This is a genomic window from Bacillus cereus, assembly GCF_002577405.1.
Taxonomy (GTDB): domain Bacteria; phylum Bacillota; class Bacilli; order Bacillales; family Bacillaceae_G; genus Bacillus_A; species Bacillus_A cereus_AU.
The window spans coordinates 114,974-172,644 of record NZ_NULR01000003.1; the positions used below are offsets into that span (position 1 = coordinate 114,974).

Sequence of the window (57,671 nt, forward strand, 5' to 3'; positions counted from 1 at the left end):
AGTTGAAACATTAAATAATCAAGAATCATTAGGGAATTTCATTAAAGATGAAGAAAATAGGATGAACGAAGAAAAAAGAATTGCAAATGAAGAAGCGAATAAGCAATTAAAGGAATTATATGAAAGCAAAAAGAATAAAATGGAAGGTTCTGGAGACTCTGTCACAAATAAAATACAACTAAATTCAGGCTTAGCATTCTTTGATTTTAATAATACGGGTTCCAGAAACTTTATTGTATATCTAAAAGATAGTAGTGGTAATACGATAGAATTGTTAGTAAACACTATCGGAAATTATTCAGGAAAAGTATCTACTACTATTCCAGTAAGTGGAGAATATTATTTAGAAGTAAAATCAAGTAGCAACTGGAATGCTACTGTAACACAAGAAACACCACTTGTATCTGAAAAGGTTCCAGGTACGATTAATGGTCATGGTGATGACGTAGTTTTCATCGATGTTCCTAGTGGAAACCATATTGTTAAATTAAAACATACAGGTTCAAGGAATTTTATTGTTAAAGTGAACGATCAGAATTTGTTAGTAAATAAAATTGGTGCATACGAAGGATCATCTTCTCAAGTTTTCGAGAATTCAGGGATGTATAGCTTTGCGATAAAAGCAGATGGTGATTGGAGTATTACAATAGAGTAGTATAATGTATTTATAACTCTTTTAATAAAATGAAAAGTTAATAAAAAAAGAAACCCTTTTGATTAATTTTTTCAAAAGGGTTTCTTTTTTGTTTATGAACTTGAAAGTGTATTGGCAAAATAAATTATTCACCCGTAACTTTCCACAATAAAAAATCGTTAAACAAATGAATAGATTTTTTATCACGAATGGGGGAGAACCATGAAAATTCTAATACTAGGTGGTACACGTTTTTTAGGAAGAGCTTTTGTAGAAGAGGCTTTGAACAGAGGTCATGAAGTTACATTATTTAACCGCGGAACAAACAAAGAAGTTTTTCCTGAAGTGGAGCAGCTTATCGGTGACAGAAATGGTGATGTATCAAGTTTAGAAAATCGAAAATGGGACGCGGTAGTCGACACGTGCGGATTTTCTCCGCATCATATTAGGAATGTTGGAGAAGTATTAAAAGATAATGTAAACCATTATATATTCATCTCAAGTCTTTCCGTATATAAAGATTGGATTCCGCATCGCATAAAAGAAGACTATATATTACAACCTGAACCAACGGGTGAGCAAATAAAGGCTGTAGAGAATGGTGAAATATCTCCTTATGAGCATTACGGTGCGCTTAAAGTATTATGTGAAAAAGAAGTAGAGAAGTATTGGCCGGGGCGTGTTTTACATGTAAGGGCAGGGCTTCTTTCAGGAATGTTTGATTATACAGATCGGCTTCCATACTGGATTGGGCGTGTAGCAAAGGGCGGAAAAGTGTTAGTTCCAGGAAGAAAAGATCGTCCAGTGCAATTAGTCGATATAAAAGATGTCGCGAGCTTTGGACTCAACATGGCAGAAAATAATAAAGCAGGTACATTCAATATAACAGGTCCGAATGATGAATTGACGATGGAAGAGCTATTAAATACGTGTAAAAAGTTTACGAATAGCGATGCTGAATTTGTTTGGGTCGATGAATCGTTTATGAATGAACATAAAGTGCAGCCTTGGACAGAGATGCCTTTATGGCTTCCCGAAACTTTCCCATTAGAAGGTGAAACGAAGCCGTGGAAAGGTGGATTTTCTATTAGTGTCGAGAGTGCCGTTAAAGAAGGGCTTACTTTTAGAAGTTTAGAAGATACAGTTACAGACGTGTATGGGTGGATGAAGGAAATAGAAAATAGGGAATTAAAAGCAGGTATTTCAAAGGAAAGAGAAAAGGTGCTGTTAGAAAAGTGGCATGAAATAAAGAGAGTTTAAATAAGAGCCCAATGAAAAAGGACTCTGTCTATTTGCTAAACAGAGTCCTAATATTCATCTACCATTCAATCGGTTCTTCCCCGTACATTTCCCACAGCTTAGGAAACATTTTTTTCAATCCTTCTTCGTCATCTTCATCCCAATCGAATTCAATGTCGTCATTATAAGTTCTTTCATTAGTTAGTACGTGATAAAGTGTAAAGTAAGTATCATCTTCATCCCCGGTTTTTTCTGCATATACAGTGTAACCGAAGTATAAAGAAAGTTCTTCAATATTTGGTACATCATACTCACTTAAATTTTCTAATACAGGAATTACCCGTTCAGGATCTTCAATACACGCTTCGTAAGTTTCTTTTCCTTGATATAATAACCATCCACGGAAGTAATCAAAACAATCATCCGAACAACCGCCTAAAATAATATAGGCTGCTGCCCATAAACGAGAAGTATAGGAAGCTTTTAATATGCGATGCATATGCGTATCAAAAGCTACAATTTCATGTACTGTACGTTTAGCGAGGTGAGAAGTAAGCCATTCTATTTGTTCTTCTTGATCTTCGCCTTTCGTTTTTGCACGAACGAGTAGTTCCCAAAATTCTTCTTCTGTTATCGTTTTTTCTTTTATGTAATCTTCCCCTAAAATTGGGTCTATATATCCCTTTTTACGTTTGGAAGCAACTAGTTTGTTAGCTTCTTTCATACATTCTTCTTCTGTTTCAAACTCTTTCGCTTTCACGCTGCCAGCTGTGCCAATTTTCCCATAAAACACAACGTAGTCTTTTTCTTTCACAACGATTTTCCAAAACTTATTGGATTTCTCAGTTTGCTGGATTAATAACGTTTCCATTCGTACCCCCATACTGTTTTTCTAGTGTGCAATGTGATTGTAACATATGTATATACACTTGTAATGATGAAAAATAAGAGTTCGGAAAATTCGAAAATGATTGAATGAAGTGGGCGAATTTAGTAATCTTATTTGTACATACATAATCGTTTTTTTATAATTCGATATTTAATATATAAGGGGGCATTACAGATGGATCTTACGTTTAAAGTAGAGGAAACATGTTTTAATTACCGTGTCGGAGCAATTTGTAAATACGATAATAAAATACTCATTCAGCAAGGTGAAGGTGAAGATTTTTGGTACGTACCAGGCGGAAGGGTGAAAATGCTAGAAAATAGTGAAGGTGCATTAAAACGAGAGCTTGCAGAAGAACTAAATGTTCCTATTGAAGTGAAGAGATTAATATGGTCAGTAGAAAATTTCTTCACACTTTCTGAGCGAAAGTTTCATGAGATTAGTTTTTATTACGAAGTAGAGCTACATGAGTTACCTGCAAATGGAGAAGATCAATATATTTTGGAAGAAGAGGGAAGGAAGTATTTATTTAAGTGGGTGCCGGTAGAAGAGTTAGATGCATATAATTTACAGCCCGCGTTTATAAAAGAGAAAGTAAAGGATATAGCAGTTCATACAGAACATATCGTCTTACAAGATTAAATGTATTCGGAGGGGAGAACGGTGAAGGGGACTAAAAAAGAGATACATATAAATGACAAAGCAATTCATTATACACATATAGAAAAAGGTTCTAGTACGGTTTGCTTTATGTTCTCAGGTTCAGGATACAATTACGATAAGCCGTTATTTTATTATGCGACGATGTTAATGCTTGAACATAAAATTGATGTTGTACATATTCATTATTCTTATGATGGACAATTAATGAATAAACTAATGGAAGAAGTAACGAAAGTAATGATGGATGATATTCATCCTATAATGAATGAAGTATTAAAAGATGAGCAATACAGTCATACAATGTTTTTAGGGAAATCACTTGGAACGATTCCAATTGCGAATGGTGTAATGAAGAGAGAAGAGTTTTTGCAGTCAAAAATGATATTACTTACACCTTTACTGACGTTTGATACGATTTTTGAATCTATCTTACATAGTGATCATGAAGGGCTTTTAGTAATTGGAGACAAAGATCACCAATACAATGCAGATCAAATTAATCAGTTACAAAATACAAATTTAAAAATTGATGTTATCAAAAACGCAAATCATTCTGTAAATGTTGGAGAATATGAAACAGAAAATTCAATTGAAGCAATAGCGAAAATAATAGAAAAGCTTAAAGAAATTGTTAGGGAAAACTAACTTATCAATACATGCAAAAAGAGGTGCGAATTGCACCTCTTTTACTTTAATAAGCCTTCAGCACATGAAGCAAATAATCCTTCCGATTCAGCGGATTATAATCAACACGTTTTCGAGTAGGGAAGGGAGGCTTCAGCTTTGTGAAACCAGCTGGATTTGTTGTAAAGATACCTTCTCCTTCAGTAAATGAATGAAGCATTCGTTTAAAATGCTCTGTTTTCGCAACAGGTAATGATCCTGTTAATTGGTAAGAATCATTATATAATATAGGCTCTGCAAAAGTTGCTGGAATGGCAGCGAGCTTATACATTGCGGTACTAATTGCACGTTCCGGTACGGTTAATTCAAACTCGTTTATTGGTTCATATACATATGTTTCGGCTTTCTTTAAAGCATCTATTAAAACGAGCGGTGTTAAGTTTCTAAAGTCACTCGCTGTTGTAACAGGACTTGCATAGCCGGTATGTGTTAACGTGACGATAATATCCGTAACTCCCCATCCGTATAAACCTTGTTTTAACGTTTGGAATACTGCATCTTCAATCGCTTTATGAAATGCTAAAGGCAATGAACCAAGCTCAACACCTAATTTATACGTTATGCCAGAGTTAAGTTCACCACGTTCAATTTTAAAACCAATTGTTGCGTAAAATGGATTCGCTTTTTCACCCATTACTTCCACGCTATTACCTACGCCAATTGGTTTCTCAATGCATACAATTCGCGTATTTGAAAAAGTAACCTGCAAATTATATTTCTCATACAGTGTTGTTTCAATGACTTCTTTTTGCACCTCACCGAAAAGGCGAATGTATAGTTCATTATGAATATCGTCTTTCCACACTTTAATGAGTGGATCTTCTTCACATAGTTCCATAAGAGCAGCGTATAAATCATGAATTCGTTCCTTAGGTACCGCATCAATGGCTGCTTCCATTTGTGGTTCGGCAAAGTGAATATCCTTTATATAATCCGTTCTTTCACCAATAATATCACCAATTTTTATATCACTCAGTCCCCACACTTTGCAAAACTCTCCACTAGGAACAGTAGAAGTTTGAACGGCATCTCCATTATGAAATATGCACATTTTTTTAATCTTTTCCTTATGTGGTAGAGATTCATTGCGCTGTATATCCACATATTTTCTAACGTGTAAGCTACCTGAAAAAACTCTTACATAAGCAATCTTTTCTCCGGAAGATTCACGTTCAATTTTAAAAACAACACCGGATAATTCTTCATCTTGAGACGAATTATTAGCTGGAAGTATGGCTGAAATATTTACAAGTAGTTCAGGTACGCCCATGCCTGTCATGGCTGATCCGAAAAAGATTGGATATACATTTGCTTGCTGTATTTGTTGTTCTAGCTCTTTTCTTAATAATGCGTCCGGTATTATTTCGTTATTTACATATGATGCAAGCAATGATTCGTTATATGGCGCTAATCGCTCTATACAATCGTCATATGATTTATATTCAATAATACGAGCTGTCTTTGTTCCTTCGTTATGGACAGAGTAGAAGGGGAATGCTTCATTTGAAAGAATTTCTTTTATTTGTTTCATAACTTTTTCAGTATTTGCACCACTACGATCAATTTTATTAACAAATAAAATAGTCGGTATGTTTAGTTTCTGTAATGTTCGCATTAAAATTTTTGTTTGTGCTTGCACACCTTCAACGGCAGAAATAACTAAAATCGCACCGTCTAAAACGCGGAATGATCGCTCCACTTCAGCGATAAAATCAGCGTGTCCAGGTGTATCAATGACATTTACTTTTATATCATCAATAAAAAAAGAAACGACAGATGCTTTAATCGTAATTCCGCGCTGCCTTTCTAATTCCATTGAGTCAGTTTGCGTACTTCCGCTATCAACTCGGCCAACTTCTTTAATCACATTTGTTTCATAAAGAATACGCTCAGTCAAACTCGTCTTGCCAGCGTCTACGTGCGCGACAATCCCTATATTTATTGTTGTCATATATAAATATCCTCATTTCATTTTCCATTTTCATTTCCTCATTTCTATTTGTGTATTGCCGCATTACAATCACTCTCCAGTCATTTAAATTATTACTATTATAATGAAATTTACATTTTTTGTAACGCTACAAAGCGCCTTAATTTGGAAAAATAAAAATGAAAACAAAATGCTTGCATTCTAAATCGATATAGATTATATTAATTGATATATCAACTATTGATACATCAAACATTTTTTTGATTGTGAAGGAGGGTTAATTTGACAAGTTCATGCTCAAAAGAAGCGATTATTTTATATAAATTACACTTTCTAAATAAAGAAGTAAGTTCGAAGTTTGAAGGGTGTACGGGTATGAGTCAGTCTCGATTAGAGCTTATACTTCAGTTATATGAAGTAGGTGAAATTAGTCAAAAAGCACTTCAGCAAGAAGTGAATATTGATAATGCGGCGATTACGAGACATTTAAAGCAGCTTGAGGCAAATGAAATGATTGTAAGACGTAAAAATCCAGATGATAACAGAATTACGTTAGTTTCTCTTACTGAAGAGGGACGAAATAAAATTCAAGCGTTTCAAGAGGAAAAAGAACGTTTTGCAGCATCTGCATTTAAAGGATTAAGTGAGGAAGAACGCGACAATCTTTTAAATATGCTAAATCACATTCAAGAAAATATAAAAGAATTATAAAAAAGGGAGAATACAACTATGACTAACTCAGTAAAAACAAATGATTTTAACGAAATTTTAACAGGACGCCGTTCAATTCGTAAATACGATTCTTCAGTAAAAATTAGCAAAGAAGAAATGACAGAAATTCTTACAGAAGCAACACTTGCACCATCTTCAGTAAACATGCAACCATGGAGATTTTTAGTAATTGAAAGTGACGAAGCGAAAGCAACACTTGCGCCACTTGCGAAATTCAATCAATCTCAAGTAGAAACATCTTCAGCGATGATCGCTTTATTTGGTGATTTAAACAACTTTGATAACGCAGAAGAAATTTACGGTACAGCAGTAGAGCGTGGTTTAATGCCAGCTGAAGTAAAAGAAGATCAAATGAAAAAACTTTCAGCTTACTTCTCAATGGTTACACCAGAAGTAATGAAAGATACTGTTTTAATTGACGGTGGTCTTGTAGCGATGCAATTTATGCTAGCAGCTCGTGCTCACGGCTATGACACTTGCCCAATTGGTGGATTTGAAAAAGACCAAATCGCAGAAGCATTCGGATTAGATAAAGAACGTTACGTACCAGTTATGTTAATTTCAATCGGAAAAGCAGCTGACAGTGGTTATCAATCAGTACGTCTTCCAGTTGAAAAAGTTGCCGAGTGGAAGTAATTTTAAAAGAAATAAGTGGAATATGAGAGGAGAAACACCATGATTATTATTCACGCAATATTTCAAGTAGATTCAGCAAAACAACAATCATTTTTAGAAGAAATTCAGCCACTTCTTCATGGTTCAAGAGAAGAAAGTGGAAATGTATCTTATGATTTATATAAAGATACAGAAAAAGAAAGTGTTTATACGATGGTAGAAGTATGGAAAGATGAAGCCGCAGTTGCGGCTCATAATACGAGTGAACACTTCACATCTTTCGTTAGTAAGGCATCACAGTTTTTAACTGCGCCGCTTAATATAAAGGTTTATAATGGAGAGTTAGTAAAATAATTAGGTAGAAAAAGATGACTTTAGCGTATGGCTGAGGTCATCTTTTTTATTTTGATAGGAATATATTTACTTCTAACGTAATGTGTTATAATTTGGAAAATAAATATTCTTAATTTTAAAAATATTTAAAGGTGGTAGTGAAATATATGAACATATTAAAGAAAATCACTAACAATATTTCAAAGGTCATTATAAGGAAAGATGAATCGATTGAACTTGCAGCAATAGCTCTCATAGCAAGAGGGCATATTTTATTAGAAGATGTCCCTGGGACCGGAAAAACAACATTAGCAAAAAGTATAGCAAAAAGCGTGGATGCTAAATTCCAAAGAATTCAATTCACAGCGGATACTTTACCTGGAGATGTTATTGGTCTTGAATATTTTGATGTGAAGGAATCGGATTTTAAAACGAGGTTAGGTCCTATTTTTGCAAATATCGTATTAGTGGATGAAATTAATCGAGCTGTACCGAGAACACAATCTTCGTTACTTGAGGTTATGGAAGAGCGTACCGTTACAATTGCGAAACAGACACATTCATTACCAGAACCTTTTTTAGTTATAGCAACGCAAAATCCTCTTGAATCGGCTGGCACATTTCCACTACCAGATGCTCAGTTAGACAGGTTTTTACTCACTATCCGTCAAGGTTATCCTACGAGAGAAGCAGAAAAGGAAATGATGAAACGTTTTCAAACGAATGATCCGTTAGAAACGTTACATTCTATTATTCCAAGTGAAGAAATTATTACGGTGCAAAAACGTGCAAGAGAAGTATTAGTAGGAAACGATGTACAAGATTATCTTCTTGAAATGATTGAAGCAACCCGTAAGCATGAGTTAATTGAAATCGGTGTAAGCCCGCGGGGGACGTTGGCATTTATGAGGGCGATTCAAGCACGGGCGATATTAAATGAAAGAGATTATTGTACGCCAGATGATATAAAGACACTTGCCGCATCCGTTTGTGCACATCGTTTAACGTTAACGATTGAAGGGGAGATGAAAACGACAAAAGAACAAATTATAAAAGAAATTCTTCATACGATTCATGTGCCAGTGGAGAATGTATGATGAAGCGACAGCCTGTGTATACCCCCTTAGCGGATCCTTTCGTAATAGTCGTTATATCAATTGTAGCCGTTATTTTATGTATATTTTCAAGTAATCTACTCATTTTATCTCTCGTATTTTTATATTTAATGTTAATAGGAGCCACGCATGGATACATACGTAGAGTGTCTCGTGTTGAATGGGAATACAATCAAGGGAATTCGAATGTATTTATAGGTGAAACAAATATGTGCAAAATAAAAATTTCAAACAACTCGATATTTCCTATTTTCAATATCGTATTTCGATTTAAATGTGAAAATAAGTTAACTTGGAATCATGATGAACTAAACAAAAATCATAGTACAGGTTCAAATTATTATTTGAATTTCAATATAAAAGGAGGAGAGACGGTTTCATTTGATTTACAAGCTGTAGCGTTAAAAAGAGGCATTGCGAAATGGGAAGAGGTTGAAATTGTTATTACGGATCCTTTTGGATTTATAACGAACCTTATAACATATAGTCACGTTGATACGCCGTCCTATTTAGTTTTACCAGCTATATCGAAAATACAAGTACCTGAATTACAAGAATGGTCCCGTGGATTTCGAAAAGCAATGTCGTCTCCGCTGTATGATGAAACGAAAGTAATGGGAGTGAAATCTTATGAAAATGAAGATTTTCGTTCCATCCATTGGAGTGCAACAGCAAAAACAGGGACGATAACGGCGAAAAAATATGAACGAACACAGTCAGATAAATACGCGGTTTATCTCAACTTACAACATAAAAGTGGCGTTTCTTTACGAAATGATATTGAAGAACTAATTGAATTAACAGCAGGCATATGCAAACAACTGCTTATGCAAGATTGTTCATTTGAATTATGGATTAACAGCGTGAAAGAAAACGGCTTGTTGCATGTAAAGAATGGTGATAATCGGAAGCATTTGCAAAATGTATTAAAAGTACTTGCCTCAATATCAGATCAAGATACTCCTGTTTCTTCTTCTTATTTTTACACTGCTGGTTTTCGCCTTAAGGAATTGGATGCGGTTCCTTTAATTCTTGGTACTTCACCAAGGAAATACAGTAGAACGAATAAGTGGATTGTAATTAAAGAATAAGAAAGGGCTTATGTCATGTTGAATAAAAAGCGGCATATGAAAGTGAAGTTTTGGAGTGTAAGAGCTTTAATCATACTGTTCTTCACGGTTAGTGCGATAACTTTATCGCAGGGTGTTGTGTATGTACAGGACATTGTAAAAGAGCGTTTTTTTAGTGAGACTGAGACTAAATCGGAAAAAAATTATAACGATACTAGTAAAGACGAACAGTTTGATGATTCTGCAAGATTTATCGATGAAGAAATAGGAGATACAGGTATAAGAACGACAACGGATAGAAAATTTCCAGTTTTCAATGGGGGGACGTATTTTCTGTACTCTCAAACTCATGGATTAGTATAGCTTTTTATGTGATTATCGCAATGTCAATTATATATTCCATCTACAAGTATATTAGGAAAAGGTTGACGAAAACAGAAATAGAGCAGGAGAAACAATCGGTAACAAAAGAGAATGCGGTAAGAACTGTAAAAAATGAAAAAGTCATTCATCAGTCAGAGCATCCACTACCTACAGATACGATAAGGAAAACGTTAGTTGAATGGGAAAGAACTTTACCATTTCATGAACAGAGAAGATCCTATGAAACGATGCAACAATGGTTAAAGAGAATATGTAGAACGAGAGACATTATTCCGATATATGAGTCTGTTCGATATGGTAAAAAGACTTATACGGAATTAGATGTGGAAAAAACAATGAAGTGGATAGAAGGGGATGGGAAATTGGATTAAGTTAAAAAAATTGAAAGAAAGAGATTTAGGAATTACAAGGTGTAATGTTTCATGTATTATCCAATGTAGGTTACAAAGGATGGTACGATTTTTTAATCGATTTCGTATGAAACTATATATGCTTGATAGCGAATGAAAGTAAAATGGAAATATCCTTTTTGTTGGAATTCATTTAAAAATAATTTGAAGAAAGCATTTTTTATTAAGTTTCAGGTTAACAAAAGAGGATTTGCTACGAATAGCAGGTCCTCTTTTTAAATGACAAAAGGTAACTGTGAATTCTTGTGAGAAAGGGAGAAGGAGAGATGAAATTTTGGACGGGCTTCAAAATCTTAATTTGGTGGGAATGGGGTACCGCCTTATAGCCATTAAGCTAACCAAGTAAATTACTAGATATGAAACGATCCTTGTCTACAATAATCAAATTTTATTTTAAATACAATAAAACACCTTTATTGACCAAACGGTACAAAAAGTGTATTCTACTAATGTTATCTTTAAAATGAGAGGAGAATAAGATTGACTAATCGCGGCAGACCCAGAGAGTTTGATTATTCCTCAATTGTAGATGTTGCAATGAAAACATTTTGGATAAGAGGATATGAGGGGTGTTCTACACAAGATTTATGCAGTGATACAGGACTTGGAAAAGGAAGTTTATACAATACTTTTGGTAGTAAACATGAACTGTATAAACAAGTATTAGAACGCTACCATGAAATTGGGATTAGGGAACAAAAGAAATTGTTAGATACTCCAATTCCAGTTAAAGAACGATTAAGTAAATTTTTTGAGTGGGCATTGAAGGAAGACTTTGAGAATTTTGATCAAAAAGGATGTTTATTGATTAATGCCAGTGTAGAACGTGCTAAAAACGATTTAATGGTTCAAGAAATTTTCTCAAGGCATGTTGAGCTTCTTAAACAAGCTATTGAAACAGTGATGGAGGAAGGATTGCAAACAGGTGAAATTTCAAAGAAGCAATCAGCTGAGGAATTAGCTAGTCTGCTTTTAAGCAGTTATTACGGATTCCGTGTTCTTAATGTATCGATGCAAAATCGGATGTTAGCTGAACAAGTTATCAAAGGAACAATGGAGTCTATTTTTGGCGCTTAGTGCGCTCTTTTTTTGCAATATTTTTGTACCAATCATTACAAAAATGAATAAGGAGTGTTTTTATGCCATCGATTATTTATTTATTAGCTTTAGCAATCTTTTGTATGACTACATCAGAATTTATGGTTGCAGGTATGATGAATGAACTTGCTCTTGCATTCCAGGTTTCTGTATCATCTATTGGGTATTTAATTACAGCTTATGCAGGAGCAATGGTGGTAGGAGGCCCCATTTTAACTGCAATCCTCTTACGAATGCGCAGCAAACAAGCATTATTGTTTTTAATGTTTGTATTTTTAATTGGTCAATCGCTCGGAGCTATTGCTTGGAACTATAATATTATGATGATTTCACGTATTATAACTGGTATTGCTTCAGCTTCAGCTTTTGGAGTTGCGATTTCCTTTTCTGCAACATTGGTTCACTCTGATTCAAGGGGAAAAGCTGCATCAATTGTACTTGCAGGTTTAATGCTCGCAACTGTATTAGGTTTACCTATAACAACCGTTATTTCGCAATATTTTGGCTGGCGTATTAGTTTTGGAGCTGTTTCTGTTCTTGTGCTAGTATCAGGGATTATGATTCAATGGTTGTTACCATCATCTTCAAATAAAGAGCAATTAAACTGGAAAGACGAAATTCTACGATTTAAGAATATTCATCTTTGGGCAGCGTACGTAACAAGTATGTTTATTATTGGTGGTACGTTTGCAGCATTTAGTTATTTTACGCCCATTTTTACAAATGTTACAGGCTTTTCAAGCACAAGTATTCCATATTTACTTGCTCTCTATGGTAGCGCGACGGTAATTGGCAATATAATAATTGGAAAGTTTGCTGATAAATATACAATGAAAATATTGATGTGCGGATTGATTATATTGATAGTAGCATTGTCTTTATTTGCTTTAGGAGCAGAAAATAAATATATTGCCGTTATTTCTACTGTTTTTATTGGTTTAACTGGTGTAGCAATGAATCCAGCTATGGTTGCGAGAGTCATGAAAACAGCTAGTAATGGAACGATGATAAATACCGTTCATAGTTCTTTTATTACGCTAGGTATTGTTATTGGTTCGTCACTAGGTGGTCTTGGGATCAGTAAAGGATATGGTTTTGTATCTCCGCTATGGATTGGAGCTTGTTTAGCTATCCTTGGGGTAATTTCATTATTCCCATATTTACATAAAGGAAAGGTAGATTAAGATGTTTAAAATTTCTTTATATGGGGCAGTACCCCATAAAGAAAAGACACTCATATATGAGTGTCTTTTCCGATAGTTTTTTTAGCAGAAGCAAGAAGCTCCAACTATGATTAATAGAATAAATAATACAACTAATAAAGCAAAGCCACCGCCACAACTACTACAACTACCACCAAAGCCCATTTTAATCTCTCCTTTGAGTAGGAGGGGAAAATTAAGGTCACTCATGTAATTTAATGGATTCAATTTACTTTATGTTTTTACGCATTAATTGAGCAGGTCCTCTTGAAATAAAGAAAAGACACCCTAAGGTGCCTTTTCTTTATTTTTATAGCAATAGAGGATTTTTTTAGTAGGGGTCCCGCAAACTAATTGACATAAAACCCTCTTATCAGTAGTTAGTCTGCCTAAGTTCAAATGAGAATAAGCTCTTTTATTTTCTTTAAGCATAACATGTAAAAGAATATGAAATATTTATAAAAAGTAGGTGCAAACATGACATTAGATTCTCACCGTATTATAGGTTTCCCAGGAATGGGTATGGGCGGTTTCCCTAGAATAGATATACCAGTTATCCATAACCTTAATTTCTAATAATTTATATTCGAATATAGATGATAATAGATAAGATTAACCCTTGAATTACCTGTTAAAGTCATCTTATCTATTGCCATCTATTAACTTGTACCAACTTTCTTATATAACATCATTTATTTATAAAAACTTATTAAATTCTCTACAGCAATTTAATTAATTTATACAAACTATATTTTTACGTTTTTTAATGATTAAAGAGCCGCGTTACTCTTAATAGGGTAACGCGGCTCTTTTCTTATCCAAATTTACTTAGCGTGGTTTTTTTCCGAAATGCTGGCGGGACCCCAATAGGAAAAGGGAAAAGAATTAAGTTTACTCGTTCTTAAGAGTTTTCCCTTTGAAATCTACTTTTTGTTCGTTGTTCTATATACGTCTGAAATTGGTAAGTCCACGCCATGTAAATCTTGAGTAATGCCTTTCTTTTTAACATTGGTGTTGTCTGGATTATGTGCCTCTTGAGATGTTTCTTCCATCTGTTCTTGAGCTTTACTAGGAGTATTTAGAGCATCTGATGATACGTGGTCAAGTTGTTGACTTAATAGATTTTTTTCATCCATGTTATGTAGCTCCTTTGTGAATTTAGATATAAAAACAATGTAATTATAAATAGTTACTTAGATATTTTGTATCTTTGAATGGAATCATATACAGAAATTATATTGAGAAATTAACTAATTATAAAAATTATTAGTTCTTAATAAAATCGTAATCTTGTGAGAAAGGGAGATGAAATTTTGAACGGACTTCAAAATCTTAATTTGGTGGGCATGGGGTACTATTTTTCAAAAAATATATGGCGCAATGACTGGAATCATTACGGGAGTGCTCGTTGTATTGTATGCTACGATTTTCAATATAAAAATCGCAACCTTTTTTCCAACAGTCCCACACGCTATTAACGACATTAGTACAGGAGCAATAGCATTATTTATTAATATCGTAATAACTTTTATTGTAAGCTTAGCTTCAAAAAACATATCGATTCAAAAGGGGTCTACCACATCAACATCAAGCTAAAATAATCTTATATCTATTAGCTTAGTAAAATATAAACAGGATGTCTGTTGCATGACATCCTGTTTATTTTGGAGCAAAGAGGTACACTTTAAATTCCGAAAATTGTTATTTTTACAACTATTACATATAATAAAGGTTATAGGGTTTTATACAGGGGAGTTATGAATAGGGAATACTTTAGTTGATTAACTATTTCTCGTTTCAACGAATATAACAGTTAATAGATTTGGAGTTGAGTACATTGGGACAAAATCATTTTAAATGGAGTAATAAACAATTACGAGAGCATGTTGAAGTATTAGATGGTAAGAGGAGTCCGCACATTTTATTAAAGAATGCAACGTATTTAAATTCTTACTTACGTAATTGGACAGTAGCAAATATTTGGATTTATGATGACAGGATTGTATACGTAGGAGAGAAGTTACCGGAGCAATTAACAGATTGTGAAGTGATTGATTGCGAAGGAAAGTGTGTCGTACCCGGTTACATAGAACCTCATGCACACCCATATCAATTATATAACCCAGAGACGTTAGCAAATCATGCGATGCAGTTTGGGACAACAACTTTTATTAATGATAATTTAACTTTATTTTTCACATTAAAGCGTGAAGAAGCATTTCGTTTATTAGATGAATTTAAAAAGATTCCAGCAAGTATGTATTGGTGGTGTCGTTTTGATGGACAGACTGAATTGCAAAACGGAGAATCGTTGTTTAATAGTGAAGAAATAATGGAGTGGCTACAGCATGAAGCAGTTCTTCAAGGCGGAGAGTTAACAGCATGGCCAAAACTATTACATGGCGATGATGAAATGTTAAATTGGGTTCAGGAAACGAAGCGATTACAGAAAAAAGTAGAAGGACATTTCCCAGGTGCATCTGAAACAACGTTAGCAAAGTTAAAGTTGTTAGGTACAGATTGCGATCATGAAGCGATGACAGGGCAGGAAGCGTTAACTCGCCTAATGCAAGGTTACACTGTATCTCTTAGAAATTCTTCGATTAGACCGGATTTGGAGGTTTTATTAAAAGAATTGCTGGAATTAGGTGTAAAACAGTTTGATAAATTCTTTTTTACAACAGACGGTTCGCATCCATCATTTTATGAAAACGGAATGACGAATCGGTTGATAGCAATAGCGATAGAACAAGGGGTACCAGTAATAGATGCGTATCAAATGGCAAGTTATAATATTGCTCGTTATTATAATATGGAACATCTACATGGTTCGATTGCCACAGGGAGAATTGCTAATATTAATATTTTGGAAAGTAAAGAAAATCCGATTCCAATAAGCGTCATTGCAAAGGGGAAATGGATGAAGCGTGATGGAGTAAATAAAAATGAATCCTTACTTATAGAGTGGAGTAACTTCAAAGTAACTCCATTATCATTAGACTGGACCATAGAAAAAGAGGATATAATTTTTTCTAATAAAACAGGTATACATTTACTGAATAATGTTATAACAAAACCATATGTAAGTGAAATTGATTTAAACCATGATGAACTTTCTATTGATCATGATGAATGTTTCTTAATGATGATTGCTCGTGATGGTACTTGGCGAGTAAATACAGTTGTAAAAGGTTTTGCAAAAGAATTAGGTGGTCTTGCTAGCTCTTATTCTGGTACAGGTGATATGATTCTGATTGGAAAAAGTAAAGAGGATATGCTTACAGCTTTTCATAGAGTAAAAGAGCTCGGCGGGGGAATGGTAATAGCTGAAAAGAATGAAGTGTTACATGAAATTGCATTACCGCTACTTGGGATTATGTCGGATGTAAATATGAGTGATTTAATGCAGGAAGAGAAAAAGATGGTGAACTTACTGCAAGAAAGAGGATATGCTTATAACGATCCAGCATTTACAATTTTATTCTTTTCTGCGACGCACTTGCCATTTATACGAGTAACGCCTATAGGGTTATATGATGTGAAAAGTAGTAAGGTAGTTGCCGAGCCGGTGAATTTGATAAAGCAATATTAAAAGAAAAGGTCCTATAAAAAGTCTATTTTATAGGACCTTTCACATTCCTAGCATAAGAAAATCTTAAGCCTCAAATAATATAGTATCTAAATCATTTGAGGTGATATGTAAATATGAAAAAAATATTGTACATTTTAAGCATATTTGTTTTGTGTGTATCTATACAACACGTTGTACATTCCCAATCAAATGCACCAAGGTTATCTTCGGATTGTCTGGAAGAAAGTAAAATGCGTGATGAAAAGTATGTGAAGAATATAATACAGGACATTAAATCAACATTTAATTTAAATATTGATGAACATAGTTTTTGGGAAGTAAGTAAAAGAGATCTGGAGGCTGCCCATTTGATGTATGGTGGAAAGGAAAATGATTCTTATTATAATTCGCTAACTAAAATTTATGATAGTGGTGGATTTAGCGAGCAGCCTAGCTTATTTGTGAGTGCACAAGAAGCATTTTTACTTTATAAAGAAAAAGATAATATCAATGTAATGAAACACCTAAACCTAGACGTCGAAAAAGGGGAATGGATCGTTATAAAAACGAAAAAGAAGAAAGGGAAAAAAGTGAAATTCAAGCCGTTACAATGTGAAAAAGAGAAATGAACATAATATGAACTAATGTAACAAAATGCTAATTAAGGTTGTTTTTATCAACCGATAGCTTGTTATCTATATAAAATAGGAAAAGGTAAGTAAACATATTATCCTTTTGTAATATGTTTACTTACCTTTTTGAATGGGTTTAAAATTCGGAATGGTGTTAGTTGAAAATTATTTGTTGGCTAATGCAAAAATAATTTTCAACTAGTCCTTTCGTCATAAAAAGAGGAATTTGTGTCGAAATATTTATACATTGCGGAGCCAACTATGTATATTTTATTCTACAGTATTAATGAAAGAATGCTAGCTATGCATAAGAAATATAATTGGCACAGTTTTTGCTTGTATTAAATTTAAGGAAGGGGATTGTATGTAAGGAATCTGTATTCGTAATAGTATAAAACGAGCTACTATTGCATTAGTGATTTTACATGTATTTATAGCGGAACTGTAAATACATACAAATAAGTATGTTCCGATATTAAAATTCAGAATTTTCTTTAAATAATTAAGGGGGCAATGGTATGGTTAAATATTCAAAAATTTCTAAGTTGATTCTTGGTGTTGGACTAGTGACAATATCATGTAATGGTTTGCAAATTCAAGCAGAGACAAAAGAGAAAAATGTGAAGAACGTATTACAAATGGAGCCGGTAGGAATACAGAAATCCGTTGATGAGTTGGCGCACTCTTCAACAGTACAAGAAAATGCATCTTTTACAAAACGGTTAAAGTTAGCGGATTTATCGCAGCGTCCACTAGCACCAACCGATAATATTAAACCGTTAGCTGAAGAAAAAAAGTATTCGATGGCCGAACTAAATCAATTAAGCAACAAACAATTAACTGATCTTCTTGTGACGATTAAATGGTATCAAATCCCGGATTTATTTCAGTTTAATAGTGATAGTCTCAAGTTCTATCAAGATGATAGTCGAATGCAAGCAATCATTGATAAACTAGCAGAACAAGGTCAAACTTATACGAAAGATGATTCAAAAGGGATTGAAACATTAGTAGAAGCTCTACGTGCAGCATTTTATTTAGGTTTTTACCATGATGAATTAAGCAAACTAAATGAGCGTAGCTACCATGATAAATGTTTACCGGCTTTAAAAACAATTGCAAAAAATCCAAATTTCAAACTAGGTACATCAGAACAAAATAAAGTTATTTCATCATATGGAAAATTAATTGGAAATGCATCAGCAGATGTTGAAACGGTTTTATATGCAGGTGAAATTTTCAAACAATATAACGATAATCTTGCAACTTTCATTGAAGACCGAACAAAAGGAGACGCTATATATGAGTTGATGAAGGGGATTGACTTTGATATTCAGACGGATATGTACACGACTGGAAAAGAGCCGAAAGATACGATATGGTATCGAAATATCGATAACTTTATTAATGAAGTAAGTCGTTTCGCACTAATTGGTACTGTATCAGATAAAAATGGATGGTTAATAAATAACGGAATTTACTATGCCGGCCGATTGGGCAAGCTTCATAGCACGCCGACAAAAGGACAACAAGTTGTTACAGATGCAATGCGAATTTATCCATATTTAGGGGAGCAATACTTTGTTGCGGCAGAACAAATTACTACAAATTATGGAGGAATAGATGCGAACGGAAAAACTGTAAATTTAGATCAAATTCGAGAAGAGGGTAAAAAGAAATATTTACCGAAAACGTATACGTTTGATGATGGAGCTATTGTCTTTAAAGCAGGAGATAAAGTTAGTGAAGAGAAAATTAAGCGACTATACTGGGCAGCGAAAGAAGTACGCTCTCAATTTTATCGTACAGTTGGTAGCGATAAACCACTTGAAAGTGGACATGCTGATGATGTGTTAACGATGGTTATTTATAATAGTCCAGATGAGTATCAATTTAATCGCCAACTGTACGGATATGAAACGAATAATGGTGGAATTTATATTGAAGGGACAGGAACGTTCTTTACATATGAACGTACACCAGAGCAAAGTATTTATAGTTTGGAAGAATTGTTCCGCCATGAATTTACACACTATTTACAGGGAAGATACGAGGTTCAGGGATTATGGGGCCAAGGGGAAATGTATCAAGATGAACGTTTAACATGGTTTGAAGAAGGAAATGCAGAGTTCTTTGCAGGTGCAACGCGATTAGATAGTGTAGTACCGCGAAAAAGTATAATTGGTGGGTTATCTAATGATCCTGCAAAACGTTATACAGCATCACAAACATTAAATGCGAAATATGGAACGTGGGATTTTTATAATTATTCGTTTGCATTGCAATCATATATGTATAATAACCGTCCTGAAATGTTCGATAAAGTGCATGATTTAATTCGTGCAAATGATGTTTCAAGTTACGATGCATACCGTTCTACATTAAGCAAAGATAATAAATTAAATGAAGAATATCAATCTTATATGCAAATGCTTATTGATAATCGTGATAAGTATACAATTCCACAAGTATCAGATGATTACTTAGCGCAGCATGATCCAAAATCGCTTGCGGATGTTACGTCAGAGATCACAAATGAAGCAAAGTTAAAAGATGCGAAGGTAACAAAAAATAAATCACAATTCTTTAATACATTTACACTACAGGGGACATATACAGGAAGTGCGGCAAAAGGAGAAATTGAGGACTGGAAAGTGATGAATCAAGCAACGAATGATATGTTGAAACGTCTTTCAGGAAAAGAGTGGACTGGATATAAAACATTGACTGCTTATTTTGTAAATTACCGTGTAAATAATGCTGGACAATTTGAATATGATGTTGTATTTAGCGGCCTGAATACGGAAGAAGGTACGGTTGTAGAAAAAGAACCGAATAATTCATTTGATACAGCGAATCCACTATCTTTAAATACGTTACTAAGAGGAAACTTAAGCGATCAAGATCAGGTTGACCGATTTGTTATTGATGTAAAGGACCCAAAAGATTTACAAATTACTATTACGAATGAACAAAACATTGGATTGAACTGGGTACTATATTCTGAATCAGATCTAAATAATTATGTAACTTATGCAACAAAACGTGATGGAAACAAATTGCTTGGCAATTATAATGCGAAGCCAGGGAAATATTACTTAAGTGTATATAAATATGGTGGTGGAACAGGGAATTATACAGTGCAAGTAAAATAATTTACTATAGTTTGTTTTGAAAGGCTACTTATTGCATTTTTTAGCTAAGTAAAGTATTTAATGTTAAACATTGAACTACTTCAATATATCCCTGTTCTAATTATAGAACAGGGATATATTGGCTTTGTATTTTTAAATTAAATAACCTCATTGGATTTTGACAAGAAAATAATTAATATAGATTTGAATTCTCATTCGTAAAGCATGTTTTAATCTTCTTAATGCTCTTTCATTTTTGTCTCAATGCTTGTTTTCAAAGCAGTTGACACTTGATCGAAATACCCCAAAACTATCTTCCTAATATCATCGGATATAACTTTCAAATCACTGGCTAAGTTTTCAGCAAGATGTTCTTTTTCTATCGGTTTTAACTTCGCATAAAATTCACCAGCCTGCTGAAAGTCATCCTGTTTCGTTATAGGAGTTCTTTCAATTTTACCTTCAACATATCTTCCGTCACCGCTTGTTATTTGATTAGCAGGTGTCCAATTTTGCTGTTGGTTAATCGCTAATTTACGAAATTCAGGACCAATTCTTCGTCTTTGAGAATCGCTATAAATATTAGCGCGGCCCTGTAGCATTTTATCGTCAGACAATTCTGCTCCATCCAGTAAATTAGAAGGAGAGAAGGACACTTTTTCTACTTGCTCCATATAATTTTCAGGATTTTTATTTAATATCATTTTACCGACTGGAATTAGAGGATAAGCCTTTTCATCCCATACTTTTGTATCATCTAAAGGATCATAAGAAAGATGTGCTTCATCTTTTGGATCCATGAGTTGGACATATAATCCATATTCCACTGGTTTACCATTTTCAATTGCATCATATAAATCTTTCCCGCTATAATCAGGATTTTCGGCAGCTAGCTTGTTTGCTTCCACACTATTAATGTATTGTACACCTTCAAATGGATACCAATGATACTTTACATACTTTCGATTACCTTCAGCATTTCTCCAAACGTACGTATTTACACTATGCCCTGGGATGTGGCGAAAGCTTTTTACCGTACCAGCATCAGAGTATAAATGGATAACAAAATGAATGGATTCGGGTGCTCTAGCGACAAAACTCCAAAATCTATCAGGGACTATTAAGTTATTTTTAGGTGAAGGTAAGAGTGCTTTAATAGTTTCAAGGAAACGCATCGGATCACGAACAGAAAAGACAGGAATGTGATTACATAAAAGATCAAAAACACCATCATTTGTATAAAATTTTGTAGCAAAACCGCGTACATTTCTAGAAGTATCAGGAGTTCCTTTCGTACTAACTGCGAATGAAAACCGTACCATAACAGGAACTTTCTCATTAGAATTTTGTAAAAAACTTAGTTTAGTATGTTCAGACATCGAATATATCGTTTGAAAATAACCGAACGCACCAAATCCTTTTACATGAACAGGTCTTTCTAAAATTTTTTCATGAATAAATTCTTGTAACGCCTCGTGCAGTACACTATCTTGCTTTAGAACAGGTCCACGTGAACCAACTGTTTGAGAGTGAAGTTTAGCTGGCTCATTAAGTGCTCGATTTTGATTAAAGTCTTCTTCTAATAAAGATTGCCTCTGTTTATCATATTTTTCATTCATTAATATAGCCTCCAAATTTTTTCGTCGATTGTTACTAAATATGATTTTTTAGCCATGATTATGTATTACATACAAAGTTCAAATTAGAAACATACCGCTAGATGAAAAAAACACACATGTAGTGGACCTGTTGAAATAGAAAAAATTATGAAAAAATGAATATTGGGAAGAGAAATGACACGTTTTATTAATGAGGGGGAAAAAAGTACTATTAAACTTTCAATCTTAAAAATTAATTTGTAAATGATTATATAGATAATGAACATTAGAAAAGGGAGAAAAACTAGGAGGAATTTATCATGTCGGATTGGTTTCAATTAGATAAAGAATATATGATGCATACGTATTGTCGTACGAAGGTTGCGATAGAAAGAGGAGAAGGTTGTAAACTGTATGATGTAGATGGAAAAGAGTATGTAGATTTGTTTTCTGGTGTAGGAGTAAATGTATTAGGGTACAATCACCCGAAAATTGTGCAAACGACAATGGAGCAAGTTACGAAATCGTTGCATCTACCGTTTCATTTTTTAAACACAGTTGCGATTGAGTATGCAAAGAAATTAGTTGATAATTCTTTAGGAAATGGTAAGGTCTTCTATACAAATTCAGGTACGGAAGCGACAGAAACGACTTTGAAATTAATTGACAAATATAGAGCTATTACGAATGAAGAGCGTAACGGAGTTGTTGTGTTGAAAAATAGTTTTCACGGGCGTACGTTAGGAGCACTTCATTTTACAAGACAAGAAAATGTATATCAAAATTTCCCTAAAACATCTATTCCTGTATATGAAGTAGAGCGAGAAAATATAGAGCAATTAGAAGAAACAATCATAAATGAAAAGCCTATTGCAATTATGTTAGAGCCTGTATTAGGCAGCGGCGGAATCTATCCTTTATCAAGTGAATATTTGCATAGTGTTCAACATCTTTGTGATACATATAATGTGATTTTTATCGTTGATGAGGTACAAAGTGGTATGGGTAGAACCGGAAAACTATTTGCTTATCAAAATTTCAATATTACACCGGATATTATTCAAATTGGTAAAGGAGCAGGAGGCGGGATACCGCTTGGAGGAATCATTGTGGGTGAAAAGTTATGTGATGTATTTTCACCAGGAGATCATGGCACAACGTTTGCTCATTCATCAATGGGAACTGCTTTAGGTTTAACGGTATTAAATACATTACTCGATGATGGATTAATGCAAGAAGCTTATGAAACGTCACTATATTTAAATGACAAACTACAAGAAATTCAGAAAGAAAACTCTTATTATATTAAGGAAGTGCGTCATGCGGGGATGATGTTTGGGATAAGTGTGAACGATACGAATGAACATGTGAAGAAATTACAGCTCGAATTAATGGAGAAAGGGATGTTAGTCGATGTTACACAAGGGAATATCATCCGTTTACTTCCTCCGTATATAATTACAAAAGAGGAAATTGATGCATTTATTAATGAATTTATATTCGCTATTCATAGTGTGGCAGTGATAGCAAATGCTTAAAAATCTTTATGAAACTACAAATATAAAAAGTACCTTATTTTTAATTCGTGCAGGAAGAAAATAGGGGTGAAAAAATAAATTTACGTATTAAAATAAAAAGCTGACAAAGGCACTCATACAGCGCCTTTGTCAGCTTTTTAAAATACTTAATTACTTAACAAAGGGAGCATCTCATTGGACAAATAATTAATTATGTGAAACAATAATAACAGATAAGGAGACGTTGCTTTTCCTTAAGTGCTTCGTATTGAATTTATTCTAGTAAGAGAAGGTGTGCTTAAAGAAGTTAAATTAAATAAGGAGCTGTTTTTATTATATGCAACAAAATAATGATTTAAATTTTGAACCTCAAGACGTTAATATTGTCAATCCTAAACAAGCTAGGAAAGCAGTAGTTGCTACCGGCATTGGGAATGCAATGGAGTGGTTTGACTTTGGATTATACGCGTATTTAGCGGTTATTTTAAGTCAAATATTCTTCTCAGGTGTGGATAATAGTGGTTTGCAACTTGTACTAACATTTGGTACATTTGCGGCGGCCTTTCTCGTTCGACCAATCGGAGGTATTTTCTTTGGTAGAATAGGAGATAAGTATGGCCGAAAAATTGTTTTAAGTACAACTATTATTTTAATGGCACTTTCTACATTATTCATCGCATTACTACCAACCTATGAACAAATTGGTGTATGGGCACCAATACTACTTTTAGTTGCTCGAATGATTCAAGGCTTCTCTACAGGCGGCGAATATTCAGGAGCAATGGTTTATATCGCAGAATCTTCTCCAGATAAAAAGCGTGGTATACTCGGTAGTGGTCTTGAAATTGGAACACTCTCAGGTTACATTGCTGCTTCGGTAATTGTTACCATTTTGACGTTATTATTAACAGATGAGCAAATGCTCAGCTGGGGATGGCGTATTCCTTTCTTAATAGCTGCACCAATTGGTTTGGTCGGTTTATATTTACGACGTCATTTAGATGAATCTCCCATCTTTGAAGAGATGGAAAAAGCACAAGAGGAATCTGAAGACAACGAACAATTTTCATTTATAGATATATTAAAATATCACAAAAAAGACTTCTTATTAAGCACAGTAATTGTTGCCTTCTTTAACATTACAAACTATATGATCCTTTCGTATATTCCTTCTTATCTAACACAAGTATTAAAAGTCAAAGAAACAACTGGCTTATTAATCATTTCAATTACGATGGCACTTATGATTCCACTGGCACTTTATTTCGGTAAATTAAGTGATAAAATTGGTAATAAACGCGTAGTGCAAATTGGTTTATTAGGTTTAACAGTATGTTCCATTCCAGCGTTTTTACTAATAGGTAACGGACATATTGCCGCTATATTTGCAGGTATTTTCGTATTAGGTTTCTTCCTAAGTGTGTATGAAGGAACATTACCTTCGTTATTACCATCGCTCTTTTTCACCGATGTGCGTTATCGAGCACTTTCGATCTCCTTTAATATTTCTGTATCGATATTCGGTGGAACAACGCCGCTCGTATGTTCATACTTAGTTCATGCGACTGGTAATCCGCTCGCACCGGCATTTTATTTAACAGGTGTAAGTATTATAGGATTAGTTGCATTTAGTGTACTATTCGTTACAACATCAGGACGTGCGCTAAAAGGTTCATATCCTACAGTAGAAACAAAAAAAGAAGCACACCTAATCGCTAAAGAAGACCCAGAAGAAACACTTTGGTGGCATGAAGAATCTTTAGAAATTGAAGCAGGGAAAAATGCTTAAATTTCTAAAGTAACTTAGAAGTAAACAAAAAGACTGCTATATTTAATAGGAGTCTTTTTGTTTCGTTATTTCTTCCGTTTCTTTAAACTCTTCTGATACGTATAAAGTTTATGAATCTCTTCCTTAAATTCATTTAGAAGTACAGTGTTTTCCTCGTTTGAATAACGTACTGTATTATACGCATCTATAATAATATTCCTCTCTATATTTACACTTTCATCATCATTAATTCTCTCTAGCCAAGCTTCAACTGTTTCTCCTCGTTCACGGTTTAAAGGAGGCGATAGCTTACTCTCCAGTTTGAAAATTTCTTTTCGAATCTCGTTATGTGGTGCTTTATTTCGCTTCATTCGTTTTTGGCTCATACCTTCTTTATCAGTAATGATTGTAGATTCGAAGACTGGCGTATTTGGTAAACTTAAATGTTTTCGTTTTTTTACTATTTTCCAAACGACATAAAAAGCAATCGTTGTACAGACTATTATTGTAATGCTATTTATGAGAGTTGGGTCGAAAGAAGGCTGCCCGATTTCCTCTTCAATTCGAGTTTGGTTTAAATTCCCTTTATTTGACCAAAAGTCGTCTGTATCTTTTAAAGTAGCTGCCGAGAACAATGGGTTGATAGCATATCCGAATCCTAAAGCAACTACTTGAACGATATAAGAAAAAATAAGCCGAATATAAGGAAATACCGGAATAAGTAAAGCACTAATTATTCCAATAGCGATAATAGAAGTGAAACGTAATAGCTGCTGATTACGATTTGAACCTGTTAGCCAAAATGTAATCATAATGTGTAAAACTAGTAATAACAATTTCCATAACGGTGGAAAGGGTGCATAAAATATTGCTGAAATGACAAACCAAACAATACCACCTAGAGATTTTTGAACGGGATGTCCAGGTCCGACCGCGTGTACGATAAAGAAAAATAGTGGTAATATGATTGTGCCAAAAAGAGAAAAAGGTAGAAATAAAGAAAAACCGACTATTTGAAGAACTAATAGTATGACAAAGCCTGTCGTTTTTTTCTTCATTAATTTATGAATAAGAAATACTCCTACATAGCCTGTTGTTAAAAATATAGCAATACCAATTAGTTCATTTCTTTCTGTTAATAATGAAAGCAGGAGGAGCAGAATGAAATCATGAATGTGATATAGCCAAGTTTTCAACTGGTTCCACCATCCCTTCATCATGAATGACAAATGTCGGTTGTGTTAAAAGAGGGAGTTCCTTTTTTGGCAAACCGAGAAAGATCATAGTCGATGATCGCTCTCTTTTTTTCGTTACATAATGGAGGAATCCCTGTTTCGGAAGTAACGTACTATCATCTGAAATACGCGCTAATTCTTCTAAAGCTTTTGCATATTGCGTTTGTCCTTCATTTAACGGTATATGTAATGCACCACCTTCTGCTAATACACTAATAAATAATTCAAACGGTATTTGATGCTTCGTTGCGTATTGGCAAATGTATGTTGCATATGAAATAAGTTCTTCTACATTATCTCTCCAACCAAAACCGCGATCGGCAGCTAAAGAAAGACAAATCGTCCAACTATAATTTTTTACAGGCTCATATTGCTTCGCTTGTAATGCTTGCATTTTAGCGGATGCTTTCCAATGAATAGAACGGAAAGACTCACGCTCGTAGCGCTTTACACCGATAATAGATGTTTCATCATTGTAAAAAGAAAAATTCGTTCGATAAGAACCATGTAATAGTTGCTGAAGTTCTTGCAAACCTGCTACTTCTTTAGGAGAAGGATACACAATAATTTCAGTCCTTAATTTATCAAAAATAGGTAAATGTACAGTTAATAGATGAAATGGATCTTTTAAGACACATTCGAACTGTTCAATTTGAAACACACCACGTTTCGTTGCGGTTAATGTTAAATCCCATTTTTGCGCCGAATGTGCAGGTTGTGAAAATGGGAAAGAGAATAACGTTTTTGATATTTGTTCAATCCCTTGATCTTTGTGCGGCATAAGGGACGGATTTAAATGAAAATAACAAACACCATTAACGAGTGGTATATTTGCCCCATTTTTTAAATGAATAAAAAACTGTCCAGATTCATAAGGAAATAGCCGAGTTGTTTGTTTCTCATTTATTACTTGAAACCTTTTCTCTATGTAAGCGACATATTTATAAATGAAAATCGCGAATAAATAATAGAAGAAAAAGAGAAACATAATCATTCGTTGCGGCAGAAAAAACGTAAATAGTATAGCGCCGGGCACAGTTAATTGAATAATATGAAGTTGAAAAAATAAAGGTACAGTTACAACGCGCTGTCCATTCATACTTGCTCAATCTCCACTGGTACATCCACTTCTTTTAAAATCCTTTGCATAATTTCATTTTTTGTTGTGCGTAGGGCACCTTCCATTGATAAGACGATACGGTGATCCCAAACAGAAGGAACTAAAAATTGTATATCTTCAGGCGTACAATATTCTCTGCCGCGTAAAAAGGCTAGTGCTTGGACTGCGCGTACTAAAGCTAATGTGGCACGCGGGCTTACACCATTAGCGATGTAATCATGATTTCTTGTAGCTTGCGCAAGTTTAATAATGTAGTGTTCTAGCGTTTCGGATACGAACACTTCTTTTACACTTTGCTGTGCTTCTAAAATGTCTTCTAAAGAAATGACAGAAGTAACGCTTTCTAACGGTGTATTGTTACGAAAACGGCGCATCATTTTTAATTCATCTTCCGGAGCCGGATACCCAATTGAAATTGTCATTAAAAATCGATCAAGCTGTGCATCTGGAAGAGGGAAAGTTCCTTGTGATTCAATTGGATTTTGCGTCGCAATAACAAAGAACGGTTTCGGAAGAGGAGTAGATTGTTTTTCAAGCGTTACTTGTCGTTCTTCCATTGCTTCTAATAAACTAGACTGTGTTCTAGGCATCGCGCGGTTAATTTCATCTGCAAGTAATATGTTTGTCACGACTGGTCCAAGTCTTAACTCGAATTCGCTCGTTTTCGGATTGAAATATTCAATACCTGTTACATCACTCGGAAGTACATCAGGTGTAAATTGAACGCGAGAAAAATTACCACCAATACTTTTGGAAATTGTTTTTGCTAGTAATGTTTTCCCGGTGCCAGGCACGTCTTCAAGAAGTACATGTCCGTCAGCAAGTAATGAAACGAGTAGTAGATCAATAACATTCTCCTTACCAACAAACACAGAACCTATATTTTCTTTTAATTTATTAATCATATGTAACATTCCTTTCATAATAAAAGAGCTAATATTTCTATATTTTAACAAATTATTCAGAAAATTGGTATGATTTTTCAATTCAAAGAAATGGATATTTAATTTTAATATTACACTTGTATATTTTGGGATATGATTATACAATATCGATATACGATGTATCGTAAGTCGATATATCATGAAGCGATGTATCGGAGGTAGTTATAATGAATGTGAAAGCGCAAAAATATATTCCATTAACTGAGGCGACATATTACATATTGTTGTCACTAGTGAAGCCAATGCATGGTTATGGAATTATGCAAATGGTAGAAGAGATGACAAATGGAGAAGTAAAGCTCGGTCCCGGTACTTTATACGGGAATACGACGAAGTTACTAAAAGAGAAGTTAATTGTTGAGGTTGCCTCTACAGATAGGAAGAAGTGCTATGAGTTAACACCGTTTGGGAGAGAAGTATTGGAATTGGAGTATGAAAGGTTACAACGATCTGTCAAGAATGGAAACAGTATTTTAGGGGAGTGAATGGGAGATGGAGACAAAGAGGGTATTGAAGTTTTTCGCGGCATGGAGTTTAGAAAAAGAAGAAGCTTTTTTACGGAAAATGCATCAACAAGGCTGGTCATTACAAAAATATAACGTCATGTATACGTTTAAGAAAACTGAACCGAAAGATGTAATATATAAAGCAGATTTTAGATTAGATTATAAAGACTCAAAGGAAAAACAAAAAGAATATCTTGATATATATGAAATGTGTGGGTGGAAACATGTAACGAGTTTTACAAAATGGAATTATTTTTGTAAAGAGGTAGAAGAGAAAAATGAGTTACCGGATATATATTCAGAGAAGGAGACGAGGGTACAGAAGCTTACGGATTTGTTACAATTTTTTATTCTTATGTTTGCAGCAGTTATGCCAGCGCTATATTTATGTTTTATTGGAACATCAGAATCTAGCGTTCCTATCATTCCTATAATTTTTAAAGGAATGACAGGAGTTATTGGTTGTATGTATTTATATATTTTTATTAATTTATCATGGAAGATTAAAAAGTTAAAAAATGAAATCTTATAACAGAGGGTGAATGTTAAAAGAAGATGATTTCGTAAATATAAATTACGGGAATCATCTTCTTAAATTTATATATTTGTACATTTTGTCCGCTCTTTTTTACATAATAAAAACTTATATACTTAAGGCATAGAACTAACAGTTACAAAGACAACCCAGTAACAATACCTAAAAAATCATAAATGATGAAGAAATGATTAATAATATTGAACTACCGATTAATACTATTTTGTTAGAGTTTTGATGTTTAATGTGGAAATAAAGCAAAAAACCACAAATGATAGAAACAATCCATATTGCTAGACCATGAGGAGTCGTGATCTTCTTCCAATCGCAGATTCAAAAGTAAAAGATGATTATGTGACAAGTGGATAGTAGCGGTGTAGAGGGAATCATTAATCTTCTATTTACCACGTTTACGTAAAGGTTACCGAATAAATAAAGAGCTTATAATAAGGAAGAAATACGTTTTATATTACTGTATTAAAAGGAAAAATCCCTTATAGAAAAATCTATTTCAATAAGGGATAGTAACGATTTTATGAGAAAGACTGATTTTGCGCAGGTTTAATAAATTGTTCTGGGTTTTCAACAAGCCCGCATACAGCGCATTGGACGCGGTAAGTAGGTCCTTGATAAGCCATATGAAAAGCGTTCATCGTTTCATTCGTGTATTCTTCTTCTACTTGACCAGTTTGTGGATTTAATTTTACTGGTTTCACTTGTTGCTCAAGAATATTAAAGCGAGTTCGGTTCGTTTTACAGCTTGGACATAGCATTGGTTCCATATGTATACACCTCCATTTGTAGCATTTCTTAAGCGCTTTGATTTTATACAAGTAAAAAAACTTTCTCAATATAAATAGGTGTTTAATGTATTTAAAATTCAGAAAAAATAAAATATAATAAATGTAAGAACTGGTTATGTCCAAACCAAATCTCCTGTTTTATGCCAATAAGCTGGGGGCCGAGAAATCGGCCTCATTTTTTTGTCCTTATGAAACAAGGTTATTTGAAACATTTGTCGAATTTTTAGGGGGATAGATAAAGGGGGATTTAAAATGGATTTGAAAATGAAATACATCATTTTATATGTAGAAAAGTTTGAGGAATGTTTAAAGTTCTATAAAGAGATTTTACAGTTACCAATAAAAGCAGAGCACGGTACATATATTGAGTTTGAGACTGGATCTACAATTTTAGCGATGAATACAAGAGATGATGTAAAGGAGTTAACGGGATTACCACTTACAGAAGGTGAATTACAGTCTTCTCATTTCGAATTAGGATTTGTTGTTGATAATGTACAAGAAATGATTGAGCAATTCAGAGAACAAGGTATTAAAATTTTAGTTGAACCAATTGTAAAGCCATGGGGACAAACAATTTCATACATTGCTGATCCAGATGGAAATTATATTGAAATTTGCAGTTCAGTAGAATAGAAGGAGAAAAAGAGATGGGGTTTCCGAAACTAGAAACAGAACGTTTACTATTAAGAGAACTTACACTATTAGATGCAGAAACGATGTTCCACTATTTCTTAAAAGAACCCGTTATTCGTTATTTCGGAATGGATTCTTTCGAAAATATTGAGCAAGCGAAAACAACGATTCAAACGTTCAAAAATCGTTATGAAGAGGGAAGTGTGTTTCGCTGGGGAATTGAGAAAAAGGGGACCGGCCAATTAATCGGAACGTGTGGGTTTCATTTAATTAACAATCACCATAAAAGAGCCGAAATTGGTTATGAATTAGATGATACATATTGGAGAAAGGGATATGCATCTGAAGCACTTCAGGCCATTTTGACTTATGGGTTTGAATCGTTACAGCTCATAAGAATCGCTGCTGTCGTATATATAGAAAATAAAGCTTCTCAAAAATTGTTATTAAAAGCAGGGTTTCAAGAAGAAGGGTTACTTCGAAAACATATGATTCAAAATGGTGTTGCCCATGATACAATTTTATACTCATTATTAAAAGAAGAATGGCAGAAGTAATGAGTACAAGTGAACTTATAAATGTTATGAAGAAACATAAAGAAAACAGATTTATTTTAGGTATAGATGGTTTAAGTCGATCGGGAAAAACAACATTTGTAACAAATTTAAAGGAAAATATGAAACAAGAAGGTATTCCGTTTCATATTTTCCATATTGATGATCATATAGTGGAGCGAAATAAACGCTATCATACAGGATTTGAAGAATGGTATGAGTATTACCATTTACAATGGGATATTAAATGGCTGCGGCAGAAATTCTTTCGAAAATTACAAAGTGAAACAAATTTGAAGTTGCCTTTCTACCGCGATGATACCGATACTTGTGAAATGAAAAAAGTACAGATCCCTATAGTAGGTGTAATTGTAATTGAAGGAGTCTTTTTGCAGCGAAAAGAATGGAGAGATTTCTTTCACTATATGGTGTATTTGGATTGCCCAAGAGAGACAAGGTTTCTTCGCGAGAGTGAGGAAACGCAGAAGAAGCTTTCAAAGTTTCAAAATAGGTATTGGAAAGCAGAGGATTATTATTTGGAAATGGAATTGCCGAAGAATAGGGCGGATTTAGTCATATGTAACGATATTAAATAGAGGGTGCCAAAAATAAGTTTTTCAAGTAGTTATTCGTAAAGAGCTATCAATTTTATTAAAGACTGTATCTTTCAATTTAAAGGTACAGTTTTTATTTTTTTGAGCTATTCCATACTTGATAGCTATTTCTATTATCGATATTGTTAAAAATGGAATGGTTAGAAAATTCTTCTTTAGACATAAGTAAAGTATTAGAAGTGAAATGTTTTACTACTGTTCCATGTTTGGTAGGGAAAAAGAATAAATCATATTCAGGTAGAAATTGTTAAATCTATGTATTTAGTATATTCGTTTCTATATGTATACTATTCATTAAAAATCACCTCTAGTTTGTATTCTATAATAGTAGTTTAAATGCCTTTTTAATATGCAGAAAAAACAATAATAGCTGTTATTACGTTTGAAAATATAGGGAATATTATTCAGTATTTGTAAGTAATCGTGTTATTCTAAAGATAGATTTCTATAAAGCGAGTGATCATATGAGTATTTTCATTTTAGAAGATGATGTCATACAAGCGCAGCAAATGAAGCGGCTAGTTGAGGAGATTTGTGAAAAGTATATGTTGCCTTACGATTTTATTGAGGTAACTAGTAAAAGTGAAAACATTATTCATAACATTTCAAGGACGAAGTATGTCCCAATCTATTTTTTAGATATAGAGATAAAAAGAGAAGAACGGAAGGGTTTGCAAGTAGCACAAGAAATACGAAAGTATGATACGCAAGGGATTATTGTGTTTGTAACGACGCATTCTGAATTTGCACCCATATCTTATCGATACATGGTATCTGCTTTAACTTTTATTGATAAAGGTTTGCCATACGAAGAGCGATATAAGGTGTTTGAAGAATGTTTACTTCAATATGAAGCGCGTAATAAGCATATCATTCCACCTGATGACTTTATTGTTGAAAATAATAATGCGACTGTGAAAGTTCCATTTCATGAAGTTGAATATATTATGACCGATGAACCACACCGTTTAGCATTAGTGACGCTAGATCGTAACGTTTATTTTTACGGGACATTAAAGGAGATTGAAATAATAGATGAACGCTTATTTCGTTGCCATCAATCCTACGTCGTGAATACGAAGCAAATGTCTTCTTATGATGCAAAGCAAAAAATGATGATTTTAAAAAGTGGAAAACGTATCCCAGTATCACGTCGTTTAGTGAGTAAAGTACGTAACATGTTAAAGGGTGAGATGTAATGTATATTTATGATTTATTTGCACTACTGCTTACAAGTATGAGTCATACATTTTTATACATTCAATTAATTCGGTACAACAGATTGTCATATAGAATGTTAGTGATTTTAAGTGCTGTATTTATTGTTTTACTTGCAGTTGTTGTAACAGTGACTAGATATCCAGAGTTAAATAGCACAATTGTGTTATTTCTTATAAGCTTAGGATTAATGCAAAATGAATTGAAATTTATGCGGAATTTATATTTTGCACTAGTGAGTATGGTTATTATAACTTTAGTGAAAATGCTGCTTCTTGATTTAGGAATGAAACTATTTATGTTAACGCCACTCAATTTATATCTATGGACAGGTAGCATTATTCATCTTATCGTATCCAGTATTACTTTTATCGGTATTATTTTAGCTCGTAAAAGAATTCAAAAAATTGCTCAATATATAGTAGGAAGTCCACTATATTATGTAACGTATATATTACTAATTATTGGATTCATAATTGAACTAATTTTAACAAGGCCATCTACTCATTTTTTAGCAAAGTTAAATCAACAATACGGTGAATTAAGTTATATAGCAGCGATAATTTTATTTTTATTATTAGTAATCATTGTATTAATAAGCTCACATTTATCGAAAGAAAAGTTACTAGAAGAACATGAAAAGCGTTTGGACAAAGAGTTATTAGATTATGTGGAGAAATTAGAGGATATGCATGATGAACTTGCTAGTTTCCGCCATGATTATATGAATGTGTTATTGGCGTTAGAAGAGGGGATACGCACAAAGAATGTGAAAGAAATCGAACGAGTGTACGGCGAAGTTATTACTCCCACATTAAACTTAATAAATAATCATGAATTAGATATCGCGAAATTATCGCGAATTCAAATTTCTGAAGTGAAAAGTGTATTAAGAGCGAAAGTTGGTACGGCACAGCAACAACAAATAAAAGTAATGCTTGATATTCCAGATAAAATCGAAACAGTGTCGATGCCAATTATTCCATTTATTCGTATCATTTCTGTTTTATTAGATAACGCAATTGAAGAAGCAATACATAGCGAGGAAAAGGTACTGCAAATTGCTTTATTTGAAATGGATACAAAACAATATTTTGTTGTGCGTAATAGTTCTCATTATAAAGAACTGGATCTACAAAAAATATATGAGAAGAACTATTCGAGTAAAGAAGGGGAAAGAGGATACGGATTATTCTCATTAAAACGTATTATAAATAAAACAAACAATGCAACGTTAGAAACGACTTATACAAACCCTTATTTCACCCAAACTTTCATCTTAAAAGACATGAGATGACCATTTATGATGAAAATGAAACCGAATAGGAAATAACTACATACTTTCTTCACTTGTTTTTATACACTTCAAGTAAGAGGTGAAGCGAGATGAATGGTCTTATTTTTACAGCGTTTATCAGCATAGGATTACCGCTTGTTGCACTTATATATGCCTTTTGTAAGAAACGCTATATCCCGTATATATTGGGTACATTGGCTTTTGTTGTATCACAAGTGTTAATTCGCATACCGATACTAAATTATTTAAATGGAAATAGCACAGCTTTTTCTATGTTTAGTATGATGCAGCCTGTATTATTTGCGATTTTGCTTAGTTTATCAGCTGGAGTTTTTGAAGAGGTAGCTCGTTTTATCGCAATGCGTTATTTTATGAAACAGCGTGATTGGCAATCTGGCTTTCTATTCGGAGCAGGACACGGTGGTATTGAAGCGATATTAATAGTTGGTATTCCAGTATTATCTCTATTATTATCGCAAACAGTTAGTGGAAATATGGATAGTTATTTTGTCGGCGGAATTGAACGTTTCTTTGCGATGTTACTCCATATTGGACTTTCCTTCATTGTATTGCAAGCTGTCGTTCAGAAGAAATTTCGATATGTTATTATTGCCATTCTCATCCATGGAGTTGTAAATACATTAGCTAGCACGATCTCGCTATATGTACCAGGTGAAAGTGGGATAATTGCTGTTGAGGTTTCAATAGCAATAAGCGCTTTACTTGTATTTAGTTATAGTTTTATTTTAAAAAGAAAGGGTGTATTAAAATGAAAAGAATGTTACTCATTATTATAAGTGCTATCGCGGCGTTTGCACTTGCAGCATGTACGGGAAATAAAGTAGATGAAAGTACGTCAAAAAAATTTATTCCGAAGGCGGAAGAAATTGTATTACTATTAAACGAAGCGAAGTATAAAGAAGTGCATGACAACTTTGATAGTAAAATGAAAACAGGGTTATCAGAAGAAAAAATGAAAGAGCTTACACCAGTAATTGAGAAAGCTGGTACGTTCGAAAAAATTGAGAAAAAGTCGATTGAAGAAAAAGATGGTTTATATACTGTTATTCTTGTAGCAAAGTATAGTAAAGAACAACGTACCTTTATCATAACTTATAATGATAAAGAAGAAATAGCAGGGCTGTATATTAAATAGAAATATAATGGCAGATAAAGTGGTAGTGTCCACTTTATCTGTTTTTTATACCATCCAATTTTTGGTTATTTGTGCTAAAATAATCTCATAATTATATAGAAGGGGGATGATAGGATGAACACCGAAATAGTTCCCAAAAAGAAGTACAGTATAATAAGCTATATATCTTTACTCATCGGCATTTTGTGTTTTCTGTTCGTTTTTATAACACCGACAAGGATAGCGAATGCAGGTAATATAGTGGGAGATTATATAACGATTGCTCTAACAGGTGTAGGTATCATACTTTCAATAATCACAATGACGAAAAAAACAGAGAAGAAGGGGATTGCTATTATTTCATTAATACTGTCCTCATCGTTCTTTATATTTTGGATTATCGCAATTATTTTATTGTTGACTGGTCAAATTAGCTTCGCACCGTAATGAGCAATAAAAAAAGTCCTTCATACGAGAAGGACTCTTTTATTCGGTATCCTCAGGTTTATATTCTAAAATATCCCCAGGTTGGCATTCTAATGCTTTGCAAATCGCTTCTAAAGTGGAAAAACGAATTGCTTTTGCTTTTCCATTCTTTAATATAGAAAGGTTAGCCATTGTAATTCCAACCTTCTCCGTAAGTTCTGTTACACTCATTTTTCTTTTCGCTAACATTACATCGATATTAATAATAATTGCCATATAATTCACCTCAGACCGTTAAATCATTTTCTGATTTTATATCTATTGCATCTTGTAAAAGTCTTTGGAGAACGGCAGCAAAGACTGCGATAACCATGGAAGCAAAAATCATAATCATGCCAATAATTATAAAACCTGGAGCGTCATCTCTCTCCGCAATGAGATAAAAGAGTGGCATGCCTAATACGTACAAGACACTGATTGTCATAGCGCAATATTTTATATTTTTTAAAGCGCTAACAGACAATTCCGAGAAAGCATTATTTTTATCAATATAGCTTAAAAGTTTAAAAGCTTGATACAGAGCGCAGTAGAAAGGTATGGCTGTTGCATATAAGTTGATAAAGACAAGATATTTTATAAATGCAATATCAGGATACAATTCTGCTGCGAAATTCCCAATTTTAGGGACCAAAAATATACACATAGCTAGAACAGGGATTCCAATTAGAATCACAACGGTTTTTAAAAAGAGTGTGGACCCTTGTTTCATAAAAAGCACCTCATTTATTTAATATCTTTTAAATTTAACATGGATTTTATCGTTTAACAATAAATTTTTATTCACTATAATCATGTTTTTATTGTTAAATAAATTTTGGAATAAAGTGAATATAATCGTTCCTTATTTCTGTAAATGATGTTATGTTAAAAGTAAAGATTAAGCCTTTTGTATATTAAGAGTTTTTAGAAAATCAATATTTTGCGTAATTTGACGAGGTGTTAATGAAATGAAATCGTACACACAATTTGAAAGAAGAAAACACATACTAGATGAATTAGAAAAGTATAACCGAGTGATGGTAAATGATTTAGCGAAGGTATTAAATGTTACAACAGAAACGATACGAAGAGATTTAGATATGTTGCACAAGGAAGGGCAACTTACGAAAATACACGGTGGTGCAATTAAGAAGAAAGATCAAACACTAGAATTTCATTTTGATAAACGTCGATCTGAGAATATTGAAGAAAAACGAAAAATTGCAATGGAAGCAAGTAAAATCGTAGAAGATAATGATATTATCGCAATTGAAATTGGGACAACCACAATGCAAATTTTAGATTACATATACGATAAAAAGAATTTGACAATTTTAACAAACTCGATACCAGCTGTAAATAAAATTATTGAGCTGAAAGACCAGTATGATTCCTTTGATTGTAGGTTAATAGTCATAGGGGGAATATTGAATACGAATTCCTTAGCATTGTCTGGAGAAATGACGTTAAACTATCTTGATCATTTCACTGTTAATAAGTTATTTGCTTCTTGTGATGGCATTTCATTAGAAAAAGAACTAACATGTTCGTATATTGAAGATGCACAAATATTTAAGCAGCTAAAGAATAATGCAAAACAAGTTGTAATGATGGCTGATGAATCAAAGTTTAATTTGATAAAGTTTTATAAAAGCGGAAGTTTTAGTGATATAGATGCGTTATATACGAATGCGAAGCTCGATGAATCGTGGCAAAATATGCTAACAAGTAACGGGGTTGAAGTAATAACAGTATAGAAAAGCTAAAAGAAGACTATTTCTTAGTAAGTTGAGAAATAGTCTTCTTTTATTGTTTATATGTTGTTTTGTTTTGTTAATTTGTTGTTTTTACAATTAGTTAACAAATTAACAACATTGTGTTAATAATGTACCCTTACAATATGAATTAGGAGGTGGCAAGAATGCAAATAAAACTATCAAAAGCTGTGTTCTTTTTACTACCAGTTGGAATACCTCTAATCTTGTTTTGGATTATTCCGAATTTCATTAGTTTAGGTATTAGTTTTACTGATTGGGATTTTATGACGAATGATTTTAACTTTGTTGGTTTAGAAAACTATTTTAATTTATTTACACAAGATTCTTTTATGCAAGCATTGCTCAATACGTTTTATTTCGGAATTGGAACAGTCATTCCAACAATTGCATTGGGCTTAGGTTTCGCATTATTCTTCCGAAAAAAATTTAAAGGTTCTGCATTGTACCAATTAATGATCTTTTCACCTTGGGTAACGCCAACAATAGCTGTATCCATTGTGTGGTCACTCCTATATGAACCTCAATTTGGAGTTATTAATAAAGTGCTAAACTTTTTCGGAATACCAGGTTTGGACTGGCTTCAAAGTAGTCAAACAGCGATGTTAGCAGTCATTATAATGACAGTTTGGAAATTAGTTGGTTGGACGATGATCTTCTATATCGGCGCACTAGAAAAAGTTCCAGATAGTTTATATGAAGCAGCTAGTATTGATGGAGCAAATTCATGGCAGAAATTTCGATATGTAACACTGCCGATGGTTTCATCAACAACTTTCTTCTTAGTTGTCGTTAATACAATTTCTTCGGTGCAGGCTTACGATCAAATAAAAATTTTAACACAAGGTGGGCCTAGTGGTTCGACGCGTACGTTACTGTATTTATTCTTCCAACAAGGGTTTGAACAGTTTGATATGGGATCTGCAACAGCAATCGCATTTATCATACTAATCATTACAATTTTACTATCTGTTATTAACAAAATAATAGGTGATAAGTGGGTGAACTATTAAGGTGAATAATATGAAAAAAGGTCCATTAATTGTAAAGCATCTCTTTTTAGCATTATCAAGTATACTATTTGTTTTTCCGTTCATATGGATGGTACTTGGTTCGTTTAAAACATCTAGTGAAGTATTACAAGGGGGATTTTGGCCTAAAGAATTTCACTGGGAAAATTATCAGCAAGTATTAGACATACTACCATTTAACACATATTTATTTAATAGTTTTTATACATCTTTCATCATTACAATATATGTGCTTGTTTCATCTGCACTGTTTGCTTATATGTTGGCATTTTACAAGTTTAAAGGTAAAAATATTACATTTAGTGTCGTGATGGCAACCTATATGATCCCTGGAGCTGTATCATATGTTCCTGTATATGTAATGTTAGGGAAATTCGGGCTACTCGATTCACATTTTGGATACATGATTTCTATGGCTGTTAGCGTATTCGGTATTTTCTATTTAAAACAATCGTTCCACAAAGTTGGTTTTGAAATAGTAGAAGCAGCCAAAATTGATGGAGCAAGTGATTGGCGTATTCTTTGGAAGATTATCTTTCCAATGACACGATCATCATTTGTAACACTAGGATTGGTCACATTTATTGGTAATTATAATAATTACATGTGGCCAGCTCTTATATTGAAAGATAATACGCAAAAGTTAATTACGAATGGAATTGCTGATTATTTCATTAATAGTTCCTTAGGGCGAGATTGGTCACACATTATGGTTGCAAGCACAATCGCAACAGTGCCGCTCTTAATCGTATTTTTGATTCTACAAAAATGGTTCTTATCTGGTGTTACTGATTCAGGAATAAAGGGGTAAATAAATATTAAAGGAGATTTGTGGGATGAAAAAACTATTCATGCTTCTAACAGTTATAACATTGTTTGTTAGTGCACTTGCGGGTTGTTCAGGCGGAAAAGGAAGTACGGTTAAAGCGAGTAAAGAAGGGGAGAAGGTTGTTGTTCCATTCATTAATGGAGTAGGGGGCTCTCTTGCAGATAGTGTAGATAAGATTGTGGAAGAATACAATAAAAGTCAGGACAAATATGTAGTGAAAACGACAAAAGCAGGTAGCTACGATGAGTCATATCAAAAGCTACAAAGTGGATTTGCAGCGAATAACCAAGAAGCAATTGCATTACTAGGTTCAGATGTCATTCAAGAATATGCTAAAAAACAGTTAATCGTACCTATAGATGAATATGTTAAAAATGATACTAATTTCAAAAAAGAAGATTATGGGAAAGGTTTTATGGAGCAAGCAACAATTGACAATAAATTATATGGCATTCCGTTTTACGGTACAACGCAAATTTTTTATTACAATAAAAAAGCATTAGCGGAGAATGGCTTTACAAAAGATGATTTAAAGACGTGGGAAGGTGTAGAAAAGGTAGCAAAAACAGTCGCAAAACGTGGTGAAAATGGAAATGTGACATATGCTGGTTGGATGCCAATGTGGGGAACTTCAAATTTAATTGATGCAGTTCGCAGTGCTGGTGGAAATGTATTAAGCGAAGATGGTACAAAAGTATTAATTAACGATGACACTTGGGTTTCGGTATGGGAGAAATTCCGTACATGGCTACATGAAGATAAAATTATGAAAATACATTCAGGTGGTACTGGATGGGAATATTGGGATAAAACTGTAATTGATTTAGTTGAAGGTAGAACATTAGGATTTACAGGATCATCTGGTGATCAAGGATTTGTTTTTAAATCATTAGGAAAAGGAATGACGGAAGAAGAACGCCTTAACACATTTGAAGCATTACCTCAGCCTGCTTGGGGTAATAATAAACCAGCGCCAAAACTAGAAACATATTTATTCACATTAACGAGAAATATTGATCCAGAAGTAGCAAAAGGCGCGTATGACTTTATGAAGTTTGCGACAAGTACGGAGAAAACAGCTGAATGGTCCATGGCTACAGGATATATCCCTGTTCGTAACAATGTAACAGAGTATGGTCCATATGCTGAATTCGTTAAAAAACAACCACAAGCATTAGTTCCATTAGAACAAGCTAACAATAATGGAGTGGGACCATTTGTAGATCCAACAGGCGGGAAAATTAATGATGCTTTAAATGTAGCGAAAGATAAAGTAGAGATTGAAGGAGTTCCAGCGAAAAAAGCATTAGATGAAGCAGCTAAAGTTGCGCAAGAAGAGTTAGATAAAGTTCTGAAAAAGAAGAAGTAATATTACCAACATGAGGTGCTTTTGAACGAAGGAAGTGCCTCTAAAATTCCTTCATTAAAACGTAAAAGGTGTGAGAATGATGATCGAAATAACAAGTATGATAACACTTTCTCCATTCGTAGAAAATAAACATTGTTTCCAAATGGATGAAACTGATATTAAAAATTTCACATTAACTATTGATCAAGGGGACGGCCGGAAAATCCCGCTATTATTAATCTTGAGAGACCCTAACGGTTATGTACGTATACAATATCAAACGCCAATTGTAAATGAAAAACTAGTCGTTTCGAAAGATTCAATGTTTTGCTCTGCTGGTTGTATTGGAGGAGAAATACAGTCAGGTAATTGGGAATTAGAAGTCGTCTATATTCCTCATTGTGCAAAGAAAGCAGTAAAGTTTACCGGAGAAAAAGTTGACTACACAGTAAATATAGTAGTGAATGATCAGTTGGAACAAAAGTATAATAGAGATCATTTTTGTAAGGGAAATGTTTTTATCAATGAAGACCGTTTTAATAAGGTAGTAAATGAAGAACATCGCTGGTACAAAGGGGATTTTCATGAACATACAGATTTAACAGACGGCGAGATAGATGATGAACTTGGAATGCAAGTATGTGAAAAACAGGAATTAGATTTTTTATATGCGACGGAGCACAATATTGTTATGCCATCGTATCAAAAAGGAAACACATTAATTATACCATCTATGGAACTTACAACTCCTTACGGTCATTACAACATTTTTGGTATGAGGGAATACGTGGATTTTACAGAGTATGTAGATGAATCATTTAGCGCCGAAAAAATGAATGCACTATTTTCACTCATGAAAGAAAAAGGTTATTTATTGAGTGTGAATCATCCGTTTATGAAGCCTTGGGCGAACCAAGTGAATATTAACTTAGAAAATGTTCATACGATGGAAATTATGTGTGATCCAACTTATAAAAAAAGTAAATCATCCACTTTAGAGGCTTTACGTTGTTTCGATCAAATGTGGTCAAATGGTCTTAAAATCTGGGGAATAGGAGGAAGTGATTCTCATTTACATCCGTCTAAAACATTCCCAGGATCAAAAGACCCATCCATTTACGGTGATCCAGGAACATATGTATTATGTAATGGTTTATCAATTAAAAACTTAAAATCTGCGATCAAAAAGGGACGAATTTATTTCTCTCGATTTAGAAAACTAGCGATAGATATTCAAAACGAAGGTGAAACGATTTATGTCGGTGATGAGGCTAAAGGAAATATTATTTACAACATTTCTACCGACAAACCGTGTGAGTGGAGACTAGTAATAAATGGGCAAATAATTGAACAAAAATCTGGCAGCGATGTAACCTTTGCATTCTCTTTAAATGAAGGGGAATACGCTAGGGTTGAGGGATGGGAAGAGGACGAATTAGTAGCGTTTATTAATCCTATTCATAATAAAGTTGAGAATAAAAATATGAAAACATGGAATGAAGTTATAGGGGGAATAAAAGGTGAATAAAGCAATTATTTTTGATAAAGATGGAACATTAATACAGTTAGATTCAGTTTGGTATAAAATTGTGCATCGTGTGTTAGATGATATATTTCAAACGTATCCAAGTGAAAAAAGTAAACGAGATGATTACTTATCGATTATTGGCATGAATGATAACGATTTTGAGAGTACGAGTTTACTAGCTTGTCGCACAAATTACTTTATTGCGGCTGCATGGTACTCGTTGTTAGAAAATCAACATGTGGATAAAGAGAATTTCATTCATGATGTATGTCTTTTATTCAAAAAGTACTCTACAGCAGATGATCTTGTATTTACAGAAGTGGAAGGTGCAAAGGAAACGTTACGATATTTAAAAGACAATGAATATATTATTGGGGTTGTTACGGCAGACGATGTGGATGCAGCGATTCATTCTCTGAAAATGACTGAGTTATATGATTACGTAGATTTTTTAGGTGCAGATGATGGTGTGAATAGAACAAAACCTGAAAGTGATTTTTATCATATGTTTAAAGAAAAATTTTCTCTAACTGAAGAAGATGTGCTAATGGTAGGTGATACATTAACAGACGTTACATTTGCGAGAAATAGTAACATTAAAGTAGTGGGCGTCTTATCGGGTGCGAGTAGGAAAGAAGATCTAGAAGGGAAAGCGGATTATATTTTAGACAGTATGAAGGATATTTCGAAGATTTTATAATTCATGTCATCATAATTTTTAACAATATCTATAAATATAGCTTAAATTCTAGGAGGATATTATGGCTCAACTATCATTCAAAAACATTTACAAAAAATATGATCATGATGTGACAATCGTAAAAGATTTTAACCTAGAAGTAAATGATGGAGAATTTATCGTTTTGGTTGGCCCTTCAGGGTGTGGGAAATCTACAACATTACGTATGATTGCAGGACTTGAAGAGATTTCAGATGGCGACTTTTATATTGATGGAAAGCGTGTAAATGATATTTCGCCGAAAGATAGAGATATCGCAATGGTGTTTCAAAACTATGCACTTTATCCGCATATGAGTGTTTATGAAAACATGGCATTTGGATTAAAACTACGAAAATATAGTAAAGAAGAAATTGACCAGCGTGTGCAACATGCAGCAAAAATTCTTGGGCTTGAGCAGTATTTAAGTCGAAAACCAAAGGCACTTTCAGGTGGACAGCGCCAGCGTGTTGCCTTGGGCCGAGCGATTGTTCGAAATGCGAAGGTATTTTTAATGGACGAGCCTTTATCAAACTTAGATGCGAAGCTACGCGTTCAAATGCGTGCTGAGATTACAAAATTACACAAGCAGCTGCAAACAACAACTGTGTATGTTACACACGATCAAATAGAAGCTATGACGATGGCAACGCGCCTTGTTGTACTAAAAGATGGGATTGTACAACAAGTCGGTACACCGAAAGAAGTGTATGACAATCCTGAAAATGTATTTGTCGGAGGATTCATTGGTTCTCCTGGAATGAATTTTTTCAAAGGGGTATTAACAGATAATGCGCTTATGATTGATAAGTGGAAAATTGAAGTGCCAGAAGAGAAGATGAAAGGCTTGCGAAATAAGGGCTATACGAATAAAGAAATCATAATAGGAATACGTCCAGAAGACTTTTATTATGGAGAAGCAATCGAGGCTTTATCGTACAACGCAAAAGTATCGGTATCTATTGATGTAGCAGAATTAATGGGGGCAGAAACATATCTATATTCCAACTTAAATGGACAATCTTTTGTAGCTCGTGTAGACACTTCTTTAGATGTGCAAAGTCAATCAAATATAGAGCTCGGTTTAAACATGGACAAAGTTCATTATTTCGATTCAGAAACTGAGAAACGAATTGTTTTATCCCACATTAACGGGCAGTAAAATTCCTACCTCAAAATTCAGCTGGAGCAAAGAAGTTAAGTGGGGGATCCCACAGCCCATAAACGCCCGATCAGTGAAGGCTAATAATTAAGGTAATTATATCTTTTAAGCTTCTTCAATTAAATGAATAGTAACATGGCCGATTATCCATTACAGGAAATCGGCTTTTTTATATAAAAGCTCGTTTAGCGTACGAAAAACGCTTTTTGTTGGGAGCGCTTCATTGCTATCAAGTTGAAATTTTATAATGCCCCCAAAACGAAAAATTATATTTTTATAGTGAATGAACCCCTGTAATTTAAATAATCAGTAGTGTATTTTAGTTATTTATAAAAAATAATATTTTGACCCCCATAAAATTATTTCTTCCTTCGAATATATATAAGGAAGAAAAATAATTATGGAAAGCACTATTAAAAGGTACTATGACCTATGCTGGTCTGTAGCTCGTTTCTGATGGGAAAAGTAATCTTACACAAGATATATTAGAAAAAAGCGACAGAAGACTTAGGGGAATCCGAAAGCAAAAACTGCAATTACCAAAAATATAGTGAAGAGTTATTCAAAGATTACAGCTAAAATAGAAATAGAGCAAGAAAAACAAGCAGACGTTATTGCGAAAGAAAATAAGAAAGTAAATCAAAATATAGACTTAACTCTAGCGCCAACAGAAAAGAATAATTATTAAGAAACAGTGAAAAAAGTCGGTCGTGAAAAATATGAGAAATAGCAATAAGACAAGCCTAAAGAACAGTACTAAGAAGATGTGGTTAAATGGTCACTTGTTTAGTGACCATTTTGCTATTTGAAGCAGAAGGAGGCAGGGAGATTACTAGTGTTGAGTTTAGTAATGAAGATCTTAAAAAAACCGAAAATAGAAGATATCGTATTTAACATACAAAACAACAGAGAAGATAAGGAAGCTTTTATCGTACAGTATCAACCTTTTATTAAAAAATCAATATCGTCTATCTGTCGCCGATACATTACGGAACAGGATGATGAATATAGCATTGGGTTGTTTGCATTTAACGAAGCAATTGAACAGTATTCATATAAAAAAGGAAAATCTTTTTTAGCGTTTGCTGATCTTCTTATAAAAAGAGATGTAATTGACTATATACGCAAGGAATCTAAGCATAATCTTGTCTTTTTAAAAGAAGATAAGCAAGAGGAAATGTTAGAAATGCAAGTATCGCTTACGGAGTATTTGAAAGAGATAGAAAATAGTAACCGTAAGGAAGAAATTCTTCATTTTCAAAGTGTGCTAGCTGATTTTAAAATCACATTTTCAGAGCTTGCTAAAGAATCTCCTAAGCATCGTGATACGCGTGAGCACTTAGTAGAAATTGTAAAGATTATTATAAAAGAAGAGGAAATGATGGAAGAACTGTTTCGAAAGAAAAAGTTACCGCTTAAACATATTGAACCGCGTGTTAGGGTAAGTCGTAAAACGTTGGAGCGTCATAGAAAATACATCATTGCAATGTGTATTATCTTTGCAAACAACTATACATATATTCTGGATTATATAAGAGGGGGAAAGCATGATGAATAAAGGGATTGTGATGGATATAAAAAAACATAGTGTAGTTGTCTTAACGCCAAATGGAGAGTTTATTGCGTTTAAAAGAAAAGCGCACTCTTACATGATTGGAGAGGAAATCTCGTTTAATGAACAAAAGCAAAGGGCACCGCGTTTTTCAATCCCTTCTTTCTTAAAGCCTGCATCGTTACTTTTTGCTTGTTTTCTATGTGTGTTGCTGTTTTTCTACAACCAACCGGAAGAAAAAGTATTCGCTTATGTCTCAGTAGATATAAATCCGAGTTTAGAGGTGAGCGTAACAAAGGATCTTCGCGTTATAGATTTACGAGCTTGTAATGATGATGGAAAGCGCATTTTAAAAGAAATGAAACGGTGGGAAAATAAACACCTGCAAGACGTAATACGTACTATTATAAAGCAGAGTCAAGAGGATAAGTACTTAACGAATGATAAGCAAGTTATGCTAACAGCTGTTACAAAGGACAAGTCACTAGAACCAGAGTTGGAAAAGGCTATGCAAGAATTAAAGAAAGAGTATGAGATAAAACATGTTACAGTCGAATATCAAAGCAGTACGATGCAAATGCGAGAGAATGCTAAGAAAGCAGGAATTGGCACAGGTGTTTATATAAAGCAAGAGAATGAGAAGAAAAAAGCGCTTACTCCTCCTGTACCGTCGTCTGATCAGGAGGAACACGATGGGGAGATACAAACGCAACCAAAGTCATCTCCTGATGCATCATCGGATTTGTCTCCTGTAAAAGAAGAAAAATACGAGAAGCAGGAGCATATAGAACAAAAGCAATCTAAGAAACAGCAATCCAAGCAAATAAAAGAAAATAATGGACACCAGCAAGAAAACAACGGTAGAGGATCACAGCAAGGAAATAATGGAAACCAACAAGAAAACAACGGTAGAGGACCACAGCAAGGAAATAATGGACATCAGCAAGAGAACAACGGTAGAGGGTCCACAGCAAGGAAATAATGGAAACCAACAAGAAAACAACGGTAGAGGATATAACCAAGAAAATAAAGAGTCTCAGTAAGAAAATATAGGTAATATAAACGAAAATAACAGGCCTAAAAATGAGGGGGAAAATGTTCCTACCACACAACATTAAGGGGATGGAAAGAAGAATCCATAGAATATTGAGGATGTTTAGGAACCCTTTGAGTTTCAGACCGAAAAGTTTTTTAAATTTTTTTTGAAATGACGGACATAAAATCGTATATCATTTCGAATTATATATATGGATATCATTAATATTTATATAAAAGGGGAGAAAGAAATATGAAAGAAATGTATGAAGAAATCACTGAAGTATTAAAGGTATTGGCGCATCCTGTCCGTTTATCTTTAGTAGAAATAATGCGTACAAAAGGCCCTACTAATGTAACAACAATGTATGAAAAATTACAAATGCCTCAAAGTACAATTAGTCAACATTTATCCAAACTAAGAGCTGCTAAAATCATTACAGGTACTCGAAAAGGATTAGAAATTTATTATGAAGTAACGGACAATCGTACAAAAGCGATATTACTAAGTTTGGTTTAAATGCTAACTTTAATGAAAAAATGCGCCATTCTTTCTGTGGAATCCATAGGAAAGGATGGCGTTTTTGTATGTCAATTTCTGTATTTGATGAATTATAACTATTCGCTTAATAAATTGAAAACGAGAAAATAAATATGGATCATTATTATATTTATTAAAGTTATATATCTTAATAAAAAATCAAATGTTTCATGAAATAGATTCAGTTCCGGTAAAATCAGTTGCAATGAGTGAACATTACTTTCATTTATGCATGTTATTCGTTTTTTATCGTTTGGGGAAACTAGTTATTGTTAGTTTTGTGACAAGGAGGAATAACAATGACGAATCTGTGTAAAAAGATAATGGGGCTAACATTAAGTTTATTAGTTACAGGAAGCATGCTTAACGATAACGGGGTCGAAGCTAAGGGAGAAAAAATAGGGCGACAACCGAAAAATGTAATTATGATGGTTATGGATGGAACGAGCTCTTCAGCTACAACATTGGCTCGCTGGTATAAAGGGGCACCACTTGCGTTAGATCAAATTGTAACAGGAGGTGTTCGTACGTTTTCGGCGGAATCAGCTACTACAGACTCAGCCCCAGCAGCAACAGCATTAGCAACTGGGAATAAATCAAATTCAAACTACATAGGTGTATTACCGTCTATTGTGAATTCACCAGGTTTAAAGCCAATTAAAGAAGAAGACAGGCTTCGTCCAGTTGCCAACGTACTAGAAGGTGCAAAACGTTCAGGGCGCGCAACAGGAATTATTGCTACATCTGAAATTCAACATGCTACTCCAGCTGGGTTCTCTGCTCACCACTTAAACCGCAAGCAATTTGAGGTACTTGCAAAGCAGCAAGTGTATCAAAATATAGATGTTGTATTAGGCGGGGGAAAGGCAGCGCTTTTACCTGTCAAAAGCAATGGAATCCGAAAAGATGGTGAAAATTTAATAAAAGTGATTCGAGAAAAAGGATACGACTTTGTTGAAACGAAAGATGCATTATTGAATGCTAAATCAGATAAAATTTGGGGCTCTTTTTCCCATACTGCACTTGCGTTCGATATGGATCGTAAAGCAACTAATCCTGAGCAGCCAACACTATCCCAAATGACGGAAAAGGCAATTCAAACATTATCCAAAGATAAAGATGGCTTCTTTTTATTTATCGAAGGAAGTAAGCCAGATTGGGCAGCGCATGTGAATGATCCAATTGGGATGATTAGTGATGTATTGGCATTTGATAATGCGGTTGCAGAAGCGTTAAAATTTGCGAAAAAAGATGGTGATACGATGCTCATTGCTGTAGCGGACCATGGTAACAGCGGTATTTCCATTGGGAATATGAATACGACAAAAGGATATAAGACGACGCCTGTATCTGCTTACATTAATCCGCTGAAAAAGGCGAAATTGACACTTGAAGGTGCTACAAAAAAACTAAAAAGTGATTTATCTAATGTAGAAGAGGTCGCTGCACTATATGGTTTAGACAATTTAACTCATGATGAAAAAGAAAAGTTAAAAGCAGCGCAAAAGAATATGGATGTAGGTCCAATACTTACTACATTATTGGCCAACCGTGCGAACATCGGCTTTACGACAGGTGGTCATACAGGTGAGGATGTATTCTTGTATTCTTATGGACCTCAAAAACCACAAGGCTTAGTCCAAAATACGGACATTGCGAAGACAATGGCGAAAGCAATGGGTTTTAACTTAGAAGAATTAACAAATAAATTATTTTTAGAAAGTGAATCAGGCTTTAAACAAATCGGTGCAACTGTAACAATCGATAAAACCAATGTAGCAAACCCAGTGCTCATAGTAAATCATAATAATGTGGAAGCTCAATTATTTGTTAATAAAAATATAATTCGTATCGATGGTAAAGAGTATGAATTAGGAAGTATCGTCGTTGAAAGTAATGGAAAGTTCTATGTACCAGAAGAAGCAATTCATTTGTTCAAAAAACATTCACGTTAAAAAATCGCTAATCATTTATCCTACATAGGCTAAGTGGTTAGCGATTTTTTTCTTTTGTCCTAAAGTTTTAAATATTAAACATTACAATGTTAAGATTTTATTATGTGTTTCACCTTACATAAAAAATATTTCTCAACAATTGTACGTCGAGAAAACATTGAATATTCGCATTATAACGAATATTATGTTGTTATCGACAAAAAACGATAATTCGCAAACACTGGGGAGGAAATGCATTGAAAAAGAATAAGAAGTTAAAACCATTATCGGTACTAGCAACAACGGCAGTGCTAAGTAGTACTTTTGCTTTTGGAAGTCATGCAACATATGCTGAGACACCAACATCATCTCTACCAATAGATGAGCATTTAATACCGGAGGAGCGTTTGGCAGAAGCGCTAAAAGAACGGGGAGTAATTGATCAATCTGCATCGCAAGCTGAGACATCAAAGGCTGTCGAAAAATATGTTGAGAAAAAGAAAGGGGAAAACCCTGGAAAAGAAATCATCAAAGAAGATAGTCTTACGCAAGAAGCTTCTGATTTTATGAAAACAGTAAAAGATGCCAAAATGAAGGAAAATGAACAGGCGCAGCAACGGGCGGTAGGACCAGTAGCTGGACAAGATACTGGATTGAATTCTAGAAAATTAAATGGAAAAGTACCTACGACACCAGCTCAGCAAGCTGAGTACAATGGATCTGTTCGAACAGATAAAGTACTTGTTTTACTTGTAGAATTTAGCGATTTTAAGCATAACAATATCGATCAAGAGCCAGGATATATGTATTCTAAGGATTTCAATCGTGAACATTATCAAAAAATGTTATTTGGTGATGAGCAATTTACGCTATTTGATGGATCGAAGATTAACACATTTAAACAATATTATGAAGAGCAATCTGGTGGCAGCTACACAGTTGATGGAACTGTAACGGAATGGCTTACTGTTCCAGGAAAAGCTTCAGATTATGGTGCGGATGCAGGAACCGGTCATGATAACAAAGGTCCTTTAGGGCCACGTGATTTTGTGAAAGAAGCATTAAAAGCAGCGGTAGCAAAAGGGATAAATTTAGCAGACTATGATCAATTTGATCAATACGATCAAGATGGTGATGGAAATAAAAACGAGCCAGATGGCATTATTGATCATTTAATGGTTGTACATGCTGGCGTAGGTCAAGAAGCTGGCGGCGGTAAATTGAAAGATGATGCGATTTGGTCTCATCGTTCAAAACTTGGATCAAAACCATATGCGATTGATGGCACAAAATCTTCTGTTTCGAATTGGGGCGGAAAGATGGCTGCATACGATTATACAATCGAGCCTGAAGACGGAGCAGTTGGTGTGTTTGCACATGAGTATGGTCACGATTTAGGCTTACCAGATGAATACGATACAAAGTACTCAGGACAAGGTGAACCTGTTGAATCATGGTCTATTATGAGCGGCGGCAGCTGGGCTGGAAAAATTGCAGGAACAGAGCCGACAAGTTTCTCGCCACAAAATAAAGAATTTTTCCAAAAGAATATGAAAGGTAACTGGGCGAATATCGTTGAGGTAGATTATGATAAACTTAGCAAAGGAATCGGCGTTGCAACTTATTTAGATCAAAGTACTACAAAATCAAAACGACCAGGAATCGTTCGTGTTAACTTGCCGGACAAAAATATAAAAAATATCGAATCGGCATTTGGTAAGAAGTTCTATTACAGTACAAAAGGAAATGACATTCATACGACACTGGAGACACCACAATTTGACTTAACAAATGCAACGGATGCTAAGTTTGATTATAAGGCATTCTACGAGCTTGAAGCGAAGTATGATTTCCTTGACGTAAATGTGATTACAGAAGACGGAACGAAGACACGTATTGATAGAATGGGTGAAAAAGATGTAAAAGGCGGTGCGGATACAACTGATGGTAAGTGGGTTGATAAAACTTACGATTTAAGCCAATTCAAAGGAAAAAAAGTAAAACTGCAATTTGAGTATGTAACAGATATTGCAGTGGCTTATAAAGGGTTTGCGTTAGATAATGCTGCATTAACTGTAGATGGAAAAGTTGTTTTCTCTGATGATGCAGAGAGCGGGCCAGCAATGACGTTAAAAGGATTTACTGTGTCAAACGGATTTGAACAGAAAAAAAATAACTACTATGTAGAGTGGAGAAACTATGCTGGTTCTGACACGGCGTTACAACATGCGCGTGGACCAGTATTTAATACAGGAATGGTTGTATGGTATGCGGATCAAAGCTTTACAGATAACTGGGTAGGCGTTCATCCAGGTGAAGGGTTCTTAGGAGTAGTAGATTCTCATCCAGAGGCAATCGTAGGGACATTAAACGGACAACCGACTGTGAAGAGCAGTACGCGTTATCAAATTGCCGATGCAGCATTCTCATTTGATCAAACGCCAGCATGGAAAGTAAATTCGCCAACTCGCGGTATCTTTGACTATAAAGGATTACCAGGAGTTGCAAAATTTGATGACTCTAAGCAGTACATCAACAGTCTCATTCCAGATGCAGGACGTAAGTTACCGAATTTAGGATTGAAGTTTGAAGTAGTAGGCCAAGCTGAAGATAAGTCTGCAGGTGCAGTTTGGATTCATCGATAAAATAAGGTGAAACGAAGAGGAGCTGCTATAAGTCGGTGAAACTTACTTATGGACAGCTCTCTTCTTATTGTGAAAAAGAGATTACTATATAAATACAAATTGAAAAAGTTTTCCTTTAATATTTAAAGGAAAAAAAGATACACAGAAGTGAAAAAACTCTGTGTTTTTTTATGTATTTATTGGAAAAAACTCGAATTTTCCGGGATAAATGCTCCCTTTATCCCATTATAATAGCTATTTTGGACGTAAGTAATTTGTAAGTAATAAGTAAGAAAAAAGAGATTTTCATAGTATATAATATTTATTATATCTACACTTAACACCTACTACTAATAGTATGCTATAATGTGAATTAGCAACAAAAAGAAAGGAATTAGAAAAAATGACCTTACAAAATACTAAAAATTTAAAAAAACAAGTTGCTCCTTTTGAAAAATCAACGATTAAAAAAAGTGTGTGGCAACTTATCAACACAATCGTGCCATTTATTATTTTATGGTACCTTGCTTATAAAAGTTTGTCTGTTTCTTATTGGTTATCATTAGTTCCATCTCTGTTAGCCGCTGGATTTATGACAAGGATTTTCATTATTTTTCATGATTGCACCCATTATTCATTTTTTAAAAGTCGACGTGCAAATAGAATAGTTGGGACATGTATGGGGGTTTTAACTTTATTCCCGTTTGATCAATGGGGGCATGAGCATTCCATTCATCACGCTACAAGTGGTAATTTGGATAAACGAGGTACAGGAGATATTTGGACACTTACAGTGGATGAATATTTAGCAGCGCCATTTAGACTCCGTTTAGCATATCGTTTATATCGCAACCCATTCGTTATGTTTGGATTAGGTCCGATTTATGTTTTTCTGCTTAAAAATAGATTTAACCGAAAAGGTGCTAGAAAGAAAGAGCGTATGAACACCTATTTGACGAATGTTTTAATCGTTGCATTAGTAGGATTACTTTGCTGGGCAATCGGATGGCAATCGTTTCTTCTAGTACATGGTTCCATATTCTTAATAGCAGGTTCAATAGGTATTTGGCTGTTTTACGTACAGCACACATTCGAGGATTCTTATTTTGAAGAAGATAAAGAGTGGGAATATGTGAAAGCAGCAGTGGAAGGAAGTTCGTTTTATAAACTTCCAAAAATCCTGCAATTTCTAACTGGTAATATTGGATATCATCATGTTCACCATTTAAGCCCAAGAGTACCTAACTATAAACTAGAAGAGGCACACAATAATACGCTTCCTTTAAAAAATGTACCAACGATTACGCTTGCTACAAGTTTGCGATCACTCCGTTTCCGTCTTTGGGATGAGAAAAGTAATAATTTTGTTACCTTTAAAGACGTCAAAAATTTAGTGAAAAACAATGTTTCTATTCGAGTGAAATCTGAACTATAACTTCATCATATATAAGACGCCCCTTAATCATTTTTGATTTAAGGGGCGTCTTTGTTTAAAGAGTAGATAGATGATCCTGATAAGGAATTTGCTGTTTTACTTACATTGTTGAATGAAAGTACGAATGATTATAACCGACTATTTCTCCCAAAGCTCGATTAGTCGACCTTCAGGATCTTTAATCCAAATAAACTTTCCAAATTCACTAACCTCTTCTTTCTTTTCAAGAGGTACACCAATTTGTTCAAGATGCTGAATAGTCTCGCTTAAATTATGTACTTGGAAATTTAACATCACTTGTTGTTCTGTTGGAAAATAATTATCATTTTCGGTAAAGAAAGAAAAGATAGTCGCAGTTCCTAATTCGGGTTTAATCACAGTCCCATTCCAATTTTCTATGTCAATCTTCAATACATCACTGTACCATTTTTTTACAACATCAATATTTTTAGTTCGCCAAAATATTCCTCCGAAGCCTTTTATCATCGTACATAACTCCTATCTATTTTTAAATTTTTAAGCAACATATATTCAATATATCAAAACAGTAATCGTAAGGAAAATCATTCACTTATAAAAAGTGAAAAATTATAATTACTAGCATTGTAGTGTTTTCTATACTATGGAAAATGACATTATCCTTTGCAAAACTTGCCATCCAAGCCAAGGAGTATAACAATAAAAGACCGCACATGGCTTTTAGTTCATGTGCGGTCTTTTATGTAAATGTATTGCATTACATAGTTTTGCTAATTTTAGTTTCTGTTTGATTGTTAGTAGCAATCCTTTTCTTAACCTTAAAGTGATAGTAGGTGTAGCAAAAGATAATAAATGGTACAGTGCAATAGATTCCAAGTCTTTGTTCTGGGATAAAGATAAGACTTATTAAGATAATGCCGTATAATCCAAAACCAAGAATTGGTACAAGAGGGTAAAGTGGAGTTTTGAATTTTAAGTCTTCTAATTTTCCACCTTCAGCCAAATAACGTTTACGGAAAAAGAATTGAGAAACACAAATCGACATCCAAACAATGATTGTAATGACACCGGAAATTGAAATAAGCCATAAGTAAACCGTTTCAGCAGCTACAACGCTTGTCAAAAGTGAAAAAGCAGAAATAGCGATCGTCATGATTAAAGCGTTTAGAGGTATTCCTCGTGATGATAATTTCTTTAAAAAGGCTGGAGCCATTTCGTGTTGTGATAACGACCAAAGCATTCGAGTTGCGGCGTATAGTCCTGAATTTGCGACAGAAAGAACAGCAGTAAGAATAACAAAGTTCATAATATCAGCTGCATATGGAATACCCATATTATCAAAAACAGCAACAAATGGGCTCTTTGTTAATCCTGCTTCTTCCCATGGAATTAAAGCCACAAGAACAAAGATTGCTAAGACGAAGAAAAACATCGTGCGCCATATAATATTTCTAATAGAACGAGGTAAAGTCTTCGCTGGATCTTCACTTTCACCTGCTGCGATCCCTACAAGTTCTGTACCTTGGAAGGAATAATTGACTGTAACCATTGTTAATAGGATAGCGGCAAGTCCATTTGGGAATAAACCACCATGATTTACGAAATTTGAAAATAGCGGTGCTGGTTCGTCTCCTTTTAAATCAATAAAACCGAACATAGCGGCGCCGCCAAGGATAATAAAAGCAATAATGGCAGATACTTTAATACTTGAAAACCAAAATTCTGTTTCTGCATAACTACGAGCAGATAATGCGTTAATCGTGAATATCGTAACACCAAATATTAAACACCAAACCCAGACGGGAATATCAGGAAACCAGCGCTGCATTGTAATGCCAGCAGTTGTAAATTCAAGTCCGGTCGTGTTTGCCCAGCTTAACCAATATAACCATCCGATTGTAAACCCAGTTGCAGGGTTAATAAACTTGGTTGCATATTCCTGGAAAGAACCTGAAACAGGCATTGCTACAGCAAGTTCACCAAGACATAGCATAACGAGATACATTAATAATCCACCGGCCATAAAGGCAAGTACGGATCCACCAGGTCCAGCTTGACTTATAATATAACCAGATCCGTTAAATAACCCCGTTCCAATCACACCACCGAGTGCAATCATGAATAAATGTCTACTTTTCATCGTGCGCTTTAATTCATTGTTTGTATTGTTTACTTGCGTCATTGTTTTCCTCACTTTCATAATTGGTAGTATGAGAATTGATGTTTTTCCGTATTATGGAATGTATTCCGTGATGTGAAATCTTGTTATAATTTTCAGATAATTAAGAAGAAAAGTCAATATTTTTTTGTTTGCGTTTTCAAATTGTTAAAAGTGTATCTTTTGTTTATTTAGAAAATTTAATAAATTAATTGATTTTAGTTTAAATTTTTGTTAAATTGATAGTTAATTAAGCGTACTAACATATTACAAGTAAAGTTGAGGCGAGTTATGGTACAGTCCATTGATCGAGCGATAAGTATTATTAAGCTATTGAATTCTACAAATGAAAAAGAGTATTGGGCTATTTCTGATATAGCTGATGGAACACATCTTCCGGTTAGTACAGTACATAGGTTACTGAACTCTCTAATGGAGCATGGGTTAGTTACACAAATTTCAGAAACAAAACAATACAAAATTGGACCAATGTGGATGGAAATAGGATTACGTCAATTGGAGAAGGTAGATTACAGATCTGTTGCAAGAGAAGTGATGAAGCGTTTGGCCTCTGAAGTGGAAGAAAGTGTTTATTTGAACATCCCAAACGGAACACATTCTATTATCATTGAAAGAATTGATAGTCCTTTAAAAATTCGAGTTATCGATAACTTAGGGGAACAAATTCCGCTTTCGGTTGGTGCCGCAAATAAAACGATGCTTGCCAATTTGAAACAGAATGAAATGGAATACATTGTAGAACAGCTACTTTCTTCTTTACCAGAACAAAAGCAAATTCTTTTTGATCAAATAGAGCAAATAAGAAGTGAAGGATATGCTGTGAGTTATGGTGAAAAAACAGAAGGGACAGCTTCAGTAGCTGCACCTATTATAGGTTTTAATCATAAAGTAGTAGGAGCATTAAGTATTGGGTTAATTAGTCATCGCATCAATGATGATCGATTATCTTTTCTTATTCGTAAGGTGAAGCAAGCTGCTCATGAAATATCAATAAAAATCGGCAGTACATCAGAACTATAATTTTGATAGCTGTCGTCATTTTTTATTCATATACTGGAATTCATTTTCATAATGCGGAAAAATAGGGGGATTTATATGTCAAAGTGGCAATCAAAAGAACAATTAGTGCAATTATTAAGTAATCTTGTTGAAATTCCTAGTATTACAGGTTCAGAAGCTGAAGTTATATTGCCGGACTTTGTTGTAGAACAATTATCTGATTTACATTACTTCAAAGAAAATCCGCATCATTTGCAGAAAAATCCGACGGGGGATGGACGATATTTTGTCACAGCACTAGTAAAGAAAAGTGATAGTACGAAAAATACCGTAATTCTTGTTAGTCATTTTGACGTTGTAGATGTACAAGATTACGGTGTGTGGAAAGAAGATGCATTTAACCCTAAAAAGTTAACGTCTATGTTCTATGCTCATAAAGATGAGCTACCAGATCATGTACGTGAAGATATAGAACAAGGAGATTGGTTATTTGGTAGAGGAACAATGGATATGAAATGCGGCCTAGCATTACAAATGGCGATGGTTGAGCAAGCTTGTGAAGGAAGATTTGATGGGAATATTCTTTTATTAGCTGTTCCAGATGAAGAAGTGAACTCTGTAGGGATGAGGGCTGCTGTTCCAAGATTATTAGATTTAGCAAGAGAACATGACTTAGATTATAAAACAGTCCTAAATTCAGAGCCTATGTTTTCACGACATCC

53 protein-coding genes and 3 pseudogenes (2 of these 56 running past the window's edge) are annotated in these 57,671 nt (G+C 34.1%); 42 read left to right on the forward strand and 14 right to left on the reverse strand.

Translation table 11 applies throughout. From position 1 onward, the window contains the following. Positions 1-655, forward strand: the 3' portion of a protein-coding gene (locus COC96_RS05460) for a hypothetical protein (RefSeq protein WP_098768436.1). It extends 479 nt beyond the left edge of the window; 655 of the gene's 1,134 nt are visible here — the last part of the coding sequence; the start codon falls outside the window, past its left edge; the stop codon is at positions 653-655. Positions 656-856: 201 nt separating this feature from the next. Further along, positions 857-1,894 carry an SDR family oxidoreductase gene (locus COC96_RS05465; RefSeq protein ID WP_098768437.1) on the forward strand — a complete coding sequence of 346 codons (1,038 nt, stop codon included), beginning with the start codon at positions 857-859 and terminating at the stop codon, positions 1,892-1,894. A gap of 58 nt (positions 1,895-1,952) precedes the next feature. Here the strand turns inward: COC96_RS05465 and COC96_RS05470 are convergent, their stop codons facing one another. Further along, positions 1,953-2,744, reverse strand: a complete 792-nt coding sequence (locus COC96_RS05470) for a DUF4240 domain-containing protein (protein ID WP_098768438.1) — start codon at positions 2,742-2,744, stop codon at positions 1,953-1,955. Positions 2,745-2,936: 192 nt separating this feature from the next. On the opposite strand from COC96_RS05470, the gene COC96_RS05475 reads away from it, so the two are divergent. Both COC96_RS05475 and COC96_RS05480 read left to right on the forward strand, forming a co-directional pair. Continuing rightward, a complete protein-coding gene (locus COC96_RS05475; protein WP_098266311.1) occupies positions 2,937-3,404 on the forward strand; it encodes an NUDIX hydrolase in 468 nt (155 codons plus the stop codon). Continuing rightward, complete coding sequence (locus COC96_RS05480) at positions 3,405-4,070, forward strand: alpha/beta hydrolase (protein WP_098768439.1); 666 nt, start codon at positions 3,405-3,407, stop codon at positions 4,068-4,070. 46 nt (positions 4,071-4,116) lie between these two features. Here COC96_RS05480 and COC96_RS05485 read toward each other — a convergent pair whose 3' ends face one another. After that, positions 4,117-6,060: an elongation factor G gene (locus COC96_RS05485; RefSeq protein WP_098768440.1), complete on the reverse strand. Its 1,944-nt coding sequence runs from the start codon at positions 6,058-6,060 to the stop codon at positions 4,117-4,119. Positions 6,061-6,321: 261 nt separating this feature from the next. Here COC96_RS05485 and COC96_RS05495 point away from each other — a divergent pair, with 261 nt between their 5' ends. The 8 genes and pseudogenes from COC96_RS05495 (at position 6,322) to COC96_RS05530 (ending at position 12,980) form a co-directional block, all read left to right on the forward strand. Beyond that, a complete protein-coding gene (locus COC96_RS05495) occupies positions 6,322-6,750 on the forward strand; it encodes a MarR family winged helix-turn-helix transcriptional regulator (protein WP_000204172.1) in 429 nt (142 codons plus the stop codon). 18 nt (positions 6,751-6,768) lie between these two features. Beyond that, entirely contained in the window at positions 6,769-7,407 is a 639-nt protein-coding gene (locus COC96_RS05500; protein WP_098252461.1) for a nitroreductase family protein, read from the forward strand. A gap of 39 nt (positions 7,408-7,446) precedes the next feature. Beyond that, positions 7,447-7,740: a putative quinol monooxygenase gene (locus COC96_RS05505; RefSeq protein ID WP_098768441.1), complete on the forward strand. Its 294-nt coding sequence runs from the start codon at positions 7,447-7,449 to the stop codon at positions 7,738-7,740. 146 nt (positions 7,741-7,886) lie between these two features. Beyond that, a complete protein-coding gene (locus COC96_RS05510) occupies positions 7,887-8,816 on the forward strand; it encodes an AAA family ATPase (protein WP_098768442.1) in 930 nt (309 codons plus the stop codon). Continuing rightward, complete coding sequence (locus COC96_RS05515) at positions 8,816-9,925, forward strand: DUF58 domain-containing protein (RefSeq protein WP_098768443.1); 1,110 nt, start codon at positions 8,816-8,818, stop codon at positions 9,923-9,925. Before COC96_RS05510 ends, COC96_RS05515 begins: the two co-directional genes overlap by 1 nt. 15 nt (positions 9,926-9,940) lie before the next feature. Further along, positions 9,941-10,659, forward strand: a pseudogene (locus tag COC96_RS05520) (signal peptidase II). A gap of 519 nt (positions 10,660-11,178) precedes the next feature. Beyond that, positions 11,179-11,775 carry a TetR/AcrR family transcriptional regulator gene (locus tag COC96_RS05525; protein WP_098266320.1) on the forward strand — a complete coding sequence of 199 codons (597 nt, stop codon included), beginning with the start codon at positions 11,179-11,181 and terminating at the stop codon, positions 11,773-11,775. 62 nt (positions 11,776-11,837) lie between these two features. Beyond that, positions 11,838-12,980 (forward strand): MFS transporter, encoded by a 1,143-nt coding sequence (locus COC96_RS05530; protein ID WP_098266321.1) that lies wholly within the window; start codon positions 11,838-11,840, stop codon positions 12,978-12,980. Between the two features lie 81 nt (positions 12,981-13,061). Here COC96_RS05530 and COC96_RS05535 read toward each other — a convergent pair whose 3' ends face one another. Both COC96_RS05535 and COC96_RS05540 read right to left on the reverse strand, forming a co-directional pair. Further along, positions 13,062-13,163, reverse strand: a complete 102-nt coding sequence (locus COC96_RS05535) for a YjcZ family sporulation protein (protein ID WP_000505688.1) — start codon at positions 13,161-13,163, stop codon at positions 13,062-13,064. A gap of 758 nt (positions 13,164-13,921) precedes the next feature. Next, positions 13,922-14,134 (reverse strand): hypothetical protein, encoded by a 213-nt coding sequence (locus tag COC96_RS05540; protein ID WP_002146987.1) that lies wholly within the window; start codon positions 14,132-14,134, stop codon positions 13,922-13,924. Between the two features lie 701 nt (positions 14,135-14,835). Between COC96_RS05540 and COC96_RS05550 the strand changes: the two genes are divergently transcribed. The 3 genes from COC96_RS05550 (at position 14,836) to colA (ending at position 20,356) form a co-directional block, all read left to right on the forward strand. Beyond that, positions 14,836-16,590 (forward strand): adenine deaminase C-terminal domain-containing protein, encoded by a 1,755-nt coding sequence (locus COC96_RS05550; protein ID WP_098768444.1) that lies wholly within the window; start codon positions 14,836-14,838, stop codon positions 16,588-16,590. A gap of 113 nt (positions 16,591-16,703) precedes the next feature. Further along, positions 16,704-17,198 carry a hypothetical protein gene (locus tag COC96_RS05555; RefSeq protein WP_098768445.1) on the forward strand — a complete coding sequence of 165 codons (495 nt, stop codon included), beginning with the start codon at positions 16,704-16,706 and terminating at the stop codon, positions 17,196-17,198. Between the two features lie 521 nt (positions 17,199-17,719). Then, the gene (gene colA, locus COC96_RS05560) at positions 17,720-20,356 is read left to right on the forward strand and encodes a collagenase ColA (RefSeq protein WP_098768446.1); all 2,637 of its coding nucleotides are present in this window, start codon (positions 17,720-17,722) and stop codon (positions 20,354-20,356) included. A gap of 218 nt (positions 20,357-20,574) precedes the next feature. Here colA and COC96_RS05565 read toward each other — a convergent pair whose 3' ends face one another. Beyond that, positions 20,575-21,954, reverse strand: a complete 1,380-nt coding sequence (locus COC96_RS05565) for a catalase (protein WP_098768447.1) — start codon at positions 21,952-21,954, stop codon at positions 20,575-20,577. 299 nt (positions 21,955-22,253) lie between these two features. Here COC96_RS05565 and COC96_RS05570 point away from each other — a divergent pair, with 299 nt between their 5' ends. Together COC96_RS05570 and COC96_RS05575 are read left to right on the forward strand one after the other, a co-directional pair. After that, positions 22,254-23,471, forward strand: a complete 1,218-nt coding sequence (locus tag COC96_RS05570; protein WP_098768448.1) for an aspartate aminotransferase family protein — start codon at positions 22,254-22,256, stop codon at positions 23,469-23,471. Positions 23,472-23,787: 316 nt separating this feature from the next. Next, a complete protein-coding gene (locus tag COC96_RS05575) occupies positions 23,788-25,239 on the forward strand; it encodes an MFS transporter (RefSeq protein WP_098768449.1) in 1,452 nt (483 codons plus the stop codon). Positions 25,240-25,304: 65 nt separating this feature from the next. Here COC96_RS05575 and COC96_RS05580 read toward each other — a convergent pair whose 3' ends face one another. The 3 genes from COC96_RS05580 to COC96_RS05590 are packed head-to-tail and all read right to left on the reverse strand — an operon-like array spanning position 25,305 to position 28,478. Further along, positions 25,305-26,414, reverse strand: a complete 1,110-nt coding sequence (locus tag COC96_RS05580; RefSeq protein ID WP_098768450.1) for a DUF4018 domain-containing protein — start codon at positions 26,412-26,414, stop codon at positions 25,305-25,307. After that, positions 26,386-27,552 carry a DUF58 domain-containing protein gene (locus COC96_RS05585; protein ID WP_098266330.1) on the reverse strand — a complete coding sequence of 389 codons (1,167 nt, stop codon included), beginning with the start codon at positions 27,550-27,552 and terminating at the stop codon, positions 26,386-26,388. The genes COC96_RS05580 and COC96_RS05585 overlap by 29 nt, the downstream gene beginning before the upstream one ends. Continuing rightward, a complete protein-coding gene (locus COC96_RS05590; protein WP_098266331.1) occupies positions 27,549-28,478 on the reverse strand; it encodes an AAA family ATPase in 930 nt (309 codons plus the stop codon). Before COC96_RS05590 ends, COC96_RS05585 begins: the two co-directional genes overlap by 4 nt. Positions 28,479-28,684: 206 nt before the next feature. Here COC96_RS05590 and COC96_RS05595 point away from each other — a divergent pair, with 206 nt between their 5' ends. Beyond that, positions 28,685-29,002, forward strand: a complete 318-nt coding sequence (locus tag COC96_RS05595; RefSeq protein ID WP_098266332.1) for a PadR family transcriptional regulator — start codon at positions 28,685-28,687, stop codon at positions 29,000-29,002. A 7-nt stretch (positions 29,003-29,009) separates the two neighbouring features. Further along, complete coding sequence (locus COC96_RS05600; protein WP_098768451.1) at positions 29,010-29,555, forward strand: DUF2812 domain-containing protein; 546 nt, start codon at positions 29,010-29,012, stop codon at positions 29,553-29,555. A gap of 119 nt (positions 29,556-29,674) precedes the next feature. On the opposite strand, the pseudogene COC96_RS27920 reads toward COC96_RS05600, so the two are convergent. Beyond that, positions 29,675-29,948: pseudogene (locus tag COC96_RS27920) on the reverse strand (hypothetical protein). Positions 29,949-30,091: 143 nt separating this feature from the next. Beyond that, positions 30,092-30,340 (reverse strand): hypothetical protein, encoded by a 249-nt coding sequence (locus COC96_RS05610; RefSeq protein WP_000433610.1) that lies wholly within the window; start codon positions 30,338-30,340, stop codon positions 30,092-30,094. Positions 30,341-30,613: 273 nt separating this feature from the next. On the opposite strand from COC96_RS05610, the gene COC96_RS05615 reads away from it, so the two are divergent. The 8 genes from COC96_RS05615 (at position 30,614) to COC96_RS05655 (ending at position 36,262) form a co-directional block, all read left to right on the forward strand. Next, positions 30,614-30,997, forward strand: a complete 384-nt coding sequence (locus COC96_RS05615) for a VOC family protein (RefSeq protein ID WP_098768452.1) — start codon at positions 30,614-30,616, stop codon at positions 30,995-30,997. A 14-nt stretch (positions 30,998-31,011) separates the two neighbouring features. Beyond that, positions 31,012-31,554: a GNAT family N-acetyltransferase gene (locus COC96_RS05620; protein WP_098768453.1), complete on the forward strand. Its 543-nt coding sequence runs from the start codon at positions 31,012-31,014 to the stop codon at positions 31,552-31,554. Further along, positions 31,554-32,147 carry a kinase gene (locus tag COC96_RS05625; RefSeq protein WP_098768454.1) on the forward strand — a complete coding sequence of 198 codons (594 nt, stop codon included), beginning with the start codon at positions 31,554-31,556 and terminating at the stop codon, positions 32,145-32,147. Before COC96_RS05620 ends, COC96_RS05625 begins: the two co-directional genes overlap by 1 nt. 482 nt (positions 32,148-32,629) lie before the next feature. Continuing rightward, positions 32,630-33,364, forward strand: a complete 735-nt coding sequence (locus tag COC96_RS05635) for a LytR/AlgR family response regulator transcription factor (protein WP_088229482.1) — start codon at positions 32,630-32,632, stop codon at positions 33,362-33,364. Further along, a complete protein-coding gene (locus COC96_RS05640) occupies positions 33,364-34,680 on the forward strand; it encodes a GHKL domain-containing protein (protein WP_098768455.1) in 1,317 nt (438 codons plus the stop codon). Before COC96_RS05635 ends, COC96_RS05640 begins: the two co-directional genes overlap by 1 nt. Positions 34,681-34,769: 89 nt before the next feature. Then, on the forward strand, positions 34,770-35,453 hold the full coding sequence (locus COC96_RS05645; RefSeq protein WP_098768456.1) for a YhfC family glutamic-type intramembrane protease: 684 nt from the start codon (positions 34,770-34,772) through the stop codon (positions 35,451-35,453). Beyond that, entirely contained in the window at positions 35,450-35,836 is a 387-nt protein-coding gene (locus tag COC96_RS05650; protein WP_088229479.1) for a DUF3887 domain-containing protein, read from the forward strand. Before COC96_RS05645 ends, COC96_RS05650 begins: the two co-directional genes overlap by 4 nt. A 114-nt stretch (positions 35,837-35,950) precedes the next feature. Beyond that, positions 35,951-36,262 carry a hypothetical protein gene (locus COC96_RS05655; protein ID WP_098768457.1) on the forward strand — a complete coding sequence of 104 codons (312 nt, stop codon included), beginning with the start codon at positions 35,951-35,953 and terminating at the stop codon, positions 36,260-36,262. A gap of 39 nt (positions 36,263-36,301) precedes the next feature. Here the strand turns inward: COC96_RS05655 and COC96_RS05660 are convergent, their stop codons facing one another. Both COC96_RS05660 and COC96_RS05665 read right to left on the reverse strand, forming a co-directional pair. Then, positions 36,302-36,517, reverse strand: a complete 216-nt coding sequence (locus tag COC96_RS05660) for a helix-turn-helix domain-containing protein (RefSeq protein WP_097906286.1) — start codon at positions 36,515-36,517, stop codon at positions 36,302-36,304. Positions 36,518-36,527: 10 nt separating this feature from the next. Next, entirely contained in the window at positions 36,528-37,010 is a 483-nt protein-coding gene (locus COC96_RS05665) for a DUF2975 domain-containing protein (protein ID WP_098768458.1), read from the reverse strand. 238 nt (positions 37,011-37,248) lie between these two features. Between COC96_RS05665 and COC96_RS05670 the strand changes: the two genes are divergently transcribed. The 13 genes and pseudogenes from COC96_RS05670 (at position 37,249) to COC96_RS05730 (ending at position 53,792) form a co-directional block, all read left to right on the forward strand. Next, positions 37,249-38,037, forward strand: a complete 789-nt coding sequence (locus COC96_RS05670) for a DeoR/GlpR family DNA-binding transcription regulator (protein WP_098266341.1) — start codon at positions 37,249-37,251, stop codon at positions 38,035-38,037. A gap of 164 nt (positions 38,038-38,201) precedes the next feature. Then, positions 38,202-39,068: a carbohydrate ABC transporter permease gene (locus COC96_RS05675; RefSeq protein ID WP_078182215.1), complete on the forward strand. Its 867-nt coding sequence runs from the start codon at positions 38,202-38,204 to the stop codon at positions 39,066-39,068. Positions 39,069-39,078: 10 nt separating this feature from the next. Further along, positions 39,079-39,897, forward strand: coding sequence for a carbohydrate ABC transporter permease (locus tag COC96_RS05680; protein WP_000715649.1), 819 nt, complete (start codon positions 39,079-39,081; stop codon positions 39,895-39,897). Positions 39,898-39,922: 25 nt separating this feature from the next. Next, positions 39,923-41,284: an extracellular solute-binding protein gene (locus tag COC96_RS05685; protein ID WP_098266342.1), complete on the forward strand. Its 1,362-nt coding sequence runs from the start codon at positions 39,923-39,925 to the stop codon at positions 41,282-41,284. A 79-nt stretch (positions 41,285-41,363) separates the two neighbouring features. Next, entirely contained in the window at positions 41,364-42,791 is a 1,428-nt protein-coding gene (locus COC96_RS05690; RefSeq protein ID WP_098266343.1) for a CehA/McbA family metallohydrolase, read from the forward strand. After that, on the forward strand, positions 42,784-43,491 hold the full coding sequence (locus tag COC96_RS05695) for an HAD family hydrolase (RefSeq protein ID WP_098266344.1): 708 nt from the start codon (positions 42,784-42,786) through the stop codon (positions 43,489-43,491). The genes COC96_RS05690 and COC96_RS05695 overlap by 8 nt, the downstream gene beginning before the upstream one ends. 61 nt (positions 43,492-43,552) lie before the next feature. Then, positions 43,553-44,671, forward strand: a complete 1,119-nt coding sequence (locus COC96_RS05700; RefSeq protein WP_098266345.1) for an ABC transporter ATP-binding protein — start codon at positions 43,553-43,555, stop codon at positions 44,669-44,671. 835 nt (positions 44,672-45,506) lie between these two features. Beyond that, positions 45,507-46,229, forward strand: coding sequence for an RNA polymerase sigma factor SigI (sigI, locus tag COC96_RS05705; RefSeq protein WP_098266346.1), 723 nt, complete (start codon positions 45,507-45,509; stop codon positions 46,227-46,229). Next, a pseudogene (locus tag COC96_RS05710) lies at positions 46,222-47,263 on the forward strand (anti-sigma factor domain-containing protein); the annotation flags it as partial. The gene sigI and the pseudogene COC96_RS05710, both read left to right, overlap by 8 nt. Positions 47,264-47,511: 248 nt before the next feature. Further along, positions 47,512-47,778 (forward strand): ArsR/SmtB family transcription factor, encoded by a 267-nt coding sequence (locus COC96_RS05715; protein ID WP_088229465.1) that lies wholly within the window; start codon positions 47,512-47,514, stop codon positions 47,776-47,778. A gap of 320 nt (positions 47,779-48,098) precedes the next feature. Further along, a complete protein-coding gene (locus tag COC96_RS05720) occupies positions 48,099-49,754 on the forward strand; it encodes an alkaline phosphatase (RefSeq protein ID WP_098266348.1) in 1,656 nt (551 codons plus the stop codon). Positions 49,755-49,990: 236 nt separating this feature from the next. Beyond that, positions 49,991-52,378: an immune inhibitor A domain-containing protein gene (locus COC96_RS05725; protein ID WP_180234950.1), complete on the forward strand. Its 2,388-nt coding sequence runs from the start codon at positions 49,991-49,993 to the stop codon at positions 52,376-52,378. Positions 52,379-52,760: 382 nt separating this feature from the next. After that, positions 52,761-53,792, forward strand: a complete 1,032-nt coding sequence (locus COC96_RS05730) for a fatty acid desaturase (protein ID WP_142339957.1) — start codon at positions 52,761-52,763, stop codon at positions 53,790-53,792. A 138-nt stretch (positions 53,793-53,930) separates the two neighbouring features. On the opposite strand, the gene COC96_RS05735 is transcribed toward COC96_RS05730, so the two are convergent. Together COC96_RS05735 and COC96_RS05740 are read right to left on the reverse strand one after the other, a co-directional pair. Continuing rightward, a complete protein-coding gene (locus tag COC96_RS05735; protein ID WP_098266350.1) occupies positions 53,931-54,278 on the reverse strand; it encodes a VOC family protein in 348 nt (115 codons plus the stop codon). Positions 54,279-54,528: 250 nt separating this feature from the next. Then, positions 54,529-55,953: an amino acid permease gene (locus COC96_RS05740; RefSeq protein WP_142339958.1), complete on the reverse strand. Its 1,425-nt coding sequence runs from the start codon at positions 55,951-55,953 to the stop codon at positions 54,529-54,531. Between the two features lie 267 nt (positions 55,954-56,220). Here COC96_RS05740 and COC96_RS05745 point away from each other — a divergent pair, with 267 nt between their 5' ends. Further along, entirely contained in the window at positions 56,221-56,970 is a 750-nt protein-coding gene (locus COC96_RS05745; RefSeq protein ID WP_098768460.1) for an IclR family transcriptional regulator, read from the forward strand. A gap of 51 nt (positions 56,971-57,021) precedes the next feature. Continuing rightward, on the forward strand, positions 57,022-57,671 hold the start of the coding sequence (locus COC96_RS05750; protein ID WP_098768461.1) for a M20/M25/M40 family metallo-hydrolase. Its footprint extends 1,015 nt past the window's final position; 650 of the gene's 1,665 nt are visible here — the first part of the coding sequence; it begins with the start codon at positions 57,022-57,024; the stop codon falls past the right edge of the window.

Excerpts from the sequence above, each read along its gene's own strand:
- COC96_RS05730 (WP_142339957.1), top strand. The coding sequence starts at position 52,761 with ATGACCTTACAAAATACTAAAAATTTAAAAAAACAAGTTGCTCCTTTT.
- COC96_RS05470 (WP_098768438.1), bottom strand. The coding sequence starts at position 2,744 with ATGGAAACGTTATTAATCCAGCAAACTGAGAAATCCAATAAGTTTTGG.
- COC96_RS05590 (WP_098266331.1), bottom strand. The coding sequence starts at position 28,478 with ATGATTAATAAATTAAAAGAAAATATAGGTTCTGTGTTTGTTGGTAAG.
- COC96_RS05715 (WP_088229465.1), top strand. The coding sequence starts at position 47,512 with ATGAAAGAAATGTATGAAGAAATCACTGAAGTATTAAAGGTATTGGCG.
- COC96_RS05540 (WP_002146987.1), bottom strand. The coding sequence starts at position 14,134 with ATGGATGAAAAAAATCTATTAAGTCAACAACTTGACCACGTATCATCA.
- COC96_RS05465 (WP_098768437.1), top strand. The coding sequence starts at position 857 with ATGAAAATTCTAATACTAGGTGGTACACGTTTTTTAGGAAGAGCTTTT.
- COC96_RS05745 (WP_098768460.1), top strand. The coding sequence starts at position 56,221 with ATGGTACAGTCCATTGATCGAGCGATAAGTATTATTAAGCTATTGAAT.
- COC96_RS05610 (WP_000433610.1), bottom strand. The coding sequence starts at position 30,340 with ATGGAACCAATGCTATGTCCAAGCTGTAAAACGAACCGAACTCGCTTT.
- COC96_RS05700 (WP_098266345.1), top strand. The coding sequence starts at position 43,553 with ATGGCTCAACTATCATTCAAAAACATTTACAAAAAATATGATCATGAT.
- COC96_RS05620 (WP_098768453.1), top strand. The coding sequence starts at position 31,012 with ATGGGGTTTCCGAAACTAGAAACAGAACGTTTACTATTAAGAGAACTT.
- COC96_RS05600 (WP_098768451.1), top strand. The coding sequence starts at position 29,010 with ATGGAGACAAAGAGGGTATTGAAGTTTTTCGCGGCATGGAGTTTAGAA.
- COC96_RS05665 (WP_098768458.1), bottom strand. The coding sequence starts at position 37,010 with ATGAAACAAGGGTCCACACTCTTTTTAAAAACCGTTGTGATTCTAATT.
- COC96_RS05505 (WP_098768441.1), top strand. The coding sequence starts at position 7,447 with ATGATTATTATTCACGCAATATTTCAAGTAGATTCAGCAAAACAACAA.
- COC96_RS05735 (WP_098266350.1), bottom strand. The coding sequence starts at position 54,278 with ATGATAAAAGGCTTCGGAGGAATATTTTGGCGAACTAAAAATATTGAT.
- COC96_RS05595 (WP_098266332.1), top strand. The coding sequence starts at position 28,685 with ATGAATGTGAAAGCGCAAAAATATATTCCATTAACTGAGGCGACATAT.
- COC96_RS05685 (WP_098266342.1), top strand. The coding sequence starts at position 39,923 with ATGAAAAAACTATTCATGCTTCTAACAGTTATAACATTGTTTGTTAGT.
- COC96_RS05625 (WP_098768454.1), top strand. The coding sequence starts at position 31,554 with ATGAGTACAAGTGAACTTATAAATGTTATGAAGAAACATAAAGAAAAC.
- COC96_RS05615 (WP_098768452.1), top strand. The coding sequence starts at position 30,614 with ATGGATTTGAAAATGAAATACATCATTTTATATGTAGAAAAGTTTGAG.
- COC96_RS05585 (WP_098266330.1), bottom strand. The coding sequence starts at position 27,552 with ATGAATGGACAGCGCGTTGTAACTGTACCTTTATTTTTTCAACTTCAT.
- COC96_RS05500 (WP_098252461.1), top strand. The coding sequence starts at position 6,769 with ATGACTAACTCAGTAAAAACAAATGATTTTAACGAAATTTTAACAGGA.
- COC96_RS05655 (WP_098768457.1), top strand. The coding sequence starts at position 35,951 with ATGAACACCGAAATAGTTCCCAAAAAGAAGTACAGTATAATAAGCTAT.
- COC96_RS05485 (WP_098768440.1), bottom strand. The coding sequence starts at position 6,060 with ATGACAACAATAAATATAGGGATTGTCGCGCACGTAGACGCTGGCAAG.
- COC96_RS05635 (WP_088229482.1), top strand. The coding sequence starts at position 32,630 with ATGAGTATTTTCATTTTAGAAGATGATGTCATACAAGCGCAGCAAATG.
- COC96_RS05740 (WP_142339958.1), bottom strand. The coding sequence starts at position 55,953 with ATGACGCAAGTAAACAATACAAACAATGAATTAAAGCGCACGATGAAA.
- COC96_RS05530 (WP_098266321.1), top strand. The coding sequence starts at position 11,838 with ATGCCATCGATTATTTATTTATTAGCTTTAGCAATCTTTTGTATGACT.
- COC96_RS05570 (WP_098768448.1), top strand. The coding sequence starts at position 22,254 with ATGTCGGATTGGTTTCAATTAGATAAAGAATATATGATGCATACGTAT.
- COC96_RS05690 (WP_098266343.1), top strand. The coding sequence starts at position 41,364 with ATGATCGAAATAACAAGTATGATAACACTTTCTCCATTCGTAGAAAAT.
- COC96_RS05475 (WP_098266311.1), top strand. The coding sequence starts at position 2,937 with ATGGATCTTACGTTTAAAGTAGAGGAAACATGTTTTAATTACCGTGTC.
- COC96_RS05670 (WP_098266341.1), top strand. The coding sequence starts at position 37,249 with ATGAAATCGTACACACAATTTGAAAGAAGAAAACACATACTAGATGAA.
- COC96_RS05660 (WP_097906286.1), bottom strand. The coding sequence starts at position 36,517 with ATGGCAATTATTATTAATATCGATGTAATGTTAGCGAAAAGAAAAATG.
- COC96_RS05645 (WP_098768456.1), top strand. The coding sequence starts at position 34,770 with ATGAATGGTCTTATTTTTACAGCGTTTATCAGCATAGGATTACCGCTT.
- COC96_RS05535 (WP_000505688.1), bottom strand. The coding sequence starts at position 13,163 with ATGGGCTTTGGTGGTAGTTGTAGTAGTTGTGGCGGTGGCTTTGCTTTA.
- COC96_RS05575 (WP_098768449.1), top strand. The coding sequence starts at position 23,788 with ATGCAACAAAATAATGATTTAAATTTTGAACCTCAAGACGTTAATATT.
- COC96_RS05565 (WP_098768447.1), bottom strand. The coding sequence starts at position 21,954 with ATGAATGAAAAATATGATAAACAGAGGCAATCTTTATTAGAAGAAGAC.
- COC96_RS05650 (WP_088229479.1), top strand. The coding sequence starts at position 35,450 with ATGAAAAGAATGTTACTCATTATTATAAGTGCTATCGCGGCGTTTGCA.
- colA (WP_098768446.1), top strand. The coding sequence starts at position 17,720 with ATGGTTAAATATTCAAAAATTTCTAAGTTGATTCTTGGTGTTGGACTA.
- COC96_RS05515 (WP_098768443.1), top strand. The coding sequence starts at position 8,816 with ATGAAGCGACAGCCTGTGTATACCCCCTTAGCGGATCCTTTCGTAATA.
- COC96_RS05555 (WP_098768445.1), top strand. The coding sequence starts at position 16,704 with ATGAAAAAAATATTGTACATTTTAAGCATATTTGTTTTGTGTGTATCT.
- COC96_RS05680 (WP_000715649.1), top strand. The coding sequence starts at position 39,079 with ATGAAAAAAGGTCCATTAATTGTAAAGCATCTCTTTTTAGCATTATCA.
- COC96_RS05720 (WP_098266348.1), top strand. The coding sequence starts at position 48,099 with ATGACGAATCTGTGTAAAAAGATAATGGGGCTAACATTAAGTTTATTA.
- COC96_RS05675 (WP_078182215.1), top strand. The coding sequence starts at position 38,202 with ATGCAAATAAAACTATCAAAAGCTGTGTTCTTTTTACTACCAGTTGGA.
- COC96_RS05480 (WP_098768439.1), top strand. The coding sequence starts at position 3,405 with ATGTATTCGGAGGGGAGAACGGTGAAGGGGACTAAAAAAGAGATACAT.
- COC96_RS05640 (WP_098768455.1), top strand. The coding sequence starts at position 33,364 with ATGTATATTTATGATTTATTTGCACTACTGCTTACAAGTATGAGTCAT.
- COC96_RS05510 (WP_098768442.1), top strand. The coding sequence starts at position 7,887 with ATGAACATATTAAAGAAAATCACTAACAATATTTCAAAGGTCATTATA.